A 57,671-nucleotide genomic window follows, 5' to 3' on the forward strand; every position below is an offset into this window, starting at 1 on the left:
ATAACCGACATACATTTTGTCGATAGCAAGTTCAAATTCGCCGTCACCACCTAGCCAATTGCGACGTTGATAATCCAACTCCAATCTGTATATGTAGTTTGAGCGCTGTCCTTTTACTCCCAAGGTTGCAAAACTGTCATCAACATACCCTTTGGTGTCATAAAACTCGTCATGGTTGTAATCTGAATTAGTACCAAAATGGCCACCAACACCCACTTCACCATAAAGGTCAAGGTAATCCCCATTGTCCTCTTGTTGTAATGTCACTGCACTGGCAGTTGTCATACAAAACAAAGAGGCTAATGCGATTGCAACTGTTGTTTTTTTAAGCATCGCGTTTATTTCCATTAGTAAACTTCAGTGACTTCATTTGAAGGCTGAATTCTGACTTATTTATTATTTGTGTGAGGTTGACTTATTGACGATGAACATATTGGAAGCGTTTTCATATTTAAAAAACTTATTAATAAAAACCGAACAAAAGATATTCAAAGAAATGTAAACCAAGCAAAAACAGAGGTGAATTAACACTGTTAACACTCGATTTGTTAATAACTAGTTAATATTAACTTGTAAAAAGCAGGAACAAATTGAACAAAAAACACTCAATTTTAAAGCGGAATTTTAAAACCCCAATATTTACATTGTCATTACATTTGTTTGATTAACTTATATAAGAAGTCGTCACAATCAACATTCGAATATTAAGCAAGTTACATATGTATAGCAAGGCACGGATAGAGATCTACATCACAAAACATAAGTACCACCAAAGCTTAACAAAAGATAAATAACCTATACATTATATGCACTTAACTTACCACTAAGTGATACAAGAACCTAAACATAATTAACCGTATTGCAAAACAATAGAGGGATATAAGAAGGAGGTTTTTAATAAAAATAACGCCACACAAAAACAACAATTGCAAGTCACCACAAAATAAACCGAATAAACATAGGCTTAATCAAAAACAATAACAGATATTTAAATTGTAATATTACAAATATAGTTCGAAATAAAAAACAGAGATAAAAAATCAAAAAATCAAATAAGATACAAATTTACACAAACTGTTATTTAATCGATTTAGTTACACTTATATTCATCACATGCGACGTTAAATTAAAATCAACGTTATTTAGTTACAAAAAGAACACAAAAAAGCTGATTTAGAAATGTAAAACAATTTCTCGAGCGGATTGATTTTACTTTTTAGCAACAAGCATGCTCTTAATTCATTCAATTTAGCGTCTTGCCAAAAAAAGAGCGAGAAGATGAAGATCAATCGCACAAGGTTATACCGCTAAAAATGAATAAGCATATTTATAAAGCGTAAATGAGGCATTGAAGAGTCTGCTTGATATGCGCAGAGTTGGGACTGATGTTAATTGATTGGCTAAGTTAAGAGAGGCTAAGTTAAGAGAGGCTAGGTTAAGAAAGGCTGGTAATAGTGATTAGCTAAGAGCAGCTGGCAACATACTAAGGTTATCCGTGATAAGTTTGAGCGTTAATTTAGGCGGCACAGTCAAATCTGTATAACAGCCGCCCATAAACACAATGATGTATTAACAGCTTTTTTATTAATAGTCGAAACCAATTTGCGCTTTGATACCGTCATTAAAAGCATGCTTAATCGGTTGTACTTCGCTTACGGTATCTGCCAATTCGATAATATCGCGGTGACAGGCACGTCCAGTAATAATCACATGCTGCATTGGTGGACGATTATTCAGCGCCTCTATCACACGGGCTAAATCGATATACTTATATGTCACCATATAAGTTAGCTCATCTAATAACACTAGGTTTATCGATTCATCTTTAAGTAACTTCTCGGCAGATTGCCAAGCAGACTCCGCAGCAGCCACGTCTTTTTCACGATCTTGGGTTTCCCAAGTAAATCCTGTGCCCATGACATAGAATTCAACCCCAACTTTTTCCAGTAGATTACGCTCTCCGCACTCCCATCCACCTTTAATGAATTGCACAACGGCCGCCTTTTGTCCATGACCAACACAACGTGTCACAGCACCAAAACCAGACGTTGATTTGCCTTTACCATTGCCCGTAAGCACTAATAAAATGCCCTTTTCATCTTGAGCTGCAGCAATTTTTGCATCGACACCTTCTTTGAGTTTTTGCTGGCGAGCTTTATGACGTTGCGCCTTAGTATCAGCATGATTAACCTCTGTTGATTCAATGCTGTTATTGGTGACATTTTCAGACTTTTCCATTAAAGACTTCCTGTTAATTTATCCATATCAAGATGTATTTCTAACACATCCGCTAATCTTTCTAATTGTTGCTCTCGAATTTGATTAATATCCAACGACTCAGCAGATGAAAGTCCTGCCCAGCATAAAATCAGTTGGCAAGCATCGGGGCTGTCAAATAGCCCGTGCATATAGCATCCCAGTATCTGATTATCATGACTTACTTGTCCGTCAAAACGAAGCGAAGGTACCCCTGTTTGTTCATCTTCTTCGTGATTGCCGATATTCTTATTAGCAACGCTATTAGCGCTGGTATTAGCATTGGTATCAGCTTGTTCATAAAAAATTTCTATAGGTTGATTCAGGTTAGCCTCAGCCAATAAGTGACTTTCACCACAATGAATTTCATAACCTGACACCTCTACCTTATCGTCATCAAGCTGTAAGTAACCGCTTACTTTGGTAAGTAATTTTTCATTCGTGAGTGTGGTGTTTAATGCTAACAAGCCTAAACCTTTGCTTGAGCCGGCTTCGTCTTCAATGCCTAATGGGTCATTAATGTGATGGCCTAACATCTGATATCCGCCACAGATACCAATGACTTTACCGCCATACCGTAAGTGCTTATTAACCAGCTTGTCCCAGCCTTGCTCACGCATGAAAGCTAAATCGGCGCGCACATTTTTGCTACCTGGCATGATAATTAAGTCGGCGGCAGGCGGCAGCGATTTCGCTTGGGTTTGTTGACTTATATAATGAAAATCAATCTGTGGATGTAAGCGAAGCGGGTCAAAATCAGTGTGATTACTGATCCTGGGAAACACAAATACAAGCACAGTGATTTTTTGCTGATGCTCGATAACGTCACTCGTTTTTAAAGGGCTATCAATCAAGGCATCTTCTGCATCAAGGTGTAAATCATGTAAGTAAGGTAATACCCCTAATACTGGCTTATTAGTATAACTTTCAAGCCAGTCAATTCCCGACTGCAACAAACTAATGTCGCCTCTAAATCGGTTAATAACAAAGCCTTTCACTCTGGATTGTTCAGATAAACTTAACAGCGCTAAAGTGCCTACAAGGTGTGCAAAAACGCCTCCCTTGTCGATATCTGCAATAATAATGACAGGGCAATCAACGGCTTCAGCAAAGCCCATATTAGCAATATCACCCTCACGTAAATTAATCTCTGCTGGGCTACCTGCGCCTTCAACGATGACCATGTCATATTGATGCGTTAATCGCTCAAATGATTGCAAAACAGCATTCATCGCTGTTGCTTTATAATGGCGACTTTCAGGGCCAAAAAACGTTTTGGCCTCTAATGAAGTCAGTGCTTTACCATGAATGATGATTTGCGCTCCCATATCAGAGCTTGGCTTTAACAGTACAGGATTAAAGTCAGTATGCGGTTCAAGCTGACATGCAACCGCTTGCAATGCTTGAGCTCGACCTATCTCGCCGCCGTCTTCTGTGACTGCACTATTTAACGCCATATTTTGGGGTTTAAATGGCGCAACCTGCGTGCCTTTTCTGGCAAATAAGCGACATAAGCCTGCCACTAAGGTGCTCTTACCTGCATCAGATGTGGTGCCTTGCACCATTAAGGTTAACGCTTTACCCGCTTGATAAGAATGGGGCTTACTCAACAGATGTAGTATCTCCGAATCATCAGTATCAGCTTGAGTCACATCTTGAGGGGCAGTGTTCATATGGCGTTGCTGCTGGCTTTCGGGCTTTTCTTGATTGCTCATTAACGCCAATCATCCTTCAAATTTGGGTTATGTAAGTAAGTGATGACATGATGTCATTTCAACATTGACGCATTATTTTATTGAGATGGGAATGCCTGCGACCACTAGGCTAACCTTATCAGCTTGCGCAGCAATAGCTTGATTAAGCCAACCTGCCTCATCAGCAAAACGACGAGTTAACTCCCCTAACGGAACAATCCCTGAACCCACTTCATTACTGATAAAAATCACTTGCCCTTTTAATGACGGTAAACAAGCTAGCAAAGCTTGCTTTTGCTGTTGCCATAAGTCATCCACACCATTACGGTGCGTTTCTTCACTAGCAATTAAGTGATTAGATAAATATAAGGTGAGGCAATCGACTAATATTACGCAATCATCAGCGTGGTAGTTTTGCAATGTTGAGGCTAATGCCATTGGTGTTTCAATTAATTGCCATGACAGATTGGAGTCAACTCTATCTTGCTGATGTTTGGCTATTCTGGCCGTCATTTCATCATCTAAGGCTGTGGCAGTGGCAACGTAAACACAACGAAAACCTTGCTCAGCATACTGCTTTGCAACGGACTCACCGTATCGACTTTTCCCTGAACGGGCTCCGCCTAAAACTAGATGGATCATGTTGATAAACCTATGGTTAAAATAATGCAGTAGCAGACAATTTCGCTAACTTGCTGCGCAGCCCCTAACGTGTCGCCAGTGTAACCACCAATTTGACGATTAAATCCCCATACCAGTAATTGTCTTGTGGCCACTAACGCTAATAATAGAACAAACGCCAATACACCGTTTAAACAAGCCAGCACGACAAAGCCGCTTAAACATAAAATCAATAAATCATTAATGTGCTGATATTGAGCCAAAGGCTTTGACTTACTGCCGTCACCTTCGGTGACATACTGCTCAGAAAAAATCATGCTTGCTGCAACAACTCGACTTAAAGGATGCGCTACAATCAATGCAATTGCTGCTTTAAGTGGGCTGTATAGAGCAATTTCAACCAATAGTTGCCATTTTAACAATAAGGTTAACCCTACGGCTAAAGTGCCATAAGTCCCTATTCTAGAGTCTTTCATAATGCGTAGCTTATCAGCGACTTTCCAGCCGCCACCAAAGCCGTCAGCCGTATCAGCAAGGCCATCTTCATGAAAGCCTCCTGTCATTAATACGCTGGCGATAATCGCTAAGATCACTGCAACACCGTTAGGCAGCACTAATTGGCTTAACCAAAACACGCTCGCACTCATTGCGCCAACCAGTAACCCCACCACACCAAAATAACGACTGGCTTTATTTAACTTTTCACTGTCAAATTCAACCCAATTAGGTATAGGAATACGAGTAAAAAAACTCACCGCAATGAGCAATAGATTAAGTTGTTTTTTCAACCAACCGGCACGATTTACAGGGCCTGATTGCAACGACATTCATCATCCTTTGTTAGTTAAGTATAATCTTGAATTAGCTAGTGTTGCTTCATTAACTGAGCACAGGCAAAGCCATAACTTAAACCACATTACTGACACCAGCTTTGTCAAAACTGGCCATATCATTGTAAAAATTGACCGCCGCTTGAATCATAGGTAATGACAACGCAGCGCCTGTGCCTTCACCCAAACGTAAACCCAGCGACAATAAAGGTTTAGCATCTAACGCTTGTAGCATTTTTTGGTGGCCTTGCTCATCGGATTGATGGGCAAAAATAAGGTAGTCTCTAGCACTTGGGTGTAATGCCACCGCAACTAACGCTGCCGCCGTTGCGATAAAGCCGTCTATCACCACCAGCATTTTCTTTTCTGATGCCGCTAAAATTGCGCCAGTCATTTGCACAATTTCAAAGCCACCTAAGCAAGCCAGTACATTTACAGGATCATGAATTTTGTCGCGGTGAAGATTCATTGCAACCGTTAATAACTCACGTTTAAGTGCAAAGGACTCATCATCAATGCCAGTCCCACGTCCAACACACTCTTTGACATCTAATTTTAGCATCGCAGCCATTATGGCTGCCGCTGAAGATGTATTACCAATCCCCATTTCCCCTAATGCAATAAGATTGCAGCCAGAATCAAAATGTCGCTGCACTAGGTCATTGGCAAAACTAAAACCATCTTTTACTGCGAGTAAATCCATTGCTTGTTTTTGATGAATAGCCTGAGTACCGGCTCCTAGCCTATGATCAGTCACTTTAGGGTGGTCGCTTGGAGTTAACATACCGCAATCAATGACTTCCAAATTCAATCCCATTTGACGACAAAACACATTAATCGCCGCACCGCCACTCACAAAATTGTTCACCATTTGCTGAGTCACTGCACTAGGCGCAATCGACACCCCGTGATTTGCGATGCCGTGATCACCTGCAAAGACCAACATTGCTGGCTGATTAATGGCTAACTTTTGACGGGTATTAAATGGTTCAGTTAACTGTACTTGCGCTATTTGCTTTGCCAACGACTCAAGTGAGCCTAATGCCCCTAGCGGTTTGGTTTTTTGGTTTATTTTATGTTGGATCTGTTCATCATTAAGATGATTAACGGGATCAACTGCGAACATACTTCATACTCCCAATGCGCCTAGCGGCGGTGACGTAACACAAATAAGAAAAACACACTACCAATTGCCGCAGTAATTATACCGACAGGCAATTCTTGGTTGGACAACAAACAACGAGCTAATACATCAATCCACACCATAAATAAGCCCCCTACAAACACTGTTGTAAAAATAGGTTGCTGGCCAGGAAAGAGTAACCTTACAGTATGAGGGATCATCAAGCCTACAAAGCCGATACCTCCACAACTGGCGACTAATGTTGCTGTAATCAGCGAGCACAGAATCAACATATATAGCCTTAATCTGGCGACATTGACCCCTAGTGAGTGGGCAGTTTCATCCCCAGCTTGTATCGCAATCACTTGACGCTTGAACGCCAGAATAATTATCACGCTGGAGCACACTACAACAGCTGGGATAATCAAACCTGACCAACTGGCTTTGGCAAAACTTCCAAGGCTCCAGAACAAAACAGACGCCGCTGCTTGAGGGCTTGAGAAATACAGCACTAAGCTAGTTAATGCGCCAAACATAAAAGAGGTAGCGACCCCTGAGAGCAGCATTCTTTCCACCTGACTTGCTCTGCCAAAACCCGATAACGACAGCACTAATAGCACTGAAAAAAGCGCACCGATAAATGCCCCGACAGGAAGACTTAATGATGACCAAGACCACCACGCATCATGACTAAATAACCCTGACCGGTAAATCGCGCCAGCCCATAAGCTATCGGACTGCGAAAGCCATTGCTGCACCAAGCCTTGAGTGCCGAAAAAACTCAACACCAACACAGCGCCAAAAGAGGCACCAGAACTTATACCAAATAAATAGGGATCAGCTAATGGGTTTCTCGTAACAGTTTGCAACACGCTGCCAGCCAAAGCTAAGCCGGCACCAGCAATAAACGCCAATATAATCCGAGGCATACGCAACTCAAACACAATACGCTCAGTTATTGCCGTTACGCCACCAGTGCTTGCAGAAACGCCCAACATGGGTTCTGTAAAAAGTAAAAAAACTTGTCCGAAACTAATATTTGCCGCACCAAAACTGGCTGCTGCAATTGGGGTAATTAAGGTCATCAATGCTGTCAATGCCAATAAGCATTTATGGCGAAGGGAATAAGTCGCAAACATTAAATCCCCTCCTTGTTATCTTGTTGCCGTGTTTGATGATGGGGATGCTCATCTTGATAACCGTAAAAATAGGTAATCAATGGCTTACCATGTTGGGGATGGCGATTAACTTGGCAGCAAACACCAAACACATCGCCGATAATCTGCTCGGTTAACACTTGATCTGGTAACCCTTGAGCTATACACGCGCCCTGATTTAACAATAACAACCTATCACACACTGCGCTGGCTAAGTTCAGATCGTGAATTGACGCTATAACACTGATCCCCAACTGGCGCACCAATTCTAAAATTTGGATCTGATAACGAATATCTAAATGATTTGTTGGCTCATCAAGGATTAACAACTGCGGTTTTTGTACCATAGCTCTGGCAATAAGTGCACGCTGCTTTTCGCCTCCAGAAAGCTGTTCATATTGTTGGCTTGCTTTTAACGCCAAACCGACTTTATCTAACGCTTGCATCACATTATGTTTATCAGCTTGAGTATCTGTTTCAAATAGCCCTTTATGAGGCGTTAATCCCATTGCCACGATTTGTTCACAGCTCATTGCAAAATAATGCGGAGTCTCTTGTTGAACGACAGCAACTTTTGTCGCTAAATGCTTTTGGCTGATGCGGCTAATATCTTCACCAAACAAGGTGATCTGGCCTCTATCTGGTGAGATATAACGATACAAGCAGCGCAATAAACTGGACTTGCCTGCGCCATTTGGACCAATCAGTCCCAGCATTTCACCTTGTTGCAGTGAAAAGCTGACATTGGAAAGAATCGCCTGTTGTTGCACTGACCAATAAAGTCGAGTCACCTTAAGCGCCTCACCCATTGAGCCATCTCGTTGCTGCTGATTTTGAGTCATGAAGCCGTCGCCAGAAAAGCAGACTTAATACGTAAAGCACACACATTGACGCGTTGAGCATCTAATGCGACGTTACCTGACAAGCAATGACCTAATCTAGCTAGGTTCTGACACATAAACGCAATGCAATCTAATGCAGCGCCATGTATTACAGCGGTATAAAACATGAATTCTCCGCCTGAGTCACCCGCTCAGGTTGATTAAAGGCACTGGATAGTGAATAAATGCAGTGCGTAAAAGGCTGTGAACCATCATAAAAAAGCTAGGTATCTGACTTAGTTATTCGTAAAAAATAACATTACAGTTGCGGGTACAGTTCATGCTAATCAATCTGACCTTGAGTCAAATTGAACCATGATTCCCTATTCATCCGTTAGTATGACAAAACAGATTAACTTTATTTATACTTAAACGATAGCGACAATAATCCATCCGCTATCGCGACCTATTTTATGCTTTCTTACAGATTAAGATAACACGTAAAAAAGTATGTAAAGATTGTACGCTAAATTAAGGGCTTGTTCAGCAAAAACGCGCTGATGTGCCCCCTATTATTGACTCTATGCAGGCCAATGAAGTTGAAACTTAGGCTCGCTGCTTTCATCTGCCCAAAAAACTGAAATAGAAACCGTCGCGGCGTAATCAATGGATAAGGTGTTATATATGCCTTGGCATTGTTCAAGACCAAGCACCAAAGCAATAATGGTGCGTATGACACCACCATGAGTGACAATAATAGCCAACGGTTCAGGGGTATTTTTTGCTAACTCAGAACGATGTACGTTAAGCTCAGGGCTGTTACCTTGAAGCTCAGGGCTGTTCGCCACTTGACGTAATTGCTGACACACCTTGTTAAAACCAGATGCGACACGCGTTTCAAATTCACTCATCGACTCTGCATTCGGTGGTGTATGTTGCCAAGGATTGTCCCAGTATTGATTAATCTTATCGCCAAACTGTTCGTATAAAGAATCAAATGACACCCCATCCCAGTCACCAAAATCAATTTCGGCCAACTCAGGCATCAACTGCACCGCAGGTAATGGCGTGTTGACTGACTGATGAGCCTCATCATTCATTTCACTTAAGGCAGTGTTAGCAGTATTTAACTCAGTAAATAACCCATGAGTAAAATGCTGGCAGCGTTGTAAAGGTGAGCTTATCAAGCTTACTTTCGGAAAATGAGGCACAAAATCAATCTGCTTAATACGATTTAGCATCGTAGCCGCACCGAGTTCGCTCAAATTAACATCCGTTTTTCCACGCAATATATTGCCGCCTTCACATTGTCCGTGTCGCAGTAATACTATCTTAGCGTGTGATAATCTAGTCACTCTAGGCTCCCTTTTTATACATTCCTGCACGTTCACCGTTCACAAAACCTTTTATCTGCACCAAGTTCAGCATTATTCATCATACTGGACTGAGTTAGTGCATTCTGACACTTGCTCTTGGAAACAAACTTCACGTATTATGGACGTCTATACGTTTAAATGTCCAAACAAATATTAATGCTGAATACTTTTACGAAGCGAGTTTGACTTAGGCCGCCTTTTATATAGTGCAAAACAAGGTATGCTAATTTCTCAAGTTTCGAATATTCACATAATAAGAAATAGCTAATAGCAACTGCTAGCATAGCAATAAAGGTACTCAAATATGGCGAAGTCGACTTCCTACAGTCAGGTTCTTGAACAACTTACCAATACGCTAAAAGAGCGTATAGTGATCCTCGATGGTGCCATGGGGACAATGATCCAAGACTATAAATTGGAAGAAGAAGATTACCGTGGCGAGCGCTTCAAAGACTGGCATTGCGATGTGAAAGGCAATAATGACATGTTGGTACTAAGCCAGCGCCAAATCATTAAAGACATTCACACTAAATACATGTTAGCGGGCGCTGACATTATTGAAACCAATACCTTTAACGCCACGACCATTGCGATGGCTGATTACGACATGCAAAGCTTGTCGGCTGAAATCAACCTCGAAGGCGCTAGAGTTGCCCGCACCGCCGCTGACGAAGTAGAAGCACAAACAGGCATTAAACGTTATGTTGCAGGTGTTCTAGGGCCAACCAACCGTACTTGTTCAATTAGCCCAGATGTAAACGATCCCAGTTTTCGTAATATCAGTTTTGATGAGTTAGTTGATGCCTATGTTGAATCAACAACTGCGCTAATCGAAGGCGGCGCAGATATCATCATGGTCGAAACCATCTTTGATACCCTTAACGCTAAAGCCGCTTTATTTGCCATCGAAAAAGTCTTTGATGACTTGGGCGATCGTCTACCAGTGATGATTTCAGGCACCATTACCGATGCATCAGGACGAACCCTAACCGGACAAACAACCGAAGGTTTTTACAACTCACTGCGTCATATCAAACCGCTTTCAATCGGTCTTAACTGTGCATTAGGTCCAAAAGAGCTGCGCCCATACGTTGAAGAGTTGTCACGTATTTCTGAGTGTTTTGTCTCTGCTCATCCTAATGCAGGCCTGCCAAACGAGTTTGGCGGTTACGATGAAACCCCAGAAGAAATGGCCGAAGTGATTAGCGAGTGGGCACGCGAAGGCATGCTTAATATCGTTGGTGGTTGTTGTGGTAGTACGCCAGCACATATCAGCGCGATTCGCGATGCCGTTATCACCCACGCGCCTCGCACTATCCCTGACATCCCTGTTGCGTGTCGCTTATCTGGGCTTGAACCGTTAACCATCGATGGTGACTCATTATTTGTTAACGTTGGCGAGCGCGCGAACGTCACAGGCTCTGCTAAATTCTTACGTTTAATTAAAGAAGAAAAGTTTGAAGAAGCCTTAGATGTGGTACGCGAGCAAGTTGAAAACGGCGCGCAAATCATCGACGTCAACATGGATGAAGGCATGCTTGATGGCGCAGAGTCGATGAAAAAGTTCTTAAACTTAATCGCCTCAGAGCCAGACATTTCTCGTGTGCCTATCATGATTGACTCATCTAAATGGGATGTCATTGAAGCAGGCCTTAAATGCGTACAAGGCAAATCCATTGTTAACTCAATTTCAATGAAAGAAGGCGAAGCAGCCTTTATCAAACAAGCCACCTTAGTGAAACGCTATGGCGCAGCTGCCATTGTCATGGCCTTTGATGAAGACGGCCAGGCCGATACCCGAGCCCGTAAAACTGAAATTTGTACGCGTGCTTATCGTGTATTAGTTGATGTGGTTGGCTTTCCACCTGAAGACATTATTTTTGACCCTAATATTTTTGCGATTGCCACCGGAATTGAAGAGCACGACAATTACGCTGTCGACTTTATTGAGTCGATTAAAGACATCAAAGCCACGTTACCCTATGCGATGATCTCTGGCGGTGTATCGAATGTGTCTTTCTCGTTCCGCGGCAACAACCCAGTGCGTGAAGCCATTCATGCGGTGTTTTTATACCATGCGATTCAAGCAGGTATGGACATGGGGATTGTTAACGCGGGTCAATTAGCCATTTATGATGATATCGACCCTGAACTTAAAGAAAAAGTTGAAAACGTGGTGCAAAATTTACCTTGCCCCGTTGCTGATTCAACCAATACAGAACAACTGCTTGATGTCGCTGAAAAGTTTCGTGGTGACGGTAAGCAAGTCGCGAAAAAGAAGATTTAGCATGGCGAGGTTGGCCTGTTGAAGAGCGCTTATCCCACGCCTTAGTTAAAGGGATTACCGAATTTATTGACCAAGACACTGAAGAAGCACGCCTACAAGCAGTCCGTCCACTGGATGTGATCGAAGGGCCATTAATGAATGGCATGAATGTCGTCGGTGACTTATTCGGCGCAGGTAAAATGTTCTTGCCGCAAGTGGTGAAATCCGCCCGAGTGATGAAAAAAGCCGTGGCCTATTTAAATCCATTTATTGAAGCCGAAAAAGTGGAAGGTCAATCCAACGGTAAAATCCTCATGGTGACCGTTAAAGGTGATGTGCACGATATCGGTAAAAATATCGTTGGTGTGGTATTAGCTTGTAATGGTTATGAGGTGATTGATTTAGGCGTAATGGTACCCGTTGAGAAAATCATCGAAGTCGCCATTGCTGAAAACGTTGATATTATTGGCATGTCGGGACTGATTACCCCAAGCCTTGATGAAATGGTGCATAACGTAAAAGCCTTCCATAAAGCAGGGTTAACCATTCCATCCATCATTGGCGGCGCCACTTGCTCAAAAATTCATACCGCCGTAAAAATTGCCCCACACTCACCAACAGGGGCCATTTACATTGCCGATGCGTCTCGCGCCGTGCCAATGGTGTCAAAACTCATTAGTAATGACACACGCCAAGCCACCATTGATGAAGCGTATAACGAATACGAGATGATGCGAGAAAAACGTTTATCACAGACTAAGCGTAAAACCATTGTGTCAATTGACGCTGCCCGTGAAAACCGCTGCCAGCATGATTGGGACAAGTACACACCATTCACACCTAATGTATTAGGTCGACAAGTATTTGATGACTACCCATTAGAAGACTTGGTTGATCGTATCGACTGGACCCCGTTTTTCCGAAGCTGGGAGCTACACGGCCGCTTCCCAGACATTCTTGATGATAAAGTCGTTGGTGAAGAAGCCCGTAAACTCTATAAAGATGGCAAAGCCATGCTTGAAACCATCATCAGTGAAAAGTGGCTCACGGCCAAAGCCGTCATCGGCTTATTCCCAGCAAACACCGTCAACCATGACGACATTGAGCTTTACACAGACGAGACTCGCACCGAAGTTGAAATGACCACTCATCACTTACGCATGCAGCTTGAACGTGTGGGCAATGACAACTTCTGTTTGTCCGACTTTGTTGCGCCAAAAGCCTCAGGTGTGGCCGATTACATGGGCGGCTTTGCGGTAACAGCTGGTCACGGTATCGACGAACATGTCGCACGCTTTGAAGCAAACCATGATGACTACAACTCCATTATGCTTAAGTGTCTTGCAGACCGTTTAGCAGAAGCGTTTGCAGAGCGAATGCATGAACGCGTACGCAAAGAGTTTTGGGGTTATGCCGCAGATGAAGTGTTAGATAACGAAGCCCTCATCCGTGAAAAATACAAAGGCATTCGCCCAGCTCCAGGTTACCCAGCTTGCCCAGATCATACAGAAAAAGGCTTGCTGTGGGATTTACTCAAACCTGATGAAACCATTGGTTTGAACATCACAGAAAGCTACGCCATGTTCCCAACAGCAGCGGTATCAGGCTGGTACTTTGCCCACCCTAAATCACGCTATTTTGGCGTAACCAATGTAGGTAAAGATCAGGTTGAAGATTATGCTAAGCGTAAAGGCATGAGTGTTGAAGAAACAGAACGCTGGTTGGCACCGGTGTTGGATTATGACCCTGAATAAGAGTGATCCAGAATAGATAGTGATGTTGAGTAATCACTTGGTTACTCTTTATTAGGATTCTAAACTTCGTTTGGATGATGGCGCTGCCATTACAGCCTAACGGCTGATTAACGTCGTGGCGCTTCGCCCAGACCCGACGAAAGGGAAACAACAGCATTTCCCTTTTCGCTGATTTTCATAAGAGCCTTGCCACCCCTACCAAGTTATTCTTTCAAAGCGAATAAGCCTCATACTCCAATAAAAATACCTAACGGCTCAGACGGGACATCCATGTCCCCCTGAGCCTTAGCCATCATCTGATAGGCAGGATGTCTGAATGTCTTGAAGTGCATGGATGCACGAGAAAGACCATGATGGCTACACGGTATTTTCATCTACGTATTTCAGCAACTTGGAATGGGGAATATTGGAGACTGTGTCGGTGTTAGGTCGTTCAGGATTATCGTTTTATTTTCATTTAGTTTTTAGGGTTCTAAACTTCGTTTGAATATGGTGCTGCCATTTCAGCCTAATGGCTGGTTAACGTCGTGGCGCTTCGCCCACACCAAACTAAAAGGGGAAAGCACTTATTCCCCTTTTGGATAACCCCTAACGACACGGCGAAACTTTCTTAAAGCGAAAGATTTCCAACGGGGTTTGTTATGCCTATAAGCTCATGATACGTAAGAATCTACTCAAGACCATTTAAATTATTCCCCCTTAAAAGCTTGCCTAGCAGAATCATGTAAACGACCAATCGTCATATTCAGTACCCATTTAATAAACTTTAATGAGTAATTAATCGCGATATAGGCAGGGCCACCTGAATACACGATCATATGTCCCAAAAGCCCTTTTAACTGTTCTTCATAACCAGCAAAATCAGCAAGTTTGCACATAAAAGCAGCCATGGCATCATATGCACTTGAAATAGTCATTCCGCCAGCTTGAATTTTAGCGATTAAGCCTGTTCCACCACCATCGATTATCAATGTCATCAATGCAGCAGCAATTTTATCAGCCCAATGCGATGAGTAAGTGGTTTGTAGCCTATTCTCATAATTCAAAACCACTCTTTGCTGAAGACTTCCAGCTTTTTGGCTATAAATATTAGTCCAACTTTCATAATTCGTTGTATGTATATATCCTGGAGAAGATTCCATACTATGCGCTTTATGATTAAGCCCTTGTTCTCTAGAAGATACATATTCATGCCCATTAATATGAACATGACAAAAAGGCCAAACAGGTACTTTAGCTACCGGGTCAGCACCATGAACACATCTAAATACTCTATCAACTCTAGCACTTGCTTTGATGGCAAAATCTTTAAATCCAACTCTTGGACAACCAAAAGTGTATAAGTAAACCGTCTTGTTATATTTTGCTTTTACCCAATCAGCAACTAATGTTGCTAAAGCGCCTCCCAAACTATGTCCAACACAGTGGATAACTCCATTACCATTTAATACCTCTGGACGGTCTAAATAAGCCTCGAGCCCCTTCCTAAAAGATTCAAAGGTTGTTTGAAATCCTGTATGAACCAAGCTACCAGAGTAACTACTTTTTGTATGGGATGTTATATCTGTAACCGCATCAGCTAACGAAGCAGTTCCTCGAATTGCAATAACATGATCACCTTTATACTGTTGACTATGACCTTGACCGATTAAGACGAAACCTGTGGTTTCTCTCCAAAAAAACCACCTGTCGATGCCTCCTGAACATCAGAAGTCTTAAACTTAAAATGCTTTTTTATGTTTGAATCAAAGATAATTTTTCTAGGAGAGCTTTCAACGTCATAAGCCGATAAAGCTAATAATGACGCAACTTTTGGTGCAATAACATTCATATTTTCATCCTTAAAATAATGATGTTTAAATCAATCGATTGTAGTTATTCCATTAAATTATCGAAACTTGTAACTTCCTCTAATTCTTCACCATAAAAACTAGTTAGAAGCTCATCTTTCCAGTAACAAATCGATGCTAAAGGTTGACTAGATCTTAAATCAAACTTCGATAAATCAGCTTCATAATGAATTTCCTTATTGGTCAAATCTGCATTTAATTGCAACAAAAAACTATTCAAATATGGAACAGACATCCAGTTTTTACTAATTAACCAAAGCCAATAATAATTATCATCCTCACCCTTGATAACCTCAGAATCCTTCTTAATATAAATCTCTTGTCTCAACCTAGCGTCTTGTCCGAAGATATTACCTGGAGCATTTGATCTAATTTTTTTCTCATTAAATGAAAATTCACCATTAACATCGGTTAAAGCATGCTCAATAATCGGCTTGCCTTTATTATGCCCGCCATAAGATAACTCTCTGACAACCTCTAAACCTGAAACTGGTTCACCATGATTAGTAATACGACCTTTAACAGGAGCAGATAACTCAACTTCATACTTTTTAAAAAACCAAACACTGACTGCTCTCCTAAAGAAGAAAATGAGATTAATATAAGAAGTGATATAACAGAAAAAGAGATCCAAACCATATGACGGTAACTTTTAAATAACGCCTTTAACATGAAAACCTCATAATGTCCGTATATAATATTAAGGTTTTACCCCATAATATTTTCCATATTTAGTAGACAGGCAATAATAATCAAAAATTAGTTTTGCCTCTATAGCCTAGAAGAATTATACACTTACATGAATACACTCCAAATGATTAGATTAATAAGCAAATCAAATCCACTTACTTTGGAAATAAGTGGGGTCAGTAAATAAGTGGGGGCAGAGTAAACTAAACTCCATAACACCAAATTGAAGCCAGACGCTGGAAAGTCCCCGTTGGAAGTTGCCGAAGTGTATGCAGATAAATAGCGTAAACCTGACTCGGATGCCAGGTTAGCTTTCACGGGGCATGGATGCCCCATCGGGTGCGTTAGCTATTTCAAAGTACATAGAGGATAACTAGTACATCAGGGTAATGCGGGGTTGTTAAGGGGATTCGCACTATTCCCCTTAACCCCAGAATGATTGAAGCATCACGGCTTTCTATAACAAGAAGCATCACGGCTTCTATTACAACAAGTGCGTGTCAGACAAGAAATGAGTGAACATAATTCCTCATAGCACTCGCAAATGCCGTTTGAAATGAAATAGCCTTACTGGCTTTGCTCTATAGCTAAGCGGCGCTGAAAGCTTGGCTTTGACTCTACTCTTTTTTGATGTGCTAAAAGCGCAGGAAAATCATCCAAAGGAAAACCGCCTCTTAACGCTCTTGTGTAGCACCAATGCAGATATACATCAACAATTGACCATTGTTCTCCGTACCACCAATTTGACGCTTTCAACCTTTTTTCAGCCTTCTCAAAATGACTGGTTAACATGTTACGACCACTGGCTACGACATCACAGACATCTTTACTAACGGTGTAATATGCGGGCATACAGACATGACGCACAGATGGGTGAACGGTACTGGAAAACCACATTAAATCTGAAGCATATACACACTTTTGATATTCATCTTCAGTTTCTGGGAGTAATTTAGAGCCTGGAACCAAACTATTTAAATACAGTAAAATAGCTGGGTTTTCAGTTAATAACTTACCTTCGGTTACAATCGCAGGCACCTTGCCGAAAGGGTTAATTTGTAAATACTCTGGCGACTTTTGTTCGCCTGAAGCAAGATTAATTCGCTTAAAATCACACTCTAGCCCCAATTCTTGGATCGCATTAATTGTGACACCAGAGCAAGCTCCTGGAGCATAAAATAACGTTAAAGCCATTGATATTACCTTTAATAAAATAAGCCGTGATGCTAATGGTTTAGATAAAGAACAACTGAATTAACCTAAGACACGGTTTTCAGTACATACATTACACAATTGATAAAATAAAACTAAATGGCAAAGCCCATGCTTGTTAGCACCTAGGCATGGCCTTTCGCGATTGATAATCACATAAACAAAAAGGGTTAAAGCAATTGGCTTTAACCCTTCCCTGTATTCATTGCTTTACTAACTTTTCGCCATTCCAAAGGTGTCACCTAAGGACCTATCAAAGTGACTAATATCGACTTTGTTACCTTTTATACGTTCAACTACAAGGTAGTTTACTGGCACTAATATCAAGGTGATAAAGGTGGCGAATATAATCCCGAAACCTAATGAAATAGCCATTGGGATTAAGAACTGAGCCTGTGTCGATTTCTCTAGTAGCAAAGGCATTAACCCAATAAACGTGGTTAAACTGGTCAACATAACCGGTCTGAAACGTTTAGCTCCAGCGGTTAATACCGCCTCTGCGATTTCCATCCCTTGGGCACGTTTCTTATTAATAAAGTCCACCAGTACCAATGAGTCATTCACCACGACCCCAACCAGCGCCAACATGCCTAATATACTGAAAATCGTCAGTGGTGAGCCCATAAACCAATGGCCTAACACCGCGCCAATCAAGCCAAATGGAATGACGCTCATAACAATTAGCGGCTGAATGTATGACTTAAACGGTATCGCAAGTAAGCTATAAATCATAAACAGCACAAATACTAAGCCCCATTGGAGCGAGCCAAAGCTGTCCCGCTGCTCACGCGCTTCGCCTTCAAGTGAATGCCTTACGCCAGGGTACTGCTGCACTAAACCATCAAGAAACACTTTGAGGTCGGCTTGTAGTACTGTCATGTTGGTATTGTCTTTATCAACATCAGCAGTCACATTGAGCACGCGATAGCGATCGATACGTCTTATGCTAGAAGGACTTTTACCTGATGTCATTTTAGCCACGTGGCCAAGAGGAACCTGCGTACCTTGGCTTGTGGTAATCAATACTTTTTTCAAATCGTCTAGTGATTGGCGTTCATTTAATGGTAAACGTAGCATCACCCGAACATCATCACGACCACGCTGGATGCGCTGCACTTCAGAGCCAAAATAGAAACTTCTCACTTGGCTTGACACTTCTTGGCGAGTCAATCCGAGTGCTTTACCTTGCTCTGTTAGCTCAATTAACAGCTCTTCTTTACCGTTAGATAAACTATCTGCGATATCAAATACTGTTGGGTAGGTTTTGAGATGTTCTTTAACCTGATCTGCAATTTCGCTTAACGTCTCTAATGAGTTTGCACTGAGCTGTACATCAATTGGATCTGAACTACGGCCAATTTCAGCACGATAGGTCATCGACTCTGCCCCAGGGATTTCACCCACACTCTTTCGCCACTCGGTTAACAGTTCTCGAGATGTAATATCAGACTCACGCTTTTCAGCAGGGGTCATTTCAAAACGAACACTACCCGCATTTGAAGTACCACCTCGGCCACCTGTTGTGGCTAAAATATTAATAATGACGCTTTCGCCGGTGTCTTCATCACGATACTTTTCCTGCAATGCCTCAGCTTTGGCGGCAATGCCAATAATATGCGCATTGGTCACTTCAAATGGCGTGCCTGCAGGCATCGTCAGACTCAGTCGCACAGTTTCACTTGGAATACGTGGAAAGAAAGTAAACTTAGTCCAGCCCGTTGCTAACAATGCAGCTATGACTAACAATACACTTAAAAACAAACTCAAAGTTGCTGTCTTATGTTTTAGAGCAACACGCAAGAAGGGTTGATAAAATTGAATAATCGCACGCTCAAACCCATCGGCAAACTTCTGCTGGAAAATCTCAAATCGATTGTATTTTTCTTTCTCACTTCGCAACTTAATGTGTTTTAAATGAGCTGGTAATACAAACTTAGACTCAATTAATGAGAACAGCAATACGGGGATTACCACGATGGCAATCTGCCCAAATATCGCCCCACGTGTGCCTTCAATAAACAACATAGGTAAAAAGGCGGTGACAGTGGTTAAAATCCCGAAGGTAACAGGCGCTGCAACTTCTTGAGTACCTAAAATTGCGGCCTGCTCGCCACTTGGTGCTGTCTTTAAGTGGGTATATATATTTTCACCAGTCACAATGGCGTCATCCACCACAATCCCCAGCACTAAAATAAACCCAAACAAGCTCATGACATTTAGAGATACACCAAAAAATGGCATAAAAATGAAGGCCCCCATAAATGACACTGGGATACCAATAAACACCCAAATGGCAATTGATGGACGTAAGAACAAGGTCAGTAATAACAGCACCAATATACCGCCTTGCAACGCACTACCAGTTAAGGTTGCAATACGGTTTTTAACGATTTCAGAATCATCATCCCAGTAACTTAAGCCATAGCCTTCTGGCAATGTCGCTTGGCGTGAGTCAATGTACCCTTTGACTTTATCAGCCACATCAATAGCGCTTTGCTGGCCAATACGGTAAACATCAATAAATGCTGCTTGCTGGCCATTAAATCTTGTTCTTACAGGGGTTTCTTCAAAGCCATCATCCACATCTGCGACATCACCTAAGCGGATAATCGTGCCATCGGCAGCTGATTTAATCGCAATATTGGCAAACTCATCCTTATAATAAGCTTGACCTTTTGAGCGAAGTAAAATGTCACCGCCTTGGGTTTTTAGGTTACCAGCAGAGATATCGGTACTGGAGGCATTAATGGCTTTTGCTACTTCGCTCAATGTTAGGTTGTATTGGCGTAATTTGTTTTGCGATAAGGCTAATGACACTTCATAGTTACGTACCCCGCTTAAATCTAGCTGGGTAACACCTTCAAGACGTAATAACTCATCACGCACGACTTCGGCAAATTCAAGGGTTTCTTTTTCACTGTATTTACCCGTTACCGTTACAGCAATCACTTCACGCTTACGTTGGGCCAACGCAATAACCGGCTTTTCTGCATCGACAGGAAAAGTATTAATCGCATCGACTCGGCTTTTAATATCTGCCAACATCTCACGAGGATCATAACCACTTTCCACTTCAATGGTCACTTGCGAAGATGATTCTGATGAGCTTGAAGTAATTTTTTCGATACCTTCAAGATCTTGTACAGCTTCTTCGACTCGAATAGTAACGCCTTTCTCAACATCTTCAGGCGTTGCACCACGCAGCGAGATGCTGACCGAAACGCGTTCAGATTCAACCGTTGGGAATACTTCAAGAGGAATTCGAGTCGATAGTGAACCTAACCCCAATACCAGCAGCATCAACATTAATAGGTTGGCTGCGACATGATTTTTAGCAAACCAAGCAATCATGGTTGTGCCCCCTCTTTCGCCGCTGGTTTGTTGTGTTTGCCGTCAGGTTTAGGGCGGCGCTTTCCATCAAGGTTAGCTTTAGGTCCACCTTGAGGGCGGCTTGTTGTTGGCTCAGCCCCCATTATCGTAACAGGAGTACCAGAGCTGACTTGACCAAGTGAGGTGGTAACTAGTTCGTCGCCATTATTAAGCCCCGCTCTCACAACTGAGTCTTGACTATTTTGCCATCTGATTGAGACGTCTTTACGTAATAAGACGCCATCATTGACTACATAAACATAAGAGCCCTGATAAATCGATTTCGTAGGAATAACTAATACCTGACTTAGCTTTTTACCCGCAATGTTTGCTGTTAGGTATTGGCCAATTTTCAATGGCATTTTTTGATTACTTTGATAATCGAATGGGTCATCGATTTGCGCTACAACATAAAGCTGCTGTGAGTTACTATCAATCGCACCTTCAGTGCGGATCAGCTGTCCTTCCCATTTTTGTAGTCCAATTAAATCAGACTCAAAAGAAACTTTAGCCACCGCAGACTTACCTTGCTCAGGCAATTCGACTAAGGCCAAATCGCTGTTATTGATCGGTAGGCGAATTTCTACATAATCGGTTGCATAAATTGTCGCAAGTTGGGCGTTGGTTGATACAACACGGCCGACATCGACATGCTTTTCTAAAATACGGCCAGAAAACGGTGCGACAACTTGGGTACGCTCAAGCGCAAGGTTGGCTTTTTCAAGTGATGCTTGGTTTGACAACATTGCCGCTCTTGCTGCGGCAAGTTGTGGCTCGCGCAACACCAATGCAGTTGGCTCACGGCCATTACTGAGACGTTGCCAATCGACTAAAGCTTGATTGGTTCGGGCTTGCTCTTCCAGCAATTGCTGCCTTGCAAGTAGTAACCCTGCTTCGGCTATTTTCACTTCTGCTTGGTAATCTCGATCATCAAGTTGCACCAGCACTTCATCTTTTTCAAAAAAACCACCCTCACGGAAATTAGGGCTAATGGTCAGGATTTGCCCTGATGCTTGAGTAACCAAAGAGCTTTGAGTTCTAGGTTTAACCACACCAAAACTGCTCACCTGAATTTGATAATCTTGTGGTGTTAACGTTAATGTTTCAACCGACATCGGTGCTATTGCCATAGGCTTGCCACGTTTGGTTGAAGGCGGGTTAAATGTAATCGTCGCAATAGCAACCACAGCTACAGCAATTATGCCAACAGGGATAAGGTATTTCTTGTTCATCATATTATTCTTCTTCTGTAACACTCGCATCCAGATCGCCACCTAAAGCAAGGTGCAATCCAATACGGTTGGCAATGATTTGATTTTTTAAACTTATGACTGAGCTTTGCGCGACAAAAGCACGGTTCTGAGCGTCTAACACAGTCGTGTAGCTCACAAGTCCGCTTTGATATTGCTCAAAAGACAAAGTTTCAGCTTGTAGCGCATTCTCCTGAGCCTTTAACGTTGAGCGATATTGTTGCTGTAAACTTGCATCTAAATCTAAGTTATTTTCAACCACTTCGAAGGCGTTAAATAAGGTACTTAGATACTGCTGCTCTTGTTGCTTCAATTTCAGTTTTTGTTGTTCAGTTTGCGACGCTAATCGGCCCGCATTAAATATCGGTGCGGTAATGCCACCAAAGACTGACCACGAGCTGTAATCACCGCTCAGTAAGTTAGCAATGTCGCTGCTGGACGTGCCAATATCAGCACCTAAGCGAAGGGCTGGGTAACGTTGTTTTTGGGTATATGCCACTAAGGCGTCTTGAGATAACAGCTGATACCACGCTGCTTGTAATTCTGGCTTGCGTTTAACTAACTCACTTGGCACACCAATCTTGATCCCTTGAGGCAGTAATGGCAGCTTTTCATCAATGAGTAATTTACCCGCAGGATATCCGCCCAGTAACCTTTCTAGGGTTCGGATATCTTGGTTATGCTGGCTTCGTTGGGATAACAGATTGGATTTTTCACTGTGATATTCATTTTGCGTCAGGTAGACATCAAGAGATTCGTTCAATCCCTGTAAATATCCTGACTCAATAATCTCAAAGTTTAACTTGGCATTTTCAGTTCGGCGTTCAAATAACTTCACTAACTCAGCTGAGGTTACCACCTTGTAGTATGCAATAACGACGTCAGCTACCAAGGCATCTCTTGCTTGTTGGTAATTGGCTTCCGCTGTAAGTAAATTGAGTTTAGAGGCTCTAGCATTGTCAGATAATTTACCCCAAATATCCAACTCATAACTTAGGTCTAAGCTCAGGTTATTGAAACTGGTTGAGTCATCACTGTCACCACTTCGACCACTGTTAGCGGACAAATCAAGTTCTGGCCAAAAGCTGGAGTCACTGACATTGAGTTGCTGCTTTTTGACCTCCACTTCAAGCGCTAACTGAATCAATTCTTGGTTGGTATTTAGGCCAATACTGATAAATTCGAGTAATTGATCTGTTGCAATCGGTGTCACCCAGCTTTGATTATCTTTTAACGATTCAGCATCAGTGTGCCAAGACGCTGGAAGTTGCGGCGTCACCAAAGGTTCGTCCAGATATGAGGAAGAGCTGCAAGCAGATAAAATGACTATCGAAGTTGCCACAGCGACCTTGGTAAAACGTCTTTTCATTAATGGGAAGTCCATTTTCATTTATTATTTTGTCGAATTGTTACGTAATTGATTTTAAATAGTTCACTATTTAATTCAAATAGCCGCGGGGTAACTTTGCACAGTTTTACATTAGAGTTGTGATGTCTCTCGGTTAAAGCATCATCCTTATGCATCCATTGGCGATATTTGTATCATTTTATGTATTTTTAGCTTTTATTTTAATTCTGTGAACTATGCACCTACTTTCAGCGAACACTTGTACCCATAATAAGCCAACAGCAATTTTGACTATTGGAGTTAGTGATGCAAGACGTAACCTGCCCTCAATGCAGTAACAATATTGACCTGAACATTATCACTTGTCCACATTGCCAAGCTGCTCAAGGATTAGATGCGCTTAGTGGAGTAGACCCAGATATTCGTATTAAAAATCAAAAACTCGCAATACTCTTTGGTTTTGTACTAGGTGGATTTGGCCTGCATAAGTTTTACTTGGGGCAGTACCTAAAAGGAAGTGTATATCTTTTATTCTGTTGGACATTGGTCCCAATGCTCGTTGGCTGGGTGGATGCTATACGTACCTTAAAAATGAGCCCGTTTAATTTCCAGCAACGATACAGTCGTAAACCAAATCACAGCTACATTTAACATCCAAGTCATTACACGACTGTCGGCGCTGGCTTAAATCACTCTAATAAACGTGGCTGCTCTGCCACGTTTATCTATTCTTCATAAAGACTAACCCTGTTCAATATTATCGAGTTAACGACTCAATCTGCTTATATTCGAACTATCTTTTCGGCTAAGTTTAGCAAACCTATTGTTAACTTTTTATTTCTACAGACTAGACATCACCTGGTAACTCCCATAACCTAAATGTGATTTAGATCACATTTTATATATGAGTGATATCAGTCATGATAATAAAAAGGAGATGTCTATGAATAAGTTACCTTTAAAGGCACTTGTCACAGTGATGTGTGTGTTCAGTGGAAGCGTATTAGCTGAAAGTAGCGTTATTGAATGTAATGACTGCACTGCCATGCAAAAAGTTAATGCTGTAGCAGGCTACGATAATGGTGTGGTATTCGTCGCAGACTTTGTGAACTATAAACTGAATAAGTTTGTTATATCTGACGACAAGAAAATCAATCAGGCTCAGCTTACTGTCAGCGAAGTTCAACAAGTAAATCAGCAGTTTGATTACCGTAAAACCACACTTATTGCAGCAAAATAAAAGCCGCAAACAAATAGAAGCAAAGTGGTTAATATTTCAATCGTTAGCAAGCGACAAACGACTTAATAACAAAGTCACTTTTGTTGTTTTATAAAAAAGCAGCCTGACTACAGTTTGGCTGCTTTTGGTTTAAATGAAGGCTTGTTTACTTATTAAGGTGCTTGACTATGGTGTCTTGTGCTTGTTGCTGAGTCGCGACTTTTGCAGTGGTTTCAATTTTAGCTGTCGCCTTATGGCCTGTCATATCTTCAGCAATATGCAACCAATCAGGATGCCAATAAAAAGAATTACCCGAAACCGTATTCCAGTTATGTACGCCTGCTTTCTCACCTTGGTAGATGAGATCGCTCATTGAGTATTTCATCACGTCTCCTTATCAGACGAATAAAGCCATATATTCACTTGTTAATTGTTCATATCTACAAGCAGAAAAGTTGCTTATATTACGTTCAATTAAAGCATTAGAAGTGATACTTCACCAATAAATTAGTCACGCTTTGATCGGTATTAAATCCTGAACTGCTTTTAATGCCGTATTTATTCTTCCAATAGTCATACTCAATACCCACGAATAACGCGCTATCTCGCATGCCGACTTGTTTACCTAAATCATATTTAAGCTGCGGGTTAAAATGGACATTTTTTTCGTAACTGCCATCAGAATCAACCACCCAATCAATAAAGCCATCAAACACAATCGTCGACTCGCCAACTGGCCAACTCATCTTCCAAACTGGGGTAATTTGCCAAGTGTCACCATCGCGCCCATCGGGCAAACGTTTGTACATATTGAGTTGGAAAAAATCGAAGCCTGGAATGGCTAAATCTATCCCCGCACCAATTAAAAATGACTCAACATCACCTTCACCAAACTCTATAGTTGTTGCCAGTAAGACATCTTTAATCATGCCAGCTTCTACGGGTTTATCTAGCATTTTACTGAGGCTAAAACGAGGACTAAACTCGCCATAATAGGTGTTTTTACCGTTTAGGAAATCTTCTTCACCGTTATATTTAGTGAAATCGACAAACATAAATAAGTCACCAACATTCCAACCACTTGCGTGCTCATAAGTAATAGTTTGCTGAATTTGTGGGTTAACTTTAAAGTTATCGCCATAAAGGTAAGACAGGCTATTATCTTGCCAATGCACTATATCATTTGAAGTCGTGTCATTTGCTGCAACAACAGGAGCCTGACAAAGCAGTATCAGGGCAAGCAAGCGTTTCATATTCAGTCCTTGTAGGTATCATTGTTATTAATTATCAACATAGCTGTTTCTTCATAAGATAAAAAACGATGCAAATATTATTATCCCCATAACAAAACAGAGGTAACTATTATGACAGTTTGTTTACAGATAATTAAGGAGTAGATAACGCCTAGAGCACGTTTTATTGTTTTTTTGAAGCAATTATCTCAATGAGTAACCCTAGTCTATGAATAATTCATTCCCTTCTGGCTCGTTTAGTTCTAAATAAGACAGCTTTCAACTATATACAAATCCTTGATTCTGTTTCATTGCTGATGATATTTATCTCAAAAACCAACTGTACTAGATTTGGACTCATGAAAGATTCACCCAAGGAATGAATATTATGCGACCTAATCAATTACAGCGCGCTCGCGCCACAAGCCTACCTTCTCGAGAAGACATGCTTCAACGCTCGCCTTCTGTACAGCAGTTTTGGGATGACAATACCGAATTGTTCAGTGAGGCTTGGCATGAATGGGAAGCGAGCGAACAGGCCAATCTGTTACCGCTCAATGATGCTTTGATTGATAGCAAACTGCGCGAGGCTGTTACTCAAGCATGGCAAGATCCCAGCAAAGAAACAACCGTTCGTGAACTTTTGCACGAAGTAGCGCCAGGTGTGTTTAGCTTCCAACTGTTTGCACCTGAAAAACTTGCCAAATTGCGCGACTTTTTAACTAAAGCGGCCAATGCTGAGATACCATTACGACCTCCATATGGCATAGTGCTCAACCGCGGAGGAGCAATGTTAGATCCTCGCTCAGAAGGGTATCTCGCAGCGCCAGAATTTCAGCACTTTTATCGCAGTCTGTTAGATAACTACATGCGCCCTATTGCACGCTTGTTATTTCCAGAAGTCACTGGCTACGACACGCAAACATTTGGGTTTTCAATTCAGTATCAGCCCAATAAAGATACCTCGTTGCGTATGCATTCGGATGCATCTTCCGTCACACTGAATATCAACCTCAACTTGCCTGAGGAGCATTTTACTGGATCTGGCGTTAATTTTTACGATGCCAATACTGGTAAAATGGTTGAACAAGTATTCGAGCCTGGCATAGCGTTGATCCATCGAGGTCATGTACCTCATGCAGCGCAGCCTATCATCAGTGGTGAACGTACTAATATGGTATTGTGGTTATACGGTGACAATGGCCAAATTCCCATACAAGGTATCAATAATACCCAACACGATGCAAAACAGCGTTGGACTACGCCAACAGCAAACTTTGATCGTTATGCGCCCTTTTAATCACAGTTAGCAGATGCTTAGGTGATCCCCCAAGCTCATGAATATTAAAAGCGCTAGAAGTTGTGGCGACTAGCGCTTTTTGATCAATGCCAGTCAATCGACAACTCAGTAGAGTGATTTAGCGAATTCAATTAGAGCAATGTCGGTTAAATTGATTTCAAGTAGACTCAAGTCGACAACAAGGTTCAATGAAGTACCCCCTATAAAAACCAGTTCTTGAGAACTGAAAAATCTAATCAAGTTTTGTGGCACAACCCCATATATGAATAGATGCTCTGACATCTACAAACGACAAAGTAATAACAAAAGTGAATTTAGGTTCACAAAAGTGTAGATTAATAAACCAAAGCCTTGTATTCTCTTTGCCCAAAAGTAATCCGCTTACTCAAAAATCGCAGATTACTCAAAAATAATAGCTAATTCAGCTACACATTTGCTTATATAAAATGAATAACAAAGGCGAGTCATGATAAAACCAATAATAATCACAACTTGTTTAATCTTAGTGTCCACCTCAGTATTTGCCAATCCAGCCTATCATAATGAAGCTGCAGCCAATAAAGCCGTGGAGTTCGCTCCAGGAGTGATTTCAACAACTGAGCACTTTGAAATTAATACCGTGTTTAATCAATCTGGCGATAATGTCATTTTTGCCCGTTGCAATGATGATTTTAGCCATTGCACTATGATGCAGTCTTCATTTGATTCAGGTAACTGGCAACCCCCTACACCACTAGCGATATCAGGCGAATACTTAGATGCCGATCCTTATTACAGTGCTGATTACTCACAGCTATACTTTGTGTCTAAAAGGCCATTAAAGGGTGAGAAAGAGGAAGCAAAAGAAGTCAATATATGGCGCTCAACGTGGAAAAATGATCAATGGCAGCAACCTGAGTATCTCGATATCAATTCAGATGCCGCCGATCTATATCCATCACTAACTGACAAAGGCGAGCTTTACTTTCCTTCATTTAGGGACAATGGTCGACATATGTTTGTTGCTCAGCCTAAGGGTAATGGATTTACGACACCAGAACCTTTACCAAGCCATATTTATGGCGTGAACGGTAATATTGGAGACTCGGCAGTCTCACGCGATGGAAAAACCATCGTATTCAGTATAAAAGATCGCCAAGACAGTTTAGGAAAAGGCGATCTTTATATATCACACCTCGTGGGCAATGAGTGGACAGTCGCTAAAAGTTTAGGCGATAAAGTTAACACAGCAGATCATGAGTTTACGCCGATTATTTCTCCCGATGGTAACTACTTATTTTTTACTCGTATTGAGAACGGTAAAGGCAATTTATATCAAATTCGTTTATCTGCATTAATGGCTGATTAGCCACCACAAGTATTGATTTTATCAATCAACAATTAAGGCGCCATATGGCGCCTTAATTGTTGCTAAAAATCAGTTCACACGCATTAACCATATGGCGTGAATCCGCTATATTTTACTAGTTGATCAATAAGTTAGTTAATATTTGATAACAAAGCAGGATTAATAACCAAATTCCTCACGCCATGAGCATGGTCTTCTTTAAACTCATTCCCACGACACCATTGGCCCACAGAGTCGATATTGACCTTAGCCACCTTTGGCCTAACACGCCAAGAAACCTGCAATGGCGATCCTTTTTCGTTATAACCCGGCCCTGTTGTCGAACCGCTATATTCAATAGGGTCGCCCATATTGTTGAGTATATTAATCGCTTGGTATTTACCTTGTGCTTGCTCAACTTTCGTCAACTGATTAAAGTCTAAACCTTGACCGCCGCCAACAAGCACAAAGACTTGGGTTTCAACTCTCAACTGCGGGTTAGCAATGGCTTCATTCATGCAAGCTGCCAAACTTTATCCTGGAGTGACCAGTGCAGTTGAATGAACATAATGTAGCTCGATAGTATCACCTGCGTTTAACCCACCATTTTTACTTGGACATACAGCCATACGTGTTTGCATCATTTCTTTATCAGTTAAAACACCATTATATTTATAACCTGACTGATACCCTTTGCCATCTCCATTACCCGCATAAGTCGTAAACTCGCCACCTGAATGCTCTGCATTTTTATGAAAATGAATATTACACAGATTCATCTGGCTATAACTTGGGGCTGCACTAAAGTGAATGGGATTATTGCCTGTGACTTGATTGAGATCTCTTGGCGATTGCGGACCAAATCCCTGCCCTTGATTTTGACTTGCAAGTTTTACTCTTTGATCGCTAATAACCTGATCTGATACTGCCGCTGTCACCCCACATGTATGTAGCAATAAACCACTCGCTGCGAGTGTGACAATTAACCTGTTGTTCATAGAATATCCTTTTCAATAATTAACCAAAATGTCGAAGTCAGTTCTGCATCTATTTGTAGACTTTGGCCTCTGCAGCACTCGTCTAACAACCAAATTCAGCAATCACTAATTAAAGATAATAATAGTCAAAAGTTCAAAAAACGGTCAACTTTAGCAACATACTGCTCGATCTATTTTGAGCTTCACAACGTATGAAGATTAATCAATTAGGTAAAACATTCATGTCACCTAGTTAATTTTCACTTTACTGCTATCTTTACAACATCAAGCAGTAAACATGCACTGGTATTAACCAGTTGGTATCTCAGTCACTTTTATACTCAATCGTGATTCAACGTTCAGCTATATAGTGACACCGTCATTATCAACAGGGTGAAAGCATGCAAAAACTCAAGATGTTACTTAACACCGTCTGGCAGACAATTAAAAAGCCCAGTGTGCATTTCAGTTTAGGTTTTTTAGTTATCGGTGGATTTATTGCAGGGATCATATTCTGGGGAGCCTTTAACACTGCCCTTGAAATGTCGAGCACTGAGGAATTTTGTAGTAGCTGTCATCAAAATGTTTATGAAGAAATGAAGCCCACGATTCATTACACCAATCGTAGCGGCGTGCGAGCCACTTGTCATGATTGCCATGTCCCCCATAAATGGACCGATAAAATTGCCCGTAAAATGCAAGCATCTAAAGAGATTTGGGCACACCTTGTCGGCTCGATTAATACACCAGAGAAGTTTGAAGCTAAACGACGTGAACTTGCCGAACATGAGTGGCGCCGTTTAAAAGCAAATAATTCATTAGAATGCAGAAATTGTCATGAATTTGATTATATGGATTTCACCCGACAATCTGAGCGGGCAGCAAAAATGCATTCAACCTACTTAGAAAGTGGTGAGCAGACCTGTATTGATTGTCATAAAGGGATTGCGCATCATCTGCCTGACATGGCTGGAGTGGAAGGCTTTTAACTAGGCTTAGCAGTCAAAATGACTGATATAAAATAACTGGCATTATTTTGCGTTACTTTAACGTTAATCTATTAAGGCTTTAACTTTCAAAGCCTTAAATAGTCAAAGCCTAATTGAGTCAACAAAATTAGTTTTTAAACTAACAAGTTTTTCAGTAATTAGCTTTTCTATGATTAGCTTTTCAAAAGCAGCGGCGTTCCTGTAAAACGAATACCAGCCCATCCATGTTGCATAAACTGGCGAATATTCTGATGATCCGCACTTTGAGGCGTGGCTAACACATCTTGGTAGTATTGGCCGAAAAGCTTAAGCGTTTGCGATTCCGACAATTGATGTCGCATTGCAAATGAAAACACTTTGCAAGATCCTAAGTTTTGTTCTGCACTGTTTTGCTGCTGACCATTACTAAATGCAGTCGGAGTAAACTCATAATACATATCGATGATCGCCATTGTATCTTCAAAACGGCGCTCTTCTTGGCGATCTATACCGCTAATAAAACGGACTAACTCTGCTTGATGCATTAACGCTTCCTTATAAAGTAGGTTAACTTCATTGTATTCATCATTGAATTAACTGCAGCTTAAAAGGAGGCTATAACAAGGTCAACTGAAACATTTTCTTATTCATCAGCGTTTAAATGACCAACTTTCACTAGAATAACAGTGTCTTGTTCAACATACGGATTATGCTGGCTTAAATGCGGGCTTCTAATCCAACTTCCAGCAGGATACCGTCCATGCTCATCGATAAATTCACCGCTAATCACGTATATTTCTTCTCCGCCAAAATGACGGTGGGGCTGAAATTGACATCCCGCTGGCCAAAAGACTAAAGCGGTAGATTCAGTTAAATGTTGATGCAACGGCATGACCTGTAATTCACCTTGGCCAGGTAGCCAATCAGTATTACGAGTATCAACTCTAACTTGCTCTTTATCACTTGGTAAAAATTGATGTAACTTTACTAATAACTCACAGCCTTGCTCGCTAAAAGGGGCATGACTAAAACCTTCAGGATTACGAATATACGTGCCAGCAGGATAGTCACCTGTTTCATCTGAAAATACCCCTGACAATACAAAGATTTCTTCACCTAATGGGTGTGGGTGAGATTTAAAACTTGCGCCAGCATCATACTTAACCACACTGGTAGCATGACCTCGCTCGGCTTCCTCGCGAGCCAAACGTTTACGCCAAACGCCTTTAGCTGGGCTTTTATCCCAATTCAGCTCATGAGTATTTACCACGACGCGTTGACTAAAATCCATATTGATAGTGTTCATGTATAACCTATTAAACCTTGTATTGTATCTCTAGGGTTATCATAGGGGGATTAGCCAATAAAACCTAGTGGGCACAAAACCGTACACTAGATACTTTTTGGTACTATTTATTGATTCATAAGATAAAAATAAAAAGCCTGTTCAATAAGTTGAACAGGCTTTGCTGGGGAGTGCAACAATATTCAATTAGGCGATGAAACTAATTGAAAATTCCTTACTTAAACGGCACTGGGCGTGGCGTATTTTCATTTGAAGGCGGTAAAATCGGTAACATAATTTGTGGCTGTTCACCAGTTAAGCTCTTTAAGAAATCAACCATTTGCTTGGTTTCTTTTTCACTCATTTCCTGACCTAATTGGATATCAGCCATGGTGTTAACCGCTTCTTCAAGTGTCCAAACACTGCCATCGTGGAAGTATGGATAGGTCAGCTCAATATTACGTAGTGTTGGTACTTTAAAGACAAACTTATCCGCTTCTTTACCTGTTACGCCTTTACGGCCAACGGCTGGGTTATCGGTATGGAATGGTTTAACTAAGCCCATTTTCATGTACATAGTACCGCCAACAGCGGGACCGTTATGACAAGCTACACAGCCTTTATCTTTAAATAATTGATAACCCGCTTGAGCGTCGGCTGTAATGGCTTTCTTATCGCCTTCTAAATACTTATCAAATGGGCTGTTTGGTGTTACTAACGTCTTTTCAAATACCGCAATGGCGTCTGTAATTCTGTCGATGTTAACTTCTTCAGAACCATAAATTGCTTTAAAACGTTCAACATAGCCAGGCATTGAAGCAATAGTACCAACAGCGAGTTCATGGGTATAACCCATTTCTTTAGGGTTATCGATAGGACCCGCAGCTTGCTCTTTTAAGTTAGCAGCACGACCATCCCAAAACTGCGCTAGCATGTAGTCAGCATTTAATACTGTAGGCGAGTTAATTGGACCTTCTTGCCACTCATGACCGATAGACGTTGGCAATGCATCCACACCACCTAACGATAAGTTATGGCAAGAGTTACAAGAAATAAAACCAGACATAGATAAACGTGGTTCAAAGAACAACATTTTACCTAATTCTACTTTTTCAGGTTCGGTGATAACAGCAGGTTTAATCACCTCAATTGGCTCACTTGCTTGAGCTGTAGAAATTGAACAAATTGAAGCAATAATAAAAGCAACAGAGGTTAGCTTGAACATAACGAATAACCTTTTAAAGTGTGTGGTTTAATTGCAGCTATCTTATCCTCGCTTTTTTAAGAGATAAAATGACAAAATCCGATTGAGTCTATCGCAGATTTGGATAATAAAAACGAGACTTAAATCACTGTTATTTTTAACAAATAAGGTAGGTTAACAACTAAATTGATTAGCATTGCTAATTAGGATTAAAATCTCGATTAGAATGGAATGAGATCACACTAATTTGTATCAAAAAGCGACTTATTTAGCCCCAATTATGACAATTATCTTCTAACTTACAGCGCAAATACGCCCAGCCTTTCCAATTTCCGCCCCAATCAAGTCTATTAAAGGCGATTTTCTAGCGTTAATTCCACCAGCATCGCCCAACGAAAAACAACATCATGGTGCATTTTACTTTCAGCATATTAGCCACTTTAATGAAACAACTATGCTAGAGTTAAGAAGTCTTTAGAGACTAAATAAATGGAATAACTCGCTTTTATTAAGCGTGACGAGGTAAAACGTAAAATGGATGTGCAACTACCACAAATCACCCAGGCTTGGACCAAACTGAAAGCCCTGTTAATGGGTCAGCCTGCTATTATTGCTGATGCAGAAAGTGCTGAAGGAAAGTTGTCACTGAAGGATATCGCTAGAATTTACCCCCACCACCATCCAAAGGCGACAGTGGAAAAAACCTTACTGTATAACCCTATAAAAGCTGATCTAGCTAAAGATTCTCATGCAGCCGATAAAGACGTAGCGGCGCTACCTGAAGCGAAAAATGCTAAACATAGGATAAAACAGCAAGTCGATATATCGTCATTATCCGAGCACACTCGCTTTATTGGTCGCGAACATCAATTTATTCAATTAACCGACTCAATTACTCGTTGGCAGCAAAATAAAGGCGAGTTAACTGCTGTTACAGGCCCTGCTGGTTCAGGTGTTAGCTCTTTTCTCAATCAGTTTCATCATTGGTTTTTAACCCAGCAAGCAACTCGCCAAACAGAAGCGGTACATATCACTTATCTTAGTTTTTACCATGCAGCATTAACCACAAAAGAAACCATTGCTAACCTTTGTTACTGTTTCAATATTAACGATGCTCCAGTATCGATTACCGCAGCGATAGCCTTAATAAACAAACAGCCTGCACATGTGATCATTATTGATGATCTGCATAAGCTAATGCTCAGAATGATGGGTAACTATCAAGCCTTAGTCACGTTTGCCACCATATTAATGGAAACCCGACAACGTCATTGCTGGGTACTGGGTTGCGAAACCTATGTTTGGCACCGCCTATCATCACAGTACGCGATTACCAATTTTGTAAAGTTCGTCATTAAGCTCGACTATTTTGGCCTGTCAGAATTTCGCGATGTGATACAAAGCAGGATTGCACAAATCGGACTGCACATTACTGATAATCAAGATGATGACGCTGAAAAGTTAGCATTTGAGCAACTCACAAAACAATTGCACCAAGCCACTGGTGGCCATAGTAAATTGGCTTGTGTATTGATATTTCATGCCTTGATTCAAGACGACAACCACCCCCTAACAATAGCCCCGCTTTGCCTTCCTGATTTAACCAGCTTAAAACAATGCAGCGACGACGATTTGTTTAGCCTTGCAGAATTATACGTTCACGGTGGGTTACGGATATTTCAGCATGCTGAAATTTTTGCCTGTAGTATCGAGCAAAGTGCACTTAAGCTTGAGTATTTATGTCGCCAAGGATTGATAAAAGCGCATTATTCAAAACAAGATTTTGCCCAACATTCTTATGTTATCACTCCCACTTTAACACGACTGATTGCCAGTCATTTAGTCAATCACAATAAGCTCTACCTGTAGGAGTTAGTATCATGGAAGACTCACGTAAAGCCCTGCAAGCCATATTAGATATTATTTCATTCGATAAGTTATTCGCCTTTGCCTTGGTGTGTTTCTTTGCTTGGTTATTGCTCGTGGTTGTACAAACTTTGCTGACACATTTAACCGTAAAATTACCCAAATACCGCTTACTGTGGAGCCGCTTATACCCATTTGTAAGACTATTTATTTGGGCTACAGTCATTATCTACACTATTGCCGAAATCATTAACCCGCACGAAAACCTGGTACTCGCAGTGATTGGCTCCATTGGTATTGTGCTCGGTTTAGCAACCCAAGAACCAGCTAAAAACATGATTGCTGGGCTGATAATCATGATAACCCCACCCTATCGTGTTGGGGATATGGTGACGTTATCAGGCCATTACGGCGAAGTGATTCAACTCGACTGGAGCGTCACTTGGCTTAGAACTTTTGATGATAATACTGTGATGGTGCCTAACGCTGAGGCGCTTAAAACTGCCGTATCAAATGCCAATAGCGGCGCATTAGATGAAATGGTTGTGGTTAAATTCACTTTACCGATTCAGATTGATCATCAACAAGCGACTCGATTAGCAAAAGAAGCGACACAATGCTCACCTTATACTTTTTTAGACAAGCCTATTACGGTGAATATTGCCACTCGCTATGAGTTTGGCGAGCACCTTATTGAGCTAACCGTCAAAGCCTATGTCATGGATATTCGCTTAGAACGTAAGTTTGCCAGCGACATTAATTTGCGCGTCATCAACGCCTTTAAACAGGAAAAATTCTATCCTATGTCAACTTCTGAGACCGCAGAGGTCATTAATTAAATCTCTGCCATATCTTGAACAGCTTGGCATTTGCTATACTCTTGCCAATTTTACTACTTATCATTGCAAAAATAGCCAGCTTAGGATGTTGATATGACTCAAGATGAAATGAAAAAAGCCGCCGGTTGGGCAGCACTAGAGTACGTTGAAGAAAACAGTATTGTTGGTGTAGGTACTGGCTCAACGGTTAATCACTTTATTGATGCATTAGCGACAATGAAACACGACATTCAAGGTGCGGTTTCTAGCTCTGAAGCATCAACTCAAAAGCTAAAGCAATTAGGCATTGAAGTATTTGATTTGAATAGCGTGTCTGATTTATCAGTGTACGTTGATGGTGCTGATGAAATTAACGCCCACATGGACATGATCAAAGGCGGCGGCGCAGCATTAACACGCGAAAAAATTGTTGCGGCAGTTGCAAAGAAATTTGTCTGTATTGTCGATAACACTAAGCAAGTTGACGTATTAGGCGAGTTTCCACTTCCAATTGAAGTGATCCCTATGGCACGTTCTTATGTGGCACGTGAATTAGTAAAATTGGGCGGCGACCCTGTGTACCGTGAAGGTGTAGTAACGGATAACGGCAACGTTATTTTAGATATGTACAACTACAAAATTCTTGACCCTAAAGCACTTGAAACTCAACTAAACGCTATTGTAGGTGTGGTGACTAACGGCTTGTTCGCAAACCGTGGCGCTGACGTATTGCTTGTTGGTTCACCAGATGGTGTTAAAACTGTAGCCGCTGAGTAGCTAAACTAAAAATACGCTTATCTCGTATCAAGCGTTTTAAAAGTCTAAAGCCCAATACTATATTGGGCTTTTAATACTTATAATTCAATAACCTAAAGAAAAAACAAACCCGCTCACTTACCTGTCATAGCAATAACGCCCTAGCCTATAACAAGTTCAAATCAAGCCTACACCGCTATAACAAGTTCAAATCAAGCCTACACCGCTATAACAATAAAAACTGACTGCTATTTCTACTCGCTTTTACATTCGGTTTTAAAGTTAACTTTAAACGTTACTGATATGTTAATTTTCACAAGACATGTTACATTAATAAACATATGATGATTATTAATGGTAATGATAATGCCCTCTTTCACTAAGCCAATCAATCTCGCTCAGCTAATCCTACTGCTCACTGCAAGTCAATTAACAGCATGTGCAAGCGAAAATTCAACCCCTTCAAAAGACAATAAAGTCGATACCTTATTTAGCGAAGCTCATGGTGTTCTACCCGCAGAGGAACGTGCTAGACGTAAATGGGATGGTGCTATTGTGGGAGATTTAGATGGCAACGGTTTTCAAGACCTTCTGTTAACTGAACATGCCTATAAGGTTTTCATCTATTGGAATGAAGGTGGATATTTTTCCCCGCCTACTGAGTTAGTTCAGGGAGATATGCACGGTACTGCAATTGCTGACTTTGATAAAGACGGTTTAGTGGAAGTGATTATCGCTCAAGGGGGAGGAAATGGCAGCAATCCGAGAAAACCAAGACATTATGAAATTACCCGAGATCGTGAAATTACTGGTGGCGAGCAGCTTAGTCACTTTGAAAAAGGCCGTGGCCGCTCAGTAAAAGTATTAGATGCAAATGACGACGGTAATTTAGATTTATTTTTAACCGGATTTGCAACGCCAGAACAATTTAAAACGGGCGCTAACCATTTTTATAGCAACAAGGGTGCAGGTCAATTTACCTTTAACGCCCACCTTCCTTTTGGTGACCGTTTAAGTTACCGATCGTCAATAACCGATTTCAACCAAGATGGAGAATCAGATATTGTTGTATATGGCGGAAAAAATATTGTGCTTGCCAAAGGGGGAAGGTTATAGCTTTACAGATGCCACAGACGAAGCGTTAGGTGAATTACAAAAGATAAGCCATGCCAGTTCAATATCACAAATAGACTTTGATGGTGATGGCGATTATGACTGGGTTATTAGTCGATCAGAACATCAGTTTCAACATGAAACCTATTATGATCCTGAAACCAAAAGATTCGCATTTTTTGCACGCTTTCAACCTTCTCAGCTAGAAGACCTCACGATAGCTGGGCCATTTAAACTTGAAAATTTACAAATGGCCTACCCACACTATGATGTATTTGTAGGCAAAGACAAGCGATTACTGGACGTCAAAGCTCAAGCAGTAAAAACTGGTCAAAGCTGGAATAGAAGCGGTAATAACCGCATTGAATTAACCCAAGAAGCATCTCAAGGCTGGCCAGAAGGACTCTGTGTCAAAGGGGCTAAAATGAAGTCCTTACCCGAAGGTTCAAAACCAGGGCTTTATATTGGCTATGTCGGTGATAATAAATGGCGGGTTTGTAGTCAAACACAATCAGCAACCGCTGGGGTTATTAACAATGTGACCTCAACGCCAAGTCCAACGTTAAATCCTCCTTTACCGGCTAAATTATTGGAAAATCGTAATGGACGCTTTGTTGATGTCACTCAATCAATGAGGATTAATATCAATGAGCAAACCACCAGTGCTTTAGCAGCCGACTTTAATAATGATGGCTGGACTGATTTATTTTTCATGCGTTACGGTAATATGGCAAAAGAAATCACCCAGTATTTATACTTAAATAATCAAGGAAAATCGTTCAGTTTAGCGAGTAACCACGGCATCATTTCAACAGATATTGGTGCCACAGGCGCTGGAGCGGAAGTCATAGATTATGACCGAGATGGCGATGCTGATTTAATTATTGCCAACGAACGTGGCAAATGGCACCTATTTGAAAACCATACCAATAGCCAAACTAATAATCACTTTTTAGGCATAAAAGTCACTACATCACCTTCAAAGCAGGCTGATATCTTTGGGGCTAAAGCCATAGTATCGGCATGTGGACGAATTCAAACCCGCACTGTCGGTGACACAGCATCAGCTTATGCTGCGACCTATAACAGTGACTTATTATTTGGCCTAGGTGATTGTAAAAGCGTTGATATGGTGACGATCAGTTGGTCAAATGGTGAAAGCAAGCTGTTTACGCCAAAGCGAATTGATCAATATATTGATCTCGCAACACTAGAGTAAAGCTAGGCTTGAATATTAATCTCGCTAAGACATTAATCTCGCTTAAATGAAAGAATCAGAAGTCATACAGAAGCTGAAATAGCAGACTCTGTATGACTTCTTAGGTTATTGAGTTAGCTGTTTTATAGTACATGCTTTAAGTAACAAACCTAGCCCACTTTAAATAGACTAACCGCCTCATGCAGCGCCTCTGCTCGTTGCCTGACATCTTGAGTTGCTGCAGAGTTTTCTTCTGTGGCGTTGGCTGTTTCATCGGCAATATCACGGATAATCACTACATTCTTATTCACCTCTGCAGCCACCATACTTTGCTCTTCAATGGCGGTAGCAATTTGTGTACTCATATCTGAAATAGTTTGCACATCTTGAGTAATAGAATGCAATAACTGCCCAGCACCACCCGCTTGCTCAACACTGTCTGTTCCTTTTTGCTGACTAGCGTCCATTAACTGCACAATCGAATGTGTACGGGACTGTAGTGTGGTAATAATTTTTGAAATTTCCTCGGTGGACTCTTGCGTACGCATGGCTAAACTTCGGACTTCATCAGCTACAACAGCAAAGCCTCGCCCTTGTTCCCCAGCCCTTGCTGCTTCAATGGCTGCGTTCAATGCCAGTAAGTTAGTTTGTTCTGCAATCCCTCTGATCACATCAAGCACACTACCAATCGTTTCACTGTCTCGCTCTAAGTCACCGACCACTTCAGACGAGTCACTAAGTTGACTTGCCAAGGTTTGAATTTTTTCAATAGTTTGCTCAACACTCACTAACCCTTGTTGTGCATGTTCATTGGTTTCGTTAGCCTTTAGCGCAGCTTGTTCAGTATTGCTGGCAATTTCTTCAATCGTTGCGCCCATCTCAGTAATTGCTGTAGCAACCATATCGGTTTCGCTGAGTTGCCTTGATACGCCATCAGAAGCCACCACGGCATTTTGAGTCAGTTCTTCACAGGAAATATTCATTGCTTCGACAGACTCATTAACTTGTTCAATTAAGGTCTGAAAACTGAGCACCATGGCGTTAAAGTGTTTTGCAATTCTGGCAAGTTCATCATTTCTGGTTTCATCACAACGCAAAGTAAGATCTTTATTTTTCTCAACCTCGGATATCACTTTATTAATGTCATTAATCGGCACCACAATGCTTCGTAAAATCAGATAAGCACACACCGACAACACCAAAGTAATGAGGATAAATATGCTCGCGCCTAAAATCAGCGCATTGTTTTCTGCATCTTCAATTTCAGTATTGGTTTGGCTATGCAACTGAGTTAAATCTTTATCGGTGCGCTGAATTGATTCCCTCAGTTTAAGCATCTCACCATCGTAAGCGGTTAAACCAAATTGCTTTTCTTTATTGGTAAGTAATTTAAAGCTGGTTTGGTAAGCATCGGCTAATGAAGCCAGTTGCGCTTTGGTTTGAGCGTTAAGGGATGAGGATTGTAATTGAGATTTAAACAAGCTGAGGTTTTTATCGAATTTATCTAAATAACTCTGCGCCCGTCTTAACATGAAGTCTTTTTCATTACGGCGTAACTGTAACATGGTGACTGACAAACCTGCTTGGCCTTGCTCTTTTAATATTGATTCAACATTGTGAACTGATTGACGTAAATCGCCATATAAGCCAGTTTTAGGCGTTAAACCGATTTCAGTTTGTAGCGTGACTAATTCGACAAATATCACTTTGTACATGTCTAAGCTTTGCTCAAAACTCGATAAACTTTGAGTTGATAAGCCTCGACTTATGAGTGCTTCTTTAAGGGTTGCCATTGTGTCGTTGATTTCACTATAAATGGCGTCGTGACGTTCAATATATTTAGCGTCTAATCGAGCAAAAAATCTTTCTCGGTGACCCTAAGCTGCAAAACCTCACGCTCAATTTCAGTAATATTATTCTCTGCATCAGCCAAGGTTGATTTCACATCACTCGTGTATAGCTGTAATAAAAACATCGCGACGAAAGCCACCAAAGACACAGCAACACTTAACATTAATTTGGTACGAATTAGCATATAAATCCCTAATAACCTTAAGGTACATTAAAAATATAGATGCTTAATTCATTATTAGACAATTTTTAAGCAAACTAAATTTGTACAGACAATACAAGCTATTACTTAATTAGCTTCACCTTACCTCTGTATATTTATCGACCAAAGCGTCATTATCTAAATATATTTTTTATAACCGAGTAAACCTTTTATGAACTTGCTAATGTCTAATCTAGTAACTCACACCTAAACGGAAAAAATGGTGAACCTGAACTCCAATAACATCACTGATAATGATCATCAAATGCAGCAGCCCTCACAGCCAGCTGTATTGAATGACGGTCATCTCGACGGACAAGTATCTGACGAGATATTAGTGAACCAAGCAAAGACGGGGGATAAAGCCGCTTTTAAACAGCTTTATCAGCGTCACCAAGGTCGAGTCTACGCGATTAGTTTCCGCTTAAGCGGTAGCCACGATCATGCCGACGAGATCTGCCAAGACTGCTTTGTAAGGTTGTGGCAAAAGTTAGATCAATTTAACGGAGAGAGTCAGTTTACGACTTGGCTGCATAAGTTATCGGTTCATCAAGCAATCAACAGCATGAAAGCAAAGCAACGCTTTTGGCATCGATTTTTACCGACTAGTGATGTGACGCAAGACTCTGAACTAGATGCAAGTGAGCACCATGAATATCACCGTTTAGATAAGTTGATTATGAAGTTACCAGAAAGAACTCGAGTGGTTTTTGTATTAAGTGCCATTGAAGGCTATCAGCATCAGGAAATTGCAGAAATACTCAATATTGCAGTCGGTACCAGTAAAGCCCAGTACCACAGAGCAAAACAGATGTTACAGGAGATGCTGTCATGAAAAATAAACACTCAAAGTTTCAAGAACAGCAACAAGATCATAATAACAACCAACTTGATGATCTCATTGCAAGTTTGCCAAAAGAAATAACACCTCCTGTTGATTTATGGCAAAACATTGACGAGCAAATCAGTGCTAAAACGAATCATGATATCAGTCATTCAAATAGCGCCAGTCATCAACAGCATTGGAAAATGCTCGCTATGGCTGCAAGTCTCGCTTTTGTGATGGTCTTAGGTTGGAAACTATCAACTCCAGCCGTGTCACCAACTCAAGAGCCTGTGACGGTTAACAATGCCTTATCGAATCAATCAACTGAAGATTTAATCGCATTAGTGGATCAAATTGCTCAGACCCACCAGCAACAGATAGCCGCCTTTGATGACAACAAATATACCGTAGGTATGCAGCTTGATAATCAAGCTAATCCTTTCAATAAAGGGTTTTCAGAGCTAGAGCTTGCATCAAAACAGATCCAACAAGCCTTAAAAAATGATCCAAATAACAAGCAAGTATGGGACTTATGGCTTTGGATCATGAAACGTGAAATCGAATTGTTACAACAGCAACAACGTACACCAATTAATACGACTCCATCGACTCAAGGAAATCTAATATGAACGCTAAATTTAGCCAACTTCTAGGCCGCATTATTATCGGTTCTAGTGTGTTATTCACCTCACTCATGGCCCAAGCGGTAGAGCAAGTTGACCGTGAAATTTCGGTTTCCGCTAACCCGCAGATTGATTTAAAAGTTCAGCGTGGAAAAGTAGAAATTATTGGTTGGGATAAAGGTCTCATCAGTGTAAAAGGTCATTTAGATGAACTTTCAGAAGGTCTTATTTTGGAGCAAAAAGGCGATGAAATAAAAATCGAAGATAAGATGCCAAGTAGCTACCGAGGCAATAATAAACAAGGTTCTAATTTAGTCATTTACGTGCCATCAGAGCTAAAGATCACTGCTGAAGGGGTATCTGCTGATTATGCAATGGAGCAACTCACCGGTAAAGTCGAGCTATCTTTAGTCAGCGGCAATATGAAAGTCGAAGATATTGAAGGAAAAATCAGCCTTACTAACGTATCTGGTGACATCAAAGCAGAATCACTAAATGGTAAAATTGAGCTAGAAACAGTGTCTGGTGATATCAAAGATAAAGATATTAAAGGCAAAGCAAAGTATCGCTTAGTGAGTGGTGAACTTGAATCGGAAAACAACCAAGTGACTGACTTAAGCATTGACCAAGTTTCTGGTGACGTAGAAGGCAGCTTTACTGCCGCAGAAAAAGTTAAAGTAGTCACTGTTAGCGGCGATATTGAAGTTAAACTGAGTGACGCCATCACTAAAGTATTATTCGATACAGTTAGCGGCGACATTGAAGTTAAGTTTACCAATATGCCAAATTTAGCATTCGAGATTGATGGTGGTCCAGGTGGAAGAATTGAAAATCGATTAACTGATGATAAACCAATGAAAACCAAATACACCTCAAGACAGTCTATTCAATTTAAAACCCAACAAGGAAGCGGCAGCTTTAATGCCAGCACCGTGAGTGGCAAAATCAAATTAGAGAAATAGTCCAATAGCGATAATAGCGTTTTCTTGATAGCGCGAAACTAAAGCCCTTAACTCCACCGTTAAGGGCTTTTTACTAGATTGCCTTAAAGGCTAGTTATCAAAAGGACAGCAGTTTCGACATTTTAGTTAATCCGCAATACACTATAAAAACCTCAGAGCAATTATCTTTAAATACAATGAATAAAACACCATTTGAAATGCTCGATCTTAATTTAATCACAGTTTTTTTCACCTTGTATGAAGAGCTTAATACCCATAAAGCCGCTGAACGACTCAATATGAGCCAACCTGCGGTAAGCCGTGCCTTACAAAAGCTCCGTGATGCTTTCAATGACCCTATCTTTGTTAAAACGAGACATGGCCTTAGTGCTACAGATAAAGCTCATTTTTTAGCTCAGCGCTTACCTAATACCTGGCAAGAGCTTTCCGACATTATTAATCATGTAGAACAGTTTGAAATGTCAGAATTAACAGGACGACTCAATGTCACCTTGCATCCAGCATTAATAGGGTTATTAAGTGATAAGTTGTTTTTAGCACTTCACAAGGTAGCACCAAAAGTCGAACTGATTGTGTCAGTTTGGAATAATGATACTGAAGAGGATTTATTAACCGGAAAGCAAGATATTGCAGTGACGATGCTTTCGCCGAAACTGTCTAAAGAAATGACGGTAAAATCAATGCCGAGTTTACATGCCCGAGTATATTTAAATAAACAGCACCCGCTTGCTAGCAGAACCATTGATGAACAAGCATTTGCAACCTACCCTCTGGCTGTTTTACATGTACCAGGCTGGAATGAGAACACCACTTACGTAGAAAGATATCTAGAACGATTAGAATTGACCCCCAAAATAGTCTATCGAAGTCCTCATCCTGATTCACTGTTAAACGTAGTCGCCCAAACTGAACTGTTACACGCTGCAGGCGCCCAATATCATGATGTGGATTCATCCCAGGTGTTAAGCAAACGCATCTACATAGAAAACAAGCCGGTCAAATTGAACAGCTACTTTTGCCACCATTACCGCCATCGAAACAAACCCTTATTTCAATGGGTATTTGACACTGTGAACCAAATAATCAGTCATCAACATCAAATAGAAAAAACCACTAAATAATCTACTGCGGATTAATAAAGTTAATGAACGCTGTAGCTGCAGGTGTGAGTCGGCGGCTTTTTAAATGAACAATGCTAAATGATGCTTGAATATCTGGCATATCCGCTAGCGATAATGCCACTAAACTACCCGCTTCAATCTCTTTTTTAACTGATACATCTGGCGCTAATGCCACTAAATCGCACTCAGATAATGACTCTTTAATGGCCTGAAACTGTTCAAACTTAACTAAGCCTGAAAAATCATTTCGATACTTTGAAAACAGATCGCCAAATTGATCATACAAGGGCTTAGGTAAAGCTGATGGAATCGCAATGGGATACTGTTTAAGCGTATCCAAAGATAACGAATGTTGTTGGGCCAATGGATGTTGTGAACGACAGCAAAAAATGGCCTGAAAGCTTGGCAATGGTATAACTTCAATATCTTCTCTGTGTTCCAACTCTGTCGCTTTGGTTTCTGCAATAAATAACGACACTTCAGCCTTGCATAGCTGCTGATATAGCGACAGCCAATTACCGACTTTTAGCTCCACATTCACATTTGGAAAAGTATTAACAAATTGGCCAATACTAGGTCCAACAATACTATTTAAAGGTATTGCACTGGCGCCGACAATTAACTCTCCGGTTTCTAATCCTTGAATTGCTTTAATTTCACGCTTTAAAAAATCCACATCTCGAATAATTCGACTGCCATGTTCAACAACGACTTCTCCAAATGGAGTCAATGTTACTGAACGTGATGTTCTTTCTAATAATTTTGCACCTAATAAGTCTTCCATCTTTTGAATACTTCTAGATAAAGAAGGCTGAGCCAAATTCAATTCAAGTGCAGCACGATGGAAATGTTTTAAATCAGCAACCACCAAAAAATGTTTTAAATGACGTAATTCCATAACAATCCCAAATATATAAAAACAAAACAAAAGCTAGATCAATAACAATCACGTCAACTTAACCAGAAATAACAAAGACATCAAACAAAGCTACAAAACAAAGAAAAACATTAATTAACCGAATATTAACTATAAAGTTAAACATAAATAAATAAATAAAACCAGCTTAACTACAAATAAATAAACTACTGAATATAAAGGGTTTTAACTCACATCAAATCGTATCAAAATGTATCATTTAATTTTGAGTTAATCGATTACTAATAGGTATCAAGTTAATTCATAAAGCGCATCAATAAATTATTTAGACCATTTTTAATTAATAGTTTTTTGCATTACCCCATGCTTAATTTCGCATTGGATTATCCGTTAACAATTTTGCAATATCTATTTAACTGCCAAATTTAATTGTTTGCGGTTAATAAAATAATAATTAATAGGGAAGCATCATGAAAATAAAAAAACTGACATTGATGACACTTGCTGCTATTTATGCAGGCGGTGTAGCTAATGTAGCTGCCGATATTAATCAGCAGTCTAAATTGAATACTGAGCCGCAAATACCTTCAACAATTAATATGATGGAGTTACACAAACAAAAACAATTAGCGGCTCAATCTAAAGCAGAGTCTGTGTCAACGCCTCTGCGCCAAAGACAATCAGCAAATATTCATTACCAATCTAAGTCAGCCACACAAAAGATTAATTTAGAACAAGGACTGAGCGGCGAACACACTTACATAGTAAGAATGAATGACAAGCCAATTGCGACTTATGATGGCACTATTCCAGGACTGCAATCCACTAAACAAGCGTTACAGCGAAAACGCAGCAACCTCAATAGTTTCAACGCCCAGCCACAGCATCAACAAGCCATTGATGGCTATAAAACTCACTTGCTTAATAAGCAACAACAAGTCATCGCAACAGCAGGTGTTCAAGCCGAAAAACAATTTACCACTGCCATTAATGCTTTCACGGTGAAAATGACTCAGCAGCAGGCCATGCGCTTAGCTGAACAGTCTGAAGTTGCTTTTATTCAACGTTCAACAAAACTGCAGCTACATACAGATATAGGGCCTGAACATGTTGGCGCAAGCGGAATATGGGATGGAACTGCAACCTCAAATGGAGTGAAATACCAAGGTGAAGGCATGGTAGTGGGTATCATTGATACTGGCGTTAATACCGATCACCCTTCTTTTGCTGCTGTGGGCGGTGACGGTTATGCTCATACTAACCCGCTAGGCAGTGGTAACTATTTAGGCGGTTGTGCTGAAGCCGAGTTTGCAGATAAATGTAATGACAAACTCATTGGGGTTTACACCCATGAAAACATCACTGGCACTTATCCGAGTGACATGCAGTTTGGTGAAGATTATGAAGGCCACGGTAGCCACGTAGCCAGCACAGTTGCGGGTAATATTTTATATGATGTAGATGTAGTCACCACAGAACTTGGCGGTGGTGCGGGTAACCCTATTGGTGTCACCATGCCAATGATTTCAGGTGTTGCGCCCCATGCCAATATAATTTCATACCAAGTATGTGATTCTGATGGTTGTCCTGGTGATGCGATTTTATTTGGTATCGAGCAAGCAATTCTTGATGGTGTTGATGCAATCAACATGTCCATTGGTGGCGGTGAAAGCTTCCCTTGGAACGATGCCTTTGAAATGGCATTCTTATCAGCTCGTGAAGCAGGTATCGCTGTCGCACTTTCAGCGGGTAACTCTGGCGCAGCCTATGGCGAAGATAGCCTATACACGGTAGATCATACCTCGCCATGGGTGCTCAATGTCGCGGCAACAACTCATGCTCGCTCAATCAATATCCATGATAAAGCACTTAATAACCTTATGGGTGGCGACAGTAATTTAGCGCCTCAACAGCTTGATGGCGCTGGTATCTCAGGGGAGTTCAGCGGTGACTTTGTTATCGCTGCCGACTTTGGCGATGCCCGTTGTAATAGCCCATTTACACCGGATACCTTCCAAGCAACCGACATTGTTATTTGTGAACGCGGCGATATTGCCCGCGTCGAAAAAGCGATGAATGTACAAGCCGGTGGCGCAGGTGGTTTTGTTCTTTATAACACTTGGGATGAAGGTGATGATGTCGTTGACGATGCTTACGTTATCCCAGGTATTCATTTAACAGCAAACCAGTATTTTGGTAGCTGGAACGTAACCGGTTTACAGCCTTGGCTTATGTCTGCCAATGGCGAAACTTTATCAGGCACTATCACAGCGTCACGGGCTACACGTGATATCAATCCAGATGATGCAGATTGGTTAGCTTCATTTTCATCACGTGGTCCATCAAGCACAGTTGATGAGTTATTCTCACCCGGCATTGCTGCGCCAGGGGTAAATATTTTTGCCGCTTGGAATGACGAAAGCCCATTTAACCCTCAAGGTGATACCCGAGATTACAACACGATTAGTGGGACATCGATGGCCTCACCACATGTGGCAGGAATGATGACACTTATTCGTCAGGCCAACCCTGATTGGACTGCCAGCCAAATTCAATCGGCATTACAAATGACGGCTGATAGTATGGCGATTAAAACCCCTCACCCTATGTCAGGGGAAACAAAAGTTGCAGGTGTTTACCGTGCAGGTCATGGTTTAGCGAATGTTGAGCGCGCTATTAATGCGGGTCTGTTAATGGATGAAACTGCTGATAACTTCCGCCGTGCTAATCCACAAAATGGTGGTCTAGTTCGTGATTTGAATTTACCGCAGCTAATCAATAATGATTGTGGTCGAACTTGCACTTGGCTACGTACTGTCACAGCGACCAAAGACGGGACTTGGCGTGTTGAGGTTAATCAAGCTCAGGAAGGTCCTATGTACTGGGACTATTCATTAGATCCTAGTGCAAAAGTAACTGTCACTCCGGCGGAGTTTAGTTTGAAAAAAGGTGAATCAATTACCTTAACCGTTAACGGCTCTTTCGAAGAATCTGACATGGCTTGGTACGATGGCACCGTGGCAGAAACCCATGGTGAAATCCAATTTATCGCTACCGATGAAACCATTCCAACGTCACATTGGCCATTCTCTGCTAAGTTTACTGGCACAACTCTGCCAAATACCATCAATGTCAAAGCCCATGATGATATGGCATCTCATACTATCGAGGATGTGCCATTTGGGGTCCCTGCGAGTTCACTTTCAGGTGTTGCCTATGCGCCTGTTGAAGCGATTGTTCATGAGTTTGATTTACCAAGACAGCAATTTAGCGATCAAATGGTCGATGAAAATGGTTTTTGGAATACCGAACTTGCCAATATCAAAACCTTCAACGTAACGGTACCGCAGAATACCGCTGTTTTCAGAGCTGAATTAACCGACCGTATAAAGTCTTCTATGAATACGGCTTATGACGTGTTCGCTGATGCAGATATCATGATATTCCAAGACTATAACAACGACGGTCAACTTCATTACTCTGAGGCCATTTGTGGATCGCAGTTACCACAAACCACCATTGGCGAATTTTGCTCGCTGGAAAATCCACAGGCAGGTGAATACATCATCATGGTGCAAAATTATCTATTGTACCCATGGGAAAATGTCGATACTTATGAAATGTCTTATGCTTTGGTCGCCAAAGAACAAGCTAATGATATTAGTTTAACTTTCAGTGAGTCAGAGGAGCTAAATTCATCATTAAATATTGATTGGAATATGATGATGGAGCAAGGTAAAACCTATTACTCTGCGGCAGCTATTCAAGCTGGTACCAATGAGGAAGGGTCACTGGCTTTAGTTCCAATGACTATAAAACGTGGCGTGAACACAGTATCAATCAACAGCTCACAAGATGCTGCACGAGTGGGTGACATTATTGATGTCAGCTTAATTGTGCAGGCGAATCAAAGCGGCGCCGACCGTAATGTAGAGTTAACAGCTTTACTATCAGAAGGCCTAAGTATCGTACCTGATTCACTGGTGGGTTTAGCGGGCGTTACTGCAACTGACACTGGATTTACATTGGCCACAAGTCAATTAAATACTGCAGATAAAGCCACGAACTATATCGTCACAACTAATGAAACAGACCCTATGTGTCGTACCCCTTGGAATATTGACTATATCGATGGTACGCCAATTGATGGTAAGTATGTTGATCTCGCTAAGTTCGATATACAACCTTCTTGGGGCTCCATATATGAAGTGAATGAATGGGGCTGGGGTAACTGGACACATGAAGTCACTATTCCGACGATTTATAACGACATGAAGCCGTTTGATAATGAAGACTACTTTGTCACCGACCAAGTTGTCTTGAGTTCTCGAGGCTGGCTGCAACTGGATTACGTGCAATTCAATCCATGGGATATCATGCCGCAACAAGTACATTTAGAGTTACCCGCAACAGACTACTCTACTCCACCTGATTTTATTGTCGCGCCGTTATGGAATGCAGAACAAGACATCAACTGGAATCAGAAAACCACGCTAGCAATGTATGAACCTAGCTGGGATGCTGCATTACAAAAAGGTGTATCGATTGCTTACTATGAAGGCTACACCCTACTTGAGTGGGATAATGCAGCCACCCATGACTTTGGTTACGATGAAAACTGGAATCAAATCATTACTCCTCGTGATGATAGCTACGACTTCCAAGTCTTTATGCGTGAATACACTAGCCATAAAGCCGGTGAGTATGAATTCATCATGGCTTACAACAATGTTGATGTTGGCAGCCAAAGTGGTTCAGGATCAATTGGTGTACGTGGTTACAATGGCCCAAGAGCAGGTTTCTGGCCGCTCAATGGTCACCAAGGTGCATCGTTTGCCTACAATGATCTTAACGACAAATTACATGATGAATTAGTGGTTTGTTATAACATCGATGGCCCGCAGTCTAGCCGTGTTGAAGTGAGCTTCCAAGCTGAAGTGATTCAAGCTGCGCTTGGAGTGAATCAGTTAATTGATGTGACGGGTACGGTTGATGGTATTGCGGATGCAAGCACATCTCAAACGGTCACCGTTGCAGCTAATATTTCAATGCAGCCAATTAATGACCATATGGTTGATGAGAATGGCACACTAGAAGGCATTACTGTGCATTATGTTGATAACGATGGTGGTCAGTCTACCAACACAATTACAGTCACTGGCGATAACTTTACTGCCACAGTGAATGGTCATACATCGGGGTCTAGTTTTGATATCACGCCAGATCAAGACTTTTGGGGTGAAACTTTAGTGACCGTTTCGGTTGCTGATAATGTGTTCCCAACCGATATGACATCAACAAGCTTTATGCTAACCGTGAGTTCTGACGGGGTGGAACCAACGCCACCAGCAGCTGAAAATCCAATTGAACCTGAAGCGGAAGAACCAAAATCAAGTTCAGGTGGTAGCTTAGGTATATTAAGTTTACTAATGGTTGCAGGAATAGCTGCAAATCGTCGCCGTAAACTGCATTAATAGAACTTAGTGTTAAGTTAAGCCTATAAATCAAAGGCCTTCATTCGAAGGCTTTTCCTTTTGGGTAAGCTAAATCAATTGCTTGATATCAATGGCTGCTTTTTACCTGAAAAAATAGATACTCACTTATTAGCTTAATGACTCTTTTATACTGTTAACTCTGACACAGACGCTTCTGCTATAGAACGCTCTGATGCTGAACGCTCTGATGAAGACAGTTCTGGCGCTTCTAACTTCACCGTTTCAGCTCGATTAACTAAGAACTTAATGAAGCCTTCAGCAGCTTTAGAGTGCGATTTTTCTTTCAAAGATACCACACTAAAGCGGGCGTAAATCAGTGGCATAACGTAAGGAGACAACTCCACTAAAGCGCCCTTCTCTATTTGGCTTCTCACTGAGATCTCAGGTGTTAAAGCAATTAAGTCGCCGTTAATAATCGACTCTTTAATCGGATGGAATTGATCAAAACGGACCATTCCAGAGAAGTCTTCTCGTTGCTGCTTAAATAAATCTTCAAAGGCATCAGCAATCGATTTAGGTAAATGACGAGGAATAGCTAATGGATAATCTCTAAATGACGGCAAATATAAACGTGGAAGTTGAGTTAACGGATGCTCAGGTCTACAACAGAAAATAACTTTAAACGGCGGCAGCTCGGTAACTGTTAATAGCTCACTCTTCTCAAGTTCAGTGACTTTAGTTTCAGCAACAAAAAAATCAATATCACCATAAATCAGCTGTTGATAAAGCTCTTCCCAAGCAGCCACTTTGAGTTCGACACTAATGTCGGCAAACTCTCTTAAGAAGTGACCAACAATCGGCCCAACTAAACTGTTGGATGGTATTGGACTTGCGCCAATACGTAGCTCTTTTTCATCAAAGCCCTGAAACAAAGTGACTTCTTGTTCCATTTCTTCAAATTCTTTGAGAATTTTTTGACCATGTTTAAGTAACACTTGCCCTAGCGCCGTGACCGAAACCGATTTTGAGTCCCGATTTAGTAGCTGCCCACCTATCAGCATTTCGAGGCGTTGAATGCTTTTTGATAATGAAGGTTGGGTAATATTGAGTATTTCAGCCGCTTTGTTGAAATGTTTAACTTCTGCGAGCAACACAAAATGCTTAATATGCCTTAGCTCCATGTTTTAGCTTCTCCTGCATTGTTCGACCAACACCACTTCATCGATGCTTAATGCGTATTAATTTGATTGTTCCATGGGTAACACGACCTTAGCAAATGCAAATAAGTAATCAATCGCAAACAACGAATCAACCTGTGACTATTTGTATCACAAAGAACACTTTAACCCACAAAGAAACATCAATAACAAAAGTGTAACAACACCAAACCCAATAAAACCATCAAAAACTAACACCTAACAAAACAGCATGTTAAATGCAATTGTCACGATTAACACTAAATTAACAGGCGACAACTTGTATCAGATATTCCCTTTATGCATTCCTTGTGAGCATTTATGCATAGCTCAAAGACATTGGATGTGAATTGTTCTGAAAGATAAAAAGGTGGAGGCAGGATTTTGCTTGACCTGTTCAAACAACAATAATAGGGAAGATTTCAATGCAACTAAAAAAATAAGTCTAATGACGATAGCAGCAATATATGCTGCTGGAGCGGGCTCTGTTGCCGCTTCGGGTTCCCCAGAGCCCGAATTCCGAAGTATCGAAATTACTGATGCAATTATCAAATTCAATGAAGATCTCAACAATGGTAAGGACAGAGCAGGTAATAGCCTTAATCGTCCAAACAGTAATGGTAAAAATGTTCATCGAGCCATTGCCACTAATACCAATAGTAAAGTCCCATTTAAATATCAGGCAGGTCTACAAGGTGAGCATACCTATATTGTAGAGCTTAGCGACAAACCAGTGTCTCTTTATCGTGGTGGTAACGCGCAGTACGCTGCTACATCACCTTCAATGAGCACTGTTCCAGCCATGCTTAATGCTCGTGGCTATAATAAATTAAATCTACAAAGCAGTGCAGTTAAAAGCTACAGCCAATATTTGACTAGCAAACAAGATCAAGTTTTATCACAAATTTCAGGTAACGTTGGTGGACAGCTCGACGTTAAAAATCGTTATACCTTAGCCTTTAACGGCATGGCATTACGTATGACTCAAGCACAAGCTGCAAACGTTGCCGAATTACCGGGTGTAAGAAACGTTAGTATTGAAAAGCAATATGAACTTCATACTGATAATGGCCCAGAACACATTGGTGCTGATGGATTATGGACTGGTTCAGCTGCTGATGATAAATACAAAGGTGAAGGCATCGTCATTGGTGTTTTAGATACTGGTATTAATTCTGACCACCCTTCTTTTGCTGCAACTGCTGGTGATGGTTATGTTCATACTATGCCTGCTCGCTATGATGGTTACCTTGGCGATTGTGAAAAAGCAGAATTTGCAGACATGTGTAACGATAAACTGATCGGTGTTCGTTCTTACGAAAGCATTACCGACAGTTATATGGACCCATTATTCCAGCCAGATGAACCTTCTTGGAATATTACTAACCCTAAACGTCCTCAGAATGGTGAGGATTATAATGGTCATGGTTCTCATACAGCATCTACCTCAGCAGGTAACGAATTATTTAATGTAAATCATGTAGTCGGTGCGCCTGGCGAAACAGGTGACGGAGTCCCAACAGGGCTAGAATTTGCCAAAGTATCTGGTGTCGCTCCACGCGCTAATATCATTATGTATCAAGTGTGTTTTCCTGGTGATGGAAGCTTTGGCGATGGCTATGGTGGTTGTCCAGGCTCGGCACTACTTGCAGGTATTGAAGACGCTGTTGCTGATGGCGTAGATGTTATTAACTATTCTATTGGTACTACTTACGGCTCTTTCCCATGGGATGACCCTATGGAACTAGGCTTTTTAGCGGCTCGTGAAGCAGGTATATCTGTATCGGCTTCTGCTGGTAACTCATACGACCCTGTCTATGCTAGCCAAGCCCGAGGCGCTATTGATCACTTCTCTCCTTGGTTAACTTCAGTTGCAGCAACCACTCATAGTCGTGAAATTGCAGTTGAAGGAAAAGCATTAACTGACGCTACAGGCGGTGAGCAAGACCTAGAACTTGTCGGTGGTGGTATCACTGGTGCTTATACTGGCCCTGTTGTAGAAGCTAAAGCATATGGTAGCGAGTTCGAAAAATGTAACGAACCCTTCCCTGCTGATTTCTTCTCAGTAGACCCTGATGGTAACCCTTACTCTGTAGCTCCCATTGTTGTTTGTAAACGTGGCGATATTCCAAGAGTCACTAAAGCCACTAATATTGAAGCTGGTGGTGCTGGCGGATTAATTTTATGGAACTCTGGCTACTCAGAAACAACTGCCAATGATCCGTTCTCAATTCCAGGTATTCATATTGACTACAACAGCTATTACGGCAGTTATGACAACGGATACTACGGTCTACAGGATTGGTTAAGTAGTGGCGCTGATCATATGATCACCATTACTGCATCTGAAGTTGTCAGTAAAGAACGTACACCTGATTACGTTGCAGACTTCTCTTCACGTGGACCAAACTTTGAAGCGCCTGATGTTATGTCACCAAGCTTAGCAGCCCCTGGAGTTGATGTTTACGCAGCTTGGGCTGATGACATGGCATTTAGCACTCAAGGTATGCCAGCAGATTGGGCTGCAATCAGTGGTACTTCAATGGCAGCACCTCATGTTGCTGGTGCGATGGCACTGTTGTCACAAGCACACCCAGATTGGACTCCAGCTCAAATTCAATCAGCATTAATGATGACAGCATCGATTGATAACGTAACCCGCGCTCGTGATGCTTCTCCATACGACCCTGTTCCAGCGGGTTATAGCGATGCAGGTAGCGGGGTAATTAATGTCTCTCGCGCTAATAATGCCAGTTTATTAATGGATGAAACTGCAGAGAATTACCGCGCAGCGAACCCTAGTAATGGTGGTAATATTCATACCCTTAACTTGCCTTATTTCTATCAAGATAACTGTGCAGGAACTTGTAGTTGGATGCGTACGGTCACCGCGACTGAAGACGGTACTTGGACTGTTGATGCAGAAGCGATGGAAATTGATGGCGCACCAATGCTGGAGTTAGAAGTATCGCCTAAATCCTTTAGTCTTAAAGCTGGCGAAAGCCAAGCAATTAGCCTGAAAGCTAAAGTACTTGAAGTTGAAGCGATTGGTGCAGATTCTTCTTCATTACAGTTAACAGGCTCGGTTAAGTTAACACCAACGGATACCAGTGTACCAATGCAACACCTACCCGTAGGCGTTCGCTACACTGGAGATAATTTACCGTCTGAAGTTTCTGGTATTATCCACCGCACACAAGGCCACACTTTAACACCTATGCTAAATACGGCCGAAATTCAGTCATTAAACTCTAAAGTGTTTGGCTTAACAAAAGGTGAGAAATTTACCTTTAACTTACCGCTTGCTAACGCTCGACTATATTCTGACGGCCTAACCGTTGAAGAAATTGAAGCTGATGGCGGCGCGAAAGTGACATTCTTCGATGTACCAGAAGGCACTAAGCGTGTGGTATGGGAAGTGTTATCTGCACCTAAGCATGCTTATACTTCAATCGACCTTGGTATGGACATCAATAATGATGGCGAAATCCAATGGTTAGATGAAGCAATTTGTTATTCTTATACTGATAATGGTGATTTCTGTGCCATCAATAATCCTACTCCTGGTCGCTATTGGGCAATTGCGGCGAACTGGAAATATGATTATGAAGATCCTAAGAATCAAGCTGATGAATTTATTGTCAGTTTAGGTGTTGTCACTGAAAATGATGATGCAAACCTTACCGTTGAAGGTCCTGCAACTACTGATGGTTTAACACCGTACCAATTAACCCTTAACTATAACCTGCCAGATGTGATGGAAGGTGAAACATATTATGGGGTTGTTGGATTAGGTAGCGATGACTATAACGATACAAACCTAGGTGACTTTGCGGTTAAGTTACAGCACATGGGTACTGATACGGTTATTGAGACATCTCAAACAGCAGCAAAAGTCGGTGATGTGGTTGATTTTGTCGTAGAACTTGCCCCTAACTTACTTGGCGCTGAACGTGAATTCACCATGACAGCTAACCTTTCAGAAGGTATGCAGCTAATTGAAGATTCTGTGGTTGTCGGTGGTGTAGGTAATTATGAAGAAGGGTTATTAGTTGAAGGAAATAACATTTCAATTAATTCAGCTCAACCATCATCAAGTGATATGCAGCGTCATTATGTGTTTACCACAAACCTAGATGATGCAATGTGTAAAGTGCCTTATGGTGATGATGAAACCTTCTACGATTTACCGATGCAAGGTTATCAAGACTTAGGTATTTCAGGTCTGTCTAATCAGGTATTCTACATACCAATGGCTGAAAGCGGTCTGCCGCATATTCCGCTTTACGCTAACCCAGAAGTGTTCGCTCAGAATGTACTTGGTATTTCACCATTTGGTTATATTCAATTAGATTCTAACCCTGAATTCTGGAACTTTAACCAACCATTTACCGATCAATTCCAAACCTTCCCTGACACTATTATCGCTCCGTTATGGCGTGGTGACGTGTCAATGCCGCAAGGAACAGTTGATTGGGAAACCTTCCGCTACAAAAACGTAGTTTACGGTATCACAACACCTGATCATTACATCTTCCAGTGGGATGGTGGTGAAGAGTGGAATAGCTTCTTAGTGGGTAATAGCAATCCAGATCCAGATGCTAAGTTCAACATTCAAACGATTATTTCAACAGATATCAGCTTTGACCCTGGTACACCTGAAATGATCTTTGCATACCAAACCTTGAAATCTGCAAACGACCACTTTGGCTCAATCGGTCTTCATGGTTACTGGGGTGAGCGTGGCGCATTTGGTCCATCATTTGGTTATTTAAATGACGGGTTTGCTTATAACGATGTAGACGAGAAAGTCAGTGAAGGTACTGTCGTTTGTGCTGATTATCGCGGTCCAGAGCAAACAGCTGTTTCATTGAAATTCTCAGCTCGCGTATCTGCTACATCAATAGGTTCTGACAACATGCTTGCCGTTGAAACTCAGTATGCAGATTCTGAACTGGTATCTGTTTCTCAAACTATCTCTACGCCTAGCAACATTACTGTTGCGGCGATGGCTGATATGACGATGGAAGAGAACACGACTCTTGAAGGCCTAACTGTCATGTATAACGACGTGAAAGGTACTGTAAATGGCATGATGGTATCTGGTGAGAATATTACCGCTGAGGTAACTGGTGAAACGTTCTCAATCACTCCTGATGCTGATTGGCACGGTACTACTGAAGTCACAGTCACAGTTCATGATATGGCTTATCCATCAGATAGTGCTTCTACCAGCTTCATGCTAACAGTGAACTCTGACGGTGTTGACCCAGCGCCAGTTCCACCAGCAGCGGAAGAGGCTCCTGAAGAGTCGTCTTCTTCAGACGGTGGTAGCATGGGGATCTTAAGTCTGATTTTAGTTGGCTTACTAGGCGCTAGCCGCCGTCGTAAACTACACTAGTATAGCGTTCCAAAACTAGTGTTTGGGCCTTCTGTAAAGAAGGCCCTTTTTTATGCTTTGCTATTGAACATGAGGTAGAAATTAACTGATGTGTTTAAGACATTAGTAAAAGAGACAGGTTCTATTTAACTGATTTCACTTCTTCGTCAGTTAAGTAACGCCATTCACCTTCCAATAGATCATCTTCCATTTCGATGCTACCAACAGCTTCACGATGAAGGTTAACCACCTTATTACCAACCGCAGCAAACATGCGTTTTACTTGATGATATTTACCTTCACTGATTGTTAATCTAG

The 57,671-nt window shown here is 41.3% G+C and carries 41 protein-coding genes, 3 pseudogenes and 1 riboswitch (2 of these 45 cut by a window edge); of the genes and pseudogenes, 17 read left to right on the forward strand and 27 right to left on the reverse strand.

The window, feature by feature from the left end:
* The 10 genes from ACGEDC_RS03695 to ACGEDC_RS03740 all read right to left on the reverse strand — a co-directional run.
* On the reverse strand, nucleotides 1–333 hold the 5' portion of the coding sequence (locus ACGEDC_RS03695; RefSeq protein WP_394496509.1) for a porin. The gene continues 720 nt to the left of window position 1, outside the view; only the first 333 of its 1,053 coding nucleotides appear in the window; the start codon lies at nucleotides 331–333; its stop codon lies beyond the left edge, outside the window.
* Between the two features lie 1,251 nt (nucleotides 334–1,584).
* Complete coding sequence (cobO, locus tag ACGEDC_RS03700) at nucleotides 1,585–2,238, reverse strand: cob(I)yrinic acid a,c-diamide adenosyltransferase (RefSeq protein ID WP_394496511.1); 654 nt, start codon at nucleotides 2,236–2,238, stop codon at nucleotides 1,585–1,587.
* Complete coding sequence (locus ACGEDC_RS03705; RefSeq protein ID WP_394498229.1) at nucleotides 2,238–3,821, reverse strand: cobyric acid synthase; 1,584 nt, start codon at nucleotides 3,819–3,821, stop codon at nucleotides 2,238–2,240. Before ACGEDC_RS03705 ends, cobO begins: the two co-directional genes overlap by 1 nt.
* Nucleotides 3,822–4,043: 222 nt before the next feature.
* Complete coding sequence (gene cobU, locus ACGEDC_RS03710; protein WP_394496513.1) at nucleotides 4,044–4,592, reverse strand: bifunctional adenosylcobinamide kinase/adenosylcobinamide-phosphate guanylyltransferase; 549 nt, start codon at nucleotides 4,590–4,592, stop codon at nucleotides 4,044–4,046.
* On the reverse strand, nucleotides 4,589–5,398 hold the full coding sequence (locus ACGEDC_RS03715) for an adenosylcobinamide-GDP ribazoletransferase (RefSeq protein ID WP_394496515.1): 810 nt from the start codon (nucleotides 5,396–5,398) through the stop codon (nucleotides 4,589–4,591). Before ACGEDC_RS03715 ends, cobU begins: the two co-directional genes overlap by 4 nt.
* A 79-nt stretch (nucleotides 5,399–5,477) precedes the next feature.
* Complete coding sequence (gene cobT, locus ACGEDC_RS03720; protein WP_394496517.1) at nucleotides 5,478–6,527, reverse strand: nicotinate-nucleotide--dimethylbenzimidazole phosphoribosyltransferase; 1,050 nt, start codon at nucleotides 6,525–6,527, stop codon at nucleotides 5,478–5,480.
* A gap of 20 nt (nucleotides 6,528–6,547) precedes the next feature.
* Entirely contained in the window at nucleotides 6,548–7,663 is a 1,116-nt protein-coding gene (locus ACGEDC_RS03725) for a FecCD family ABC transporter permease (protein WP_394496519.1), read from the reverse strand.
* On the reverse strand, nucleotides 7,663–8,523 hold the full coding sequence (locus ACGEDC_RS03730) for an ABC transporter ATP-binding protein (protein WP_394496521.1): 861 nt from the start codon (nucleotides 8,521–8,523) through the stop codon (nucleotides 7,663–7,665). The genes ACGEDC_RS03725 and ACGEDC_RS03730 overlap by 1 nt, the downstream gene beginning before the upstream one ends.
* Nucleotides 8,520–8,690, reverse strand: a complete 171-nt coding sequence (locus tag ACGEDC_RS03735) for a hypothetical protein (protein ID WP_394496523.1) — start codon at nucleotides 8,688–8,690, stop codon at nucleotides 8,520–8,522. Before ACGEDC_RS03735 ends, ACGEDC_RS03730 begins: the two co-directional genes overlap by 4 nt.
* Nucleotides 8,691–8,767: 77 nt before the next feature.
* A riboswitch (cobalamin riboswitch) is annotated at nucleotides 8,768–8,937 on the reverse strand.
* A gap of 146 nt (nucleotides 8,938–9,083) precedes the next feature.
* Nucleotides 9,084–9,857 (reverse strand): histidine phosphatase family protein, encoded by a 774-nt coding sequence (locus ACGEDC_RS03740; RefSeq protein WP_394496525.1) that lies wholly within the window; start codon nucleotides 9,855–9,857, stop codon nucleotides 9,084–9,086.
* 325 nt (nucleotides 9,858–10,182) lie between these two features.
* Here ACGEDC_RS03740 and metH point away from each other — a divergent pair.
* Nucleotides 10,183–13,898 (forward strand): annotated as a pseudogene (metH, locus tag ACGEDC_RS03745) (methionine synthase).
* 689 nt (nucleotides 13,899–14,587) lie between these two features.
* Here metH and ACGEDC_RS03750 read toward each other — a convergent pair.
* The 7 genes from ACGEDC_RS03750 to ACGEDC_RS03780 form a co-directional block, all read right to left on the reverse strand.
* Entirely contained in the window at nucleotides 14,588–15,592 is a 1,005-nt protein-coding gene (locus tag ACGEDC_RS03750; RefSeq protein WP_394498231.1) for a lipase family protein, read from the reverse strand.
* Nucleotides 15,547–15,729, reverse strand: a complete 183-nt coding sequence (locus ACGEDC_RS03755; protein WP_394496527.1) for a hypothetical protein — start codon at nucleotides 15,727–15,729, stop codon at nucleotides 15,547–15,549. The genes ACGEDC_RS03750 and ACGEDC_RS03755 overlap by 46 nt, the downstream gene beginning before the upstream one ends.
* Before the next feature lie 44 nt (nucleotides 15,730–15,773).
* Nucleotides 15,774–16,382 carry a DUF6795 domain-containing protein gene (locus tag ACGEDC_RS03760; protein ID WP_394496529.1) on the reverse strand — a complete coding sequence of 203 codons (609 nt, stop codon included), beginning with the start codon at nucleotides 16,380–16,382 and terminating at the stop codon, nucleotides 15,774–15,776.
* Between the two features lie 623 nt (nucleotides 16,383–17,005).
* Nucleotides 17,006–17,632, reverse strand: a complete 627-nt coding sequence (locus tag ACGEDC_RS03765; RefSeq protein ID WP_394496531.1) for a glutathione S-transferase family protein — start codon at nucleotides 17,630–17,632, stop codon at nucleotides 17,006–17,008.
* Nucleotides 17,633–17,863: 231 nt separating this feature from the next.
* The gene (locus ACGEDC_RS03770; RefSeq protein WP_394496533.1) at nucleotides 17,864–21,001 is read right to left on the reverse strand and encodes an efflux RND transporter permease subunit; all 3,138 of its coding nucleotides are present in this window, start codon (nucleotides 20,999–21,001) and stop codon (nucleotides 17,864–17,866) included.
* On the reverse strand, nucleotides 20,998–22,254 hold the full coding sequence (locus ACGEDC_RS03775) for an efflux RND transporter periplasmic adaptor subunit (RefSeq protein WP_394496536.1): 1,257 nt from the start codon (nucleotides 22,252–22,254) through the stop codon (nucleotides 20,998–21,000). The genes ACGEDC_RS03770 and ACGEDC_RS03775 overlap by 4 nt, the downstream gene beginning before the upstream one ends.
* A gap of 1 nt (nucleotide 22,255) precedes the next feature.
* Nucleotides 22,256–23,638 (reverse strand): TolC family protein, encoded by a 1,383-nt coding sequence (locus ACGEDC_RS03780; RefSeq protein ID WP_055026406.1) that lies wholly within the window; start codon nucleotides 23,636–23,638, stop codon nucleotides 22,256–22,258.
* A gap of 285 nt (nucleotides 23,639–23,923) precedes the next feature.
* On the opposite strand from ACGEDC_RS03780, the gene ACGEDC_RS03785 reads away from it, so the two are divergent.
* Both ACGEDC_RS03785 and ACGEDC_RS03790 read left to right on the forward strand, forming a co-directional pair.
* On the forward strand, nucleotides 23,924–24,268 hold the full coding sequence (locus ACGEDC_RS03785; protein WP_394496538.1) for a TM2 domain-containing protein: 345 nt from the start codon (nucleotides 23,924–23,926) through the stop codon (nucleotides 24,266–24,268).
* 292 nt (nucleotides 24,269–24,560) lie between these two features.
* Complete coding sequence (locus ACGEDC_RS03790; protein WP_394496540.1) at nucleotides 24,561–24,857, forward strand: hypothetical protein; 297 nt, start codon at nucleotides 24,561–24,563, stop codon at nucleotides 24,855–24,857.
* A gap of 145 nt (nucleotides 24,858–25,002) precedes the next feature.
* Here ACGEDC_RS03790 and ACGEDC_RS03795 read toward each other — a convergent pair whose 3' ends face one another.
* Nucleotides 25,003–25,221 carry a hypothetical protein gene (locus tag ACGEDC_RS03795; RefSeq protein WP_055026409.1) on the reverse strand — a complete coding sequence of 73 codons (219 nt, stop codon included), beginning with the start codon at nucleotides 25,219–25,221 and terminating at the stop codon, nucleotides 25,003–25,005.
* 97 nt (nucleotides 25,222–25,318) lie between these two features.
* Nucleotides 25,319–26,089 carry a hypothetical protein gene (locus ACGEDC_RS03800; protein WP_394496543.1) on the reverse strand — a complete coding sequence of 257 codons (771 nt, stop codon included), beginning with the start codon at nucleotides 26,087–26,089 and terminating at the stop codon, nucleotides 25,319–25,321.
* A gap of 367 nt (nucleotides 26,090–26,456) precedes the next feature.
* On the opposite strand from ACGEDC_RS03800, the gene ACGEDC_RS03805 reads away from it, so the two are divergent.
* Both ACGEDC_RS03805 and ACGEDC_RS03810 read left to right on the forward strand, forming a co-directional pair.
* On the forward strand, nucleotides 26,457–27,368 hold the full coding sequence (locus ACGEDC_RS03805; protein ID WP_394496545.1) for a 2OG-Fe(II) oxygenase: 912 nt from the start codon (nucleotides 26,457–26,459) through the stop codon (nucleotides 27,366–27,368).
* A 466-nt stretch (nucleotides 27,369–27,834) separates the two neighbouring features.
* The gene (locus ACGEDC_RS03810; RefSeq protein ID WP_394496547.1) at nucleotides 27,835–28,716 is read left to right on the forward strand and encodes a TolB family protein; all 882 of its coding nucleotides are present in this window, start codon (nucleotides 27,835–27,837) and stop codon (nucleotides 28,714–28,716) included.
* A 131-nt stretch (nucleotides 28,717–28,847) separates the two neighbouring features.
* On the opposite strand, the pseudogene ACGEDC_RS03815 reads toward ACGEDC_RS03810, so the two are convergent.
* Nucleotides 28,848–29,693, reverse strand: a pseudogene (locus tag ACGEDC_RS03815) (delta-class carbonic anhydrase).
* A 380-nt stretch (nucleotides 29,694–30,073) separates the two neighbouring features.
* Here ACGEDC_RS03815 and ACGEDC_RS03820 point away from each other — a divergent pair.
* On the forward strand, nucleotides 30,074–30,661 hold the full coding sequence (locus tag ACGEDC_RS03820) for a NapC/NirT family cytochrome c (RefSeq protein WP_394496549.1): 588 nt from the start codon (nucleotides 30,074–30,076) through the stop codon (nucleotides 30,659–30,661).
* Between the two features lie 173 nt (nucleotides 30,662–30,834).
* Here the strand turns inward: ACGEDC_RS03820 and ACGEDC_RS03825 are convergent, their stop codons facing one another.
* The 3 genes from ACGEDC_RS03825 to ACGEDC_RS03835 form a co-directional block, all read right to left on the reverse strand.
* Nucleotides 30,835–31,185 carry a HopJ type III effector protein gene (locus ACGEDC_RS03825; protein ID WP_394496551.1) on the reverse strand — a complete coding sequence of 117 codons (351 nt, stop codon included), beginning with the start codon at nucleotides 31,183–31,185 and terminating at the stop codon, nucleotides 30,835–30,837.
* 98 nt (nucleotides 31,186–31,283) lie between these two features.
* Nucleotides 31,284–31,946, reverse strand: a complete 663-nt coding sequence (locus tag ACGEDC_RS03830) for a cupin domain-containing protein (RefSeq protein ID WP_055026416.1) — start codon at nucleotides 31,944–31,946, stop codon at nucleotides 31,284–31,286.
* Between the two features lie 214 nt (nucleotides 31,947–32,160).
* A complete protein-coding gene (locus tag ACGEDC_RS03835; RefSeq protein WP_055026417.1) occupies nucleotides 32,161–33,150 on the reverse strand; it encodes a cytochrome-c peroxidase in 990 nt (329 codons plus the stop codon).
* Nucleotides 33,151–33,663: 513 nt separating this feature from the next.
* Between ACGEDC_RS03835 and ACGEDC_RS03840 the strand changes: the two genes are divergently transcribed.
* The 5 genes from ACGEDC_RS03840 to ACGEDC_RS03860 all read left to right on the forward strand — a co-directional run bounded on the left by ACGEDC_RS03840 (nucleotide 33,664) and on the right by ACGEDC_RS03860 (nucleotide 38,901).
* A complete protein-coding gene (locus tag ACGEDC_RS03840) occupies nucleotides 33,664–34,998 on the forward strand; it encodes an ATP-binding protein (protein ID WP_394496554.1) in 1,335 nt (444 codons plus the stop codon).
* Nucleotides 34,999–35,009: 11 nt separating this feature from the next.
* A complete protein-coding gene (locus ACGEDC_RS03845; RefSeq protein ID WP_394496556.1) occupies nucleotides 35,010–35,834 on the forward strand; it encodes a mechanosensitive ion channel family protein in 825 nt (274 codons plus the stop codon).
* Between the two features lie 93 nt (nucleotides 35,835–35,927).
* Entirely contained in the window at nucleotides 35,928–36,590 is a 663-nt protein-coding gene (gene rpiA, locus ACGEDC_RS03850) for a ribose-5-phosphate isomerase RpiA (protein WP_055026420.1), read from the forward strand.
* A 345-nt stretch (nucleotides 36,591–36,935) separates the two neighbouring features.
* Complete coding sequence (locus ACGEDC_RS03855) at nucleotides 36,936–37,685, forward strand: FG-GAP repeat domain-containing protein (protein WP_394496559.1); 750 nt, start codon at nucleotides 36,936–36,938, stop codon at nucleotides 37,683–37,685.
* Complete coding sequence (locus ACGEDC_RS03860; protein WP_394496561.1) at nucleotides 37,663–38,901, forward strand: CRTAC1 family protein; 1,239 nt, start codon at nucleotides 37,663–37,665, stop codon at nucleotides 38,899–38,901. The genes ACGEDC_RS03855 and ACGEDC_RS03860 overlap by 23 nt, the downstream gene beginning before the upstream one ends.
* Nucleotides 38,902–39,050: 149 nt before the next feature.
* Here ACGEDC_RS03860 and ACGEDC_RS03865 read toward each other — a convergent pair.
* A pseudogene (locus ACGEDC_RS03865) lies at nucleotides 39,051–40,915 on the reverse strand (methyl-accepting chemotaxis protein).
* 283 nt (nucleotides 40,916–41,198) lie between these two features.
* Here ACGEDC_RS03865 and ACGEDC_RS03870 point away from each other — a divergent pair.
* From ACGEDC_RS03870 to ACGEDC_RS03885, 4 genes are all read left to right on the forward strand, one after another.
* Entirely contained in the window at nucleotides 41,199–41,768 is a 570-nt protein-coding gene (locus ACGEDC_RS03870) for an RNA polymerase sigma factor (protein WP_394498233.1), read from the forward strand.
* Nucleotides 41,765–42,388 (forward strand): hypothetical protein, encoded by a 624-nt coding sequence (locus ACGEDC_RS03875; RefSeq protein WP_394496563.1) that lies wholly within the window; start codon nucleotides 41,765–41,767, stop codon nucleotides 42,386–42,388. Before ACGEDC_RS03870 ends, ACGEDC_RS03875 begins: the two co-directional genes overlap by 4 nt.
* A complete protein-coding gene (locus ACGEDC_RS03880) occupies nucleotides 42,385–43,344 on the forward strand; it encodes a DUF4097 family beta strand repeat-containing protein (protein ID WP_394496565.1) in 960 nt (319 codons plus the stop codon). The genes ACGEDC_RS03875 and ACGEDC_RS03880 overlap by 4 nt, the downstream gene beginning before the upstream one ends.
* Before the next feature lie 176 nt (nucleotides 43,345–43,520).
* Entirely contained in the window at nucleotides 43,521–44,465 is a 945-nt protein-coding gene (locus tag ACGEDC_RS03885; protein WP_394496567.1) for a LysR family transcriptional regulator, read from the forward strand.
* 1 nt (nucleotide 44,466) lies between these two features.
* Here the strand turns inward: ACGEDC_RS03885 and ACGEDC_RS03890 are convergent, their stop codons facing one another.
* The gene (locus ACGEDC_RS03890; RefSeq protein WP_394496569.1) at nucleotides 44,467–45,363 is read right to left on the reverse strand and encodes a LysR family transcriptional regulator; all 897 of its coding nucleotides are present in this window, start codon (nucleotides 45,361–45,363) and stop codon (nucleotides 44,467–44,469) included.
* Between the two features lie 449 nt (nucleotides 45,364–45,812).
* Here ACGEDC_RS03890 and ACGEDC_RS03895 point away from each other — a divergent pair, with 449 nt between their 5' ends.
* A complete protein-coding gene (locus tag ACGEDC_RS03895; RefSeq protein ID WP_394496571.1) occupies nucleotides 45,813–50,816 on the forward strand; it encodes a S8 family serine peptidase in 5,004 nt (1,667 codons plus the stop codon).
* A gap of 146 nt (nucleotides 50,817–50,962) precedes the next feature.
* Here the strand turns inward: ACGEDC_RS03895 and ACGEDC_RS03900 are convergent, their stop codons facing one another.
* Entirely contained in the window at nucleotides 50,963–51,958 is a 996-nt protein-coding gene (locus ACGEDC_RS03900; RefSeq protein WP_394496573.1) for a LysR family transcriptional regulator, read from the reverse strand.
* Between the two features lie 463 nt (nucleotides 51,959–52,421).
* Here ACGEDC_RS03900 and ACGEDC_RS03905 point away from each other — a divergent pair, with 463 nt between their 5' ends.
* Nucleotides 52,422–57,374, forward strand: coding sequence for a S8 family serine peptidase (locus ACGEDC_RS03905; RefSeq protein ID WP_394496575.1), 4,953 nt, complete (start codon nucleotides 52,422–52,424; stop codon nucleotides 57,372–57,374).
* A 121-nt stretch (nucleotides 57,375–57,495) separates the two neighbouring features.
* Here the strand turns inward: ACGEDC_RS03905 and rsuA are convergent, their stop codons facing one another.
* Nucleotides 57,496–57,671 carry the 3' end of a 16S rRNA pseudouridine(516) synthase RsuA gene (rsuA, locus tag ACGEDC_RS03910; RefSeq protein WP_394496577.1) on the reverse strand. 517 nt of this gene lie beyond the right edge of the window, so 176 of the gene's 693 nt are visible here — the last part of the coding sequence; its start codon lies off the right edge, out of view; the stop codon is at nucleotides 57,496–57,498.

The organism is Shewanella sp. ENK2 (genome assembly GCF_043568515.1).
Classification (GTDB): Bacteria; Pseudomonadota; Gammaproteobacteria; order Enterobacterales; family Shewanellaceae; genus Shewanella; species Shewanella japonica.

Bases quoted from the DNA above. Each gene is read 5' to 3' on its own strand.
- ACGEDC_RS03880 (WP_394496565.1), top strand. From the start codon at position 42,385: ATGAACGCTAAATTTAGCCAACTTCTAGGCCGCATTATTATCGGTTCT.
- ACGEDC_RS03715 (WP_394496515.1), bottom strand. From the start codon at position 5,398: ATGTCGTTGCAATCAGGCCCTGTAAATCGTGCCGGTTGGTTGAAAAAA.
- cobT (WP_394496517.1), bottom strand. From the start codon at position 6,527: ATGTTCGCAGTTGATCCCGTTAATCATCTTAATGATGAACAGATCCAA.
- ACGEDC_RS03765 (WP_394496531.1), bottom strand. From the start codon at position 17,632: ATGGCTTTAACGTTATTTTATGCTCCAGGAGCTTGCTCTGGTGTCACA.
- ACGEDC_RS03840 (WP_394496554.1), top strand. From the start codon at position 33,664: ATGGATGTGCAACTACCACAAATCACCCAGGCTTGGACCAAACTGAAA.
- ACGEDC_RS03705 (WP_394498229.1), bottom strand. From the start codon at position 3,821: ATGGTGCAAGGCACCACATCTGATGCAGGTAAGAGCACCTTAGTGGCA.
- ACGEDC_RS03785 (WP_394496538.1), top strand. From the start codon at position 23,924: ATGCAAGACGTAACCTGCCCTCAATGCAGTAACAATATTGACCTGAAC.
- ACGEDC_RS03810 (WP_394496547.1), top strand. From the start codon at position 27,835: ATGATAAAACCAATAATAATCACAACTTGTTTAATCTTAGTGTCCACC.
- ACGEDC_RS03890 (WP_394496569.1), bottom strand. From the start codon at position 45,363: ATGGAATTACGTCATTTAAAACATTTTTTGGTGGTTGCTGATTTAAAA.
- ACGEDC_RS03805 (WP_394496545.1), top strand. From the start codon at position 26,457: ATGCGACCTAATCAATTACAGCGCGCTCGCGCCACAAGCCTACCTTCT.
- ACGEDC_RS03735 (WP_394496523.1), bottom strand. From the start codon at position 8,690: ATGTTTTATACCGCTGTAATACATGGCGCTGCATTAGATTGCATTGCG.
- ACGEDC_RS03870 (WP_394498233.1), top strand. From the start codon at position 41,199: ATGCAGCAGCCCTCACAGCCAGCTGTATTGAATGACGGTCATCTCGAC.
- ACGEDC_RS03900 (WP_394496573.1), bottom strand. From the start codon at position 51,958: ATGGAGCTAAGGCATATTAAGCATTTTGTGTTGCTCGCAGAAGTTAAA.
- ACGEDC_RS03795 (WP_055026409.1), bottom strand. From the start codon at position 25,221: ATGAAATACTCAATGAGCGATCTCATCTACCAAGGTGAGAAAGCAGGC.
- cobU (WP_394496513.1), bottom strand. From the start codon at position 4,592: ATGATCCATCTAGTTTTAGGCGGAGCCCGTTCAGGGAAAAGTCGATAC.
- ACGEDC_RS03835 (WP_055026417.1), bottom strand. From the start codon at position 33,150: ATGTTCAAGCTAACCTCTGTTGCTTTTATTATTGCTTCAATTTGTTCA.
- cobO (WP_394496511.1), bottom strand. From the start codon at position 2,238: ATGGAAAAGTCTGAAAATGTCACCAATAACAGCATTGAATCAACAGAG.
- ACGEDC_RS03905 (WP_394496575.1), top strand. From the start codon at position 52,422: ATGACGATAGCAGCAATATATGCTGCTGGAGCGGGCTCTGTTGCCGCT.
- ACGEDC_RS03730 (WP_394496521.1), bottom strand. From the start codon at position 8,523: ATGACTCAAAATCAGCAGCAACGAGATGGCTCAATGGGTGAGGCGCTT.
- ACGEDC_RS03830 (WP_055026416.1), bottom strand. From the start codon at position 31,946: ATGAACACTATCAATATGGATTTTAGTCAACGCGTCGTGGTAAATACT.
- ACGEDC_RS03790 (WP_394496540.1), top strand. From the start codon at position 24,561: ATGAATAAGTTACCTTTAAAGGCACTTGTCACAGTGATGTGTGTGTTC.
- rpiA (WP_055026420.1), top strand. From the start codon at position 35,928: ATGACTCAAGATGAAATGAAAAAAGCCGCCGGTTGGGCAGCACTAGAG.
- ACGEDC_RS03845 (WP_394496556.1), top strand. From the start codon at position 35,010: ATGGAAGACTCACGTAAAGCCCTGCAAGCCATATTAGATATTATTTCA.
- ACGEDC_RS03780 (WP_055026406.1), bottom strand. From the start codon at position 23,638: ATGAAAAGACGTTTTACCAAGGTCGCTGTGGCAACTTCGATAGTCATT.
- ACGEDC_RS03895 (WP_394496571.1), top strand. From the start codon at position 45,813: ATGAAAATAAAAAAACTGACATTGATGACACTTGCTGCTATTTATGCA.
- ACGEDC_RS03770 (WP_394496533.1), bottom strand. From the start codon at position 21,001: ATGATTGCTTGGTTTGCTAAAAATCATGTCGCAGCCAACCTATTAATG.
- ACGEDC_RS03755 (WP_394496527.1), bottom strand. From the start codon at position 15,729: ATGAATGTTATTGCACCAAAAGTTGCGTCATTATTAGCTTTATCGGCT.
- ACGEDC_RS03725 (WP_394496519.1), bottom strand. From the start codon at position 7,663: ATGTTTGCGACTTATTCCCTTCGCCATAAATGCTTATTGGCATTGACA.
- ACGEDC_RS03875 (WP_394496563.1), top strand. From the start codon at position 41,765: ATGAAAAATAAACACTCAAAGTTTCAAGAACAGCAACAAGATCATAAT.
- ACGEDC_RS03885 (WP_394496567.1), top strand. From the start codon at position 43,521: ATGAATAAAACACCATTTGAAATGCTCGATCTTAATTTAATCACAGTT.
- ACGEDC_RS03855 (WP_394496559.1), top strand. From the start codon at position 36,936: ATGCCCTCTTTCACTAAGCCAATCAATCTCGCTCAGCTAATCCTACTG.
- ACGEDC_RS03825 (WP_394496551.1), bottom strand. From the start codon at position 31,185: ATGCATCAAGCAGAGTTAGTCCGTTTTATTAGCGGTATAGATCGCCAA.
- ACGEDC_RS03800 (WP_394496543.1), bottom strand. From the start codon at position 26,089: ATGAAACGCTTGCTTGCCCTGATACTGCTTTGTCAGGCTCCTGTTGTT.
- ACGEDC_RS03775 (WP_394496536.1), bottom strand. From the start codon at position 22,254: ATGATGAACAAGAAATACCTTATCCCTGTTGGCATAATTGCTGTAGCT.
- ACGEDC_RS03820 (WP_394496549.1), top strand. From the start codon at position 30,074: ATGCAAAAACTCAAGATGTTACTTAACACCGTCTGGCAGACAATTAAA.